This window comes from uncultured Streptomyces sp. (genome assembly GCF_947488945.1).
In the GTDB taxonomy this organism is placed as follows: Bacteria; Actinomycetota; Actinomycetes; order Streptomycetales; family Streptomycetaceae; genus Streptomyces.
The window spans coordinates 115,343-166,289 of sequence record NZ_CANLBS010000020.1; the positions used below are offsets into that span (position 1 = coordinate 115,343).

At 74.4% G+C, this 50,947-nt stretch carries 40 protein-coding genes; 21 read left to right on the plus strand and 19 right to left on the minus strand.

Annotated features, from left to right (window positions below; translation table 11 throughout):
- Positions 1-28: 28 nt before the first annotated feature.
- The gene (locus Q0994_RS26870; RefSeq protein ID WP_299539295.1) at positions 29-256 is read right to left on the minus strand and encodes a hypothetical protein; all 228 of its coding nucleotides are present in this window, start codon (positions 254-256) and stop codon (positions 29-31) included.
- A 200-nt stretch (positions 257-456) separates the two neighbouring features.
- Complete coding sequence (locus Q0994_RS26875) at positions 457-1,344, minus strand: sigma-70 family RNA polymerase sigma factor (RefSeq protein ID WP_299539297.1); 888 nt, start codon at positions 1,342-1,344, stop codon at positions 457-459.
- A 302-nt stretch (positions 1,345-1,646) separates the two neighbouring features.
- Between Q0994_RS26875 and Q0994_RS26880 the strand changes: the two genes are divergently transcribed.
- A complete protein-coding gene (locus Q0994_RS26880; protein ID WP_299539299.1) occupies positions 1,647-2,000 on the plus strand; it encodes a DoxX family protein in 354 nt (117 codons plus the stop codon).
- A gap of 259 nt (positions 2,001-2,259) precedes the next feature.
- Here the strand turns inward: Q0994_RS26880 and Q0994_RS26885 are convergent, their stop codons facing one another.
- Entirely contained in the window at positions 2,260-2,967 is a 708-nt protein-coding gene (locus Q0994_RS26885) for a DUF4232 domain-containing protein (protein WP_299539301.1), read from the minus strand.
- A gap of 374 nt (positions 2,968-3,341) precedes the next feature.
- Here Q0994_RS26885 and Q0994_RS26890 point away from each other — a divergent pair, with 374 nt between their 5' ends.
- Together Q0994_RS26890 and Q0994_RS26895 are read left to right on the plus strand one after the other, a co-directional pair.
- Positions 3,342-5,648 (plus strand): helix-turn-helix transcriptional regulator, encoded by a 2,307-nt coding sequence (locus tag Q0994_RS26890; RefSeq protein ID WP_299539303.1) that lies wholly within the window; start codon positions 3,342-3,344, stop codon positions 5,646-5,648.
- A gap of 85 nt (positions 5,649-5,733) precedes the next feature.
- Positions 5,734-7,227 (plus strand): hypothetical protein, encoded by a 1,494-nt coding sequence (locus Q0994_RS26895; RefSeq protein WP_299539305.1) that lies wholly within the window; start codon positions 5,734-5,736, stop codon positions 7,225-7,227.
- Between the two features lie 152 nt (positions 7,228-7,379).
- Here the strand turns inward: Q0994_RS26895 and Q0994_RS26900 are convergent, their stop codons facing one another.
- From Q0994_RS26900 to Q0994_RS26920, 5 genes are all read right to left on the minus strand, one after another.
- The gene (locus Q0994_RS26900) at positions 7,380-9,206 is read right to left on the minus strand and encodes a rhamnogalacturonan lyase (protein WP_299539388.1); all 1,827 of its coding nucleotides are present in this window, start codon (positions 9,204-9,206) and stop codon (positions 7,380-7,382) included.
- 102 nt (positions 9,207-9,308) lie between these two features.
- The gene (locus Q0994_RS26905) at positions 9,309-9,659 is read right to left on the minus strand and encodes a YkvA family protein (protein WP_299539307.1); all 351 of its coding nucleotides are present in this window, start codon (positions 9,657-9,659) and stop codon (positions 9,309-9,311) included.
- Positions 9,660-9,762: 103 nt separating this feature from the next.
- Positions 9,763-10,065 (minus strand): WhiB family transcriptional regulator, encoded by a 303-nt coding sequence (locus Q0994_RS26910; protein ID WP_299539390.1) that lies wholly within the window; start codon positions 10,063-10,065, stop codon positions 9,763-9,765.
- Between the two features lie 268 nt (positions 10,066-10,333).
- Positions 10,334-11,440 carry a PP2C family protein-serine/threonine phosphatase gene (locus Q0994_RS26915; RefSeq protein WP_299539392.1) on the minus strand — a complete coding sequence of 369 codons (1,107 nt, stop codon included), beginning with the start codon at positions 11,438-11,440 and terminating at the stop codon, positions 10,334-10,336.
- 51 nt (positions 11,441-11,491) lie between these two features.
- A complete protein-coding gene (locus tag Q0994_RS26920) occupies positions 11,492-12,334 on the minus strand; it encodes a Scr1 family TA system antitoxin-like transcriptional regulator (RefSeq protein WP_299539309.1) in 843 nt (280 codons plus the stop codon).
- A gap of 181 nt (positions 12,335-12,515) precedes the next feature.
- On the opposite strand from Q0994_RS26920, the gene Q0994_RS26925 reads away from it, so the two are divergent.
- Positions 12,516-12,941: an ATP-binding protein gene (locus tag Q0994_RS26925; protein WP_299539311.1), complete on the plus strand. Its 426-nt coding sequence runs from the start codon at positions 12,516-12,518 to the stop codon at positions 12,939-12,941.
- A 57-nt stretch (positions 12,942-12,998) separates the two neighbouring features.
- Here the strand turns inward: Q0994_RS26925 and Q0994_RS26930 are convergent, their stop codons facing one another.
- Together Q0994_RS26930 and Q0994_RS26935 are read right to left on the minus strand one after the other, a co-directional pair.
- A complete protein-coding gene (locus tag Q0994_RS26930; RefSeq protein ID WP_299539314.1) occupies positions 12,999-13,700 on the minus strand; it encodes a ribonuclease H in 702 nt (233 codons plus the stop codon).
- A gap of 151 nt (positions 13,701-13,851) precedes the next feature.
- A complete protein-coding gene (locus tag Q0994_RS26935) occupies positions 13,852-14,646 on the minus strand; it encodes an SDR family NAD(P)-dependent oxidoreductase (protein ID WP_299539317.1) in 795 nt (264 codons plus the stop codon).
- A 290-nt stretch (positions 14,647-14,936) separates the two neighbouring features.
- On the opposite strand from Q0994_RS26935, the gene Q0994_RS26940 reads away from it, so the two are divergent.
- Positions 14,937-16,826 carry an ABC transporter ATP-binding protein gene (locus tag Q0994_RS26940; RefSeq protein ID WP_299539319.1) on the plus strand — a complete coding sequence of 630 codons (1,890 nt, stop codon included), beginning with the start codon at positions 14,937-14,939 and terminating at the stop codon, positions 16,824-16,826.
- 9 nt (positions 16,827-16,835) lie between these two features.
- Here the strand turns inward: Q0994_RS26940 and Q0994_RS26945 are convergent, their stop codons facing one another.
- Both Q0994_RS26945 and Q0994_RS26950 read right to left on the minus strand, forming a co-directional pair.
- Positions 16,836-17,105, minus strand: coding sequence for a hypothetical protein (locus tag Q0994_RS26945; RefSeq protein ID WP_299539321.1), 270 nt, complete (start codon positions 17,103-17,105; stop codon positions 16,836-16,838).
- 153 nt (positions 17,106-17,258) lie between these two features.
- The gene (locus Q0994_RS26950) at positions 17,259-18,326 is read right to left on the minus strand and encodes an endonuclease/exonuclease/phosphatase family protein (RefSeq protein ID WP_299539323.1); all 1,068 of its coding nucleotides are present in this window, start codon (positions 18,324-18,326) and stop codon (positions 17,259-17,261) included.
- A gap of 701 nt (positions 18,327-19,027) precedes the next feature.
- Between Q0994_RS26950 and Q0994_RS26955 the strand changes: the two genes are divergently transcribed.
- From Q0994_RS26955 to Q0994_RS26995, 9 genes are all read left to right on the plus strand, one after another.
- Positions 19,028-20,149 carry a glycosyltransferase family 4 protein gene (locus tag Q0994_RS26955; RefSeq protein ID WP_299539326.1) on the plus strand — a complete coding sequence of 374 codons (1,122 nt, stop codon included), beginning with the start codon at positions 19,028-19,030 and terminating at the stop codon, positions 20,147-20,149.
- The gene (locus Q0994_RS26960; RefSeq protein ID WP_299539328.1) at positions 20,146-21,630 is read left to right on the plus strand and encodes an exopolysaccharide biosynthesis polyprenyl glycosylphosphotransferase; all 1,485 of its coding nucleotides are present in this window, start codon (positions 20,146-20,148) and stop codon (positions 21,628-21,630) included. Before Q0994_RS26955 ends, Q0994_RS26960 begins: the two co-directional genes overlap by 4 nt.
- 2 nt (positions 21,631-21,632) lie before the next feature.
- Complete coding sequence (locus Q0994_RS26965) at positions 21,633-23,012, plus strand: O-antigen ligase (protein WP_299539330.1); 1,380 nt, start codon at positions 21,633-21,635, stop codon at positions 23,010-23,012.
- Positions 23,009-24,802 carry a murein biosynthesis integral membrane protein MurJ gene (locus Q0994_RS26970; RefSeq protein ID WP_299539332.1) on the plus strand — a complete coding sequence of 598 codons (1,794 nt, stop codon included), beginning with the start codon at positions 23,009-23,011 and terminating at the stop codon, positions 24,800-24,802. Before Q0994_RS26965 ends, Q0994_RS26970 begins: the two co-directional genes overlap by 4 nt.
- Positions 24,792-25,604: a polysaccharide deacetylase family protein gene (locus tag Q0994_RS26975; protein ID WP_299539334.1), complete on the plus strand. Its 813-nt coding sequence runs from the start codon at positions 24,792-24,794 to the stop codon at positions 25,602-25,604. Before Q0994_RS26970 ends, Q0994_RS26975 begins: the two co-directional genes overlap by 11 nt.
- Positions 25,601-26,722, plus strand: coding sequence for a glycosyltransferase (locus Q0994_RS26980; protein ID WP_299539336.1), 1,122 nt, complete (start codon positions 25,601-25,603; stop codon positions 26,720-26,722). Before Q0994_RS26975 ends, Q0994_RS26980 begins: the two co-directional genes overlap by 4 nt.
- Positions 26,722-27,402 (plus strand): lipopolysaccharide biosynthesis protein, encoded by a 681-nt coding sequence (locus tag Q0994_RS26985; RefSeq protein ID WP_299539339.1) that lies wholly within the window; start codon positions 26,722-26,724, stop codon positions 27,400-27,402. Before Q0994_RS26980 ends, Q0994_RS26985 begins: the two co-directional genes overlap by 1 nt.
- Positions 27,399-28,547, plus strand: coding sequence for a GNAT family N-acetyltransferase (locus Q0994_RS26990; RefSeq protein ID WP_299539341.1), 1,149 nt, complete (start codon positions 27,399-27,401; stop codon positions 28,545-28,547). Before Q0994_RS26985 ends, Q0994_RS26990 begins: the two co-directional genes overlap by 4 nt.
- Positions 28,548-28,713: 166 nt before the next feature.
- Positions 28,714-29,022: a chaplin gene (locus tag Q0994_RS26995; RefSeq protein ID WP_299539344.1), complete on the plus strand. Its 309-nt coding sequence runs from the start codon at positions 28,714-28,716 to the stop codon at positions 29,020-29,022.
- Positions 29,023-29,099: 77 nt separating this feature from the next.
- Here Q0994_RS26995 and Q0994_RS27000 read toward each other — a convergent pair whose 3' ends face one another.
- The gene (locus tag Q0994_RS27000) at positions 29,100-29,960 is read right to left on the minus strand and encodes a tyrosinase family protein (protein ID WP_299539347.1); all 861 of its coding nucleotides are present in this window, start codon (positions 29,958-29,960) and stop codon (positions 29,100-29,102) included.
- Positions 29,961-29,978: 18 nt separating this feature from the next.
- A complete protein-coding gene (locus tag Q0994_RS27005) occupies positions 29,979-30,434 on the minus strand; it encodes a tyrosinase family oxidase copper chaperone (protein ID WP_299539349.1) in 456 nt (151 codons plus the stop codon).
- 221 nt (positions 30,435-30,655) lie between these two features.
- Between Q0994_RS27005 and Q0994_RS27010 the strand changes: the two genes are divergently transcribed.
- Entirely contained in the window at positions 30,656-31,945 is a 1,290-nt protein-coding gene (locus Q0994_RS27010; protein ID WP_299539350.1) for a cytochrome P450, read from the plus strand.
- A 126-nt stretch (positions 31,946-32,071) separates the two neighbouring features.
- On the plus strand, positions 32,072-33,250 hold the full coding sequence (locus Q0994_RS27015) for a glycoside hydrolase family 26 protein (protein WP_299539352.1): 1,179 nt from the start codon (positions 32,072-32,074) through the stop codon (positions 33,248-33,250).
- 177 nt (positions 33,251-33,427) lie between these two features.
- Here Q0994_RS27015 and Q0994_RS27020 read toward each other — a convergent pair whose 3' ends face one another.
- From Q0994_RS27020 to Q0994_RS27035, 4 genes are all read right to left on the minus strand, one after another.
- Positions 33,428-33,976: an NUDIX domain-containing protein gene (locus Q0994_RS27020; RefSeq protein WP_299539354.1), complete on the minus strand. Its 549-nt coding sequence runs from the start codon at positions 33,974-33,976 to the stop codon at positions 33,428-33,430.
- A gap of 9 nt (positions 33,977-33,985) precedes the next feature.
- Positions 33,986-35,617: an apolipoprotein N-acyltransferase gene (gene lnt / locus Q0994_RS27025; RefSeq protein WP_299539357.1), complete on the minus strand. Its 1,632-nt coding sequence runs from the start codon at positions 35,615-35,617 to the stop codon at positions 33,986-33,988.
- Between the two features lie 147 nt (positions 35,618-35,764).
- Positions 35,765-36,328 (minus strand): hypothetical protein, encoded by a 564-nt coding sequence (locus tag Q0994_RS27030; protein WP_299539359.1) that lies wholly within the window; start codon positions 36,326-36,328, stop codon positions 35,765-35,767.
- Between the two features lie 70 nt (positions 36,329-36,398).
- Positions 36,399-37,184, minus strand: a complete 786-nt coding sequence (locus tag Q0994_RS27035; protein ID WP_299539361.1) for a glutamate racemase — start codon at positions 37,182-37,184, stop codon at positions 36,399-36,401.
- A 58-nt stretch (positions 37,185-37,242) separates the two neighbouring features.
- Between Q0994_RS27035 and Q0994_RS27040 the strand changes: the two genes are divergently transcribed.
- Positions 37,243-38,436, plus strand: coding sequence for a glycosyltransferase (locus Q0994_RS27040; RefSeq protein WP_299539363.1), 1,194 nt, complete (start codon positions 37,243-37,245; stop codon positions 38,434-38,436).
- 52 nt (positions 38,437-38,488) lie between these two features.
- Here the strand turns inward: Q0994_RS27040 and Q0994_RS27045 are convergent, their stop codons facing one another.
- Positions 38,489-39,868 (minus strand): TerD family protein, encoded by a 1,380-nt coding sequence (locus tag Q0994_RS27045; RefSeq protein WP_299539394.1) that lies wholly within the window; start codon positions 39,866-39,868, stop codon positions 38,489-38,491.
- 259 nt (positions 39,869-40,127) lie between these two features.
- Here Q0994_RS27045 and Q0994_RS27050 point away from each other — a divergent pair, with 259 nt between their 5' ends.
- From Q0994_RS27050 to Q0994_RS27065, 4 genes are all read left to right on the plus strand, one after another.
- Positions 40,128-40,730, plus strand: coding sequence for a winged helix-turn-helix domain-containing protein (locus Q0994_RS27050; protein WP_299539365.1), 603 nt, complete (start codon positions 40,128-40,130; stop codon positions 40,728-40,730).
- A 4-nt stretch (positions 40,731-40,734) separates the two neighbouring features.
- On the plus strand, positions 40,735-42,246 hold the full coding sequence (locus Q0994_RS27055; protein WP_299539367.1) for an MFS transporter: 1,512 nt from the start codon (positions 40,735-40,737) through the stop codon (positions 42,244-42,246).
- A gap of 202 nt (positions 42,247-42,448) precedes the next feature.
- A complete protein-coding gene (locus Q0994_RS27060) occupies positions 42,449-49,192 on the plus strand; it encodes a non-ribosomal peptide synthetase (protein WP_299539369.1) in 6,744 nt (2,247 codons plus the stop codon).
- Positions 49,193-49,261: 69 nt separating this feature from the next.
- Positions 49,262-50,947, plus strand: a 1,686-nt coding sequence (locus Q0994_RS27065; RefSeq protein ID WP_299539372.1) for a condensation domain-containing protein, incomplete at its 3' end; no start/stop codon positions are given.

Below are 50,947 nucleotides of genomic sequence, written 5' to 3' on the forward strand. Positions count from 1 at the left end.
CCCCCGGCAGTCACCGTGCCCGTTCGCCTCAGCCGGTCCAGGGCCGCCGGCGGTTCTCCCGCTCCGGGTCGATGCCGCTGAGCCGCACCAGCGCCCCGTCGACCACGCCAGATGTGTCTCCTACGGCGAGGCCCGGCGCCTCGATCATGTCGGCAACCCCCTCCAGGTAGGTGACCAGCGTCTCGGATTCGTCATCAGCGGCCACGTGGTCGCGGGACCACCGGCCCATGAAGCCGCTGTCGGCGTCCAGGTACAAGCCCGAGGTGGTGTCGGCCGCCCCCGGCAACAACGACGCACGGCCCGACCGCCTTTCGGGGTCCGGACGGTGCAAGCGGCCGCCGCTTCCGCCGGCACGTCGAGCGGGTGGGGCGGATCGGCGGTGCGGGCGCCGGACACCGGTCCGGTGGCCTCCCGGTCCGGCGCTCCGGCCCACGTGACCACCGGGCGCCCCGGACGTCACCACGCTGCGCCGGCCCGGCGGCCGATGGTTGACGGTAGGGCGGCCGCGATGCGGTCGTCGGCCCGTGCCGATCGCAGCGTGATTCTCGTGACCCTCCGGTTGGCCGTGCTGACCTCGATCGTGGCGAGGGGGTGCCCTCCCGGAGCAATGAGATGTACCGCTCTGCCGTTGACGGTGAGTCTGCAAGCCGCCCGCACGCGATCGCGGAAGTGCACGGTCTCGGCGGCGATGTCGACGGCACCGACGACGGTGGTGCGGGCTCCGCGAGGGAGGAGTGCCGCGTCGGCGTCGCGGACGCTGTCGGGCGCGAGCAGCTGGATCATTCTGCGCGTGTCCCCGGTCCGGGCCGCTGTCAGGAAGGCTTCGACGATCTGCTGGTCCGGCCGGCTGTTCCGCTCCGCGACGTCCTGGGCGCCTTCGAGACGCTGCCGGGCCCTGCTGGCGTGCTTCCTGGCACCGGTCGCTGTCCCGCCCAGCACGTGCGCAACCTGGTCGAACGGTACGGAGAACAGGTCATGCAGGACGTACGCGACGCGTTGGGACGGGGTCAACTGGTTCAGCAGGACCATGAGCGCGCGGGAGACGTCTTCCGCGCGGAGGATCGCTTCGTCCGCAGCCAGTTGCGCCGCCGGGACGGCGTCCGCGAGCAGAGGGACTTCGCCGCGGCGGCGTCGGGCACGCAGCTCGTCCCAGCAGATTCTGGCGGTGACGGTGGTGAGCCAGGCTGACGGGTTCTCGATCGATGGCGCGGATCGTGCGGCCGTGACCCGCAACCATGCTGTCTGGACGGCGTCTTGGGCGTCGTGGGCCGAGCCGAGCAGGCGGTGGGCAGCCGACAGCAGATGCGGTCGTGCGGTCTCGAATTCCTCGACCGTGATCGGCATGGGTGTCACCTTTCGAGGCTGGCGAACGTCAGGACGGTCGGTGCAACCCATTCCCTGTTCGCAACCCGAGGAGATGACGACGTCATGAGCCTACCGATGGTGCGGTTCCGCGCCGACAGCGGCACGGCAGAGGTCCGGTCGCACGGAGTGAGGGTGTTCGCCTCCCTCCGGACGGTCTTGCCCCCGGGGCGGGCCCACACGGCGGGGCTGCCGCAAGCCGCTCGGCCGCGAGACCTGATCGGCCGAGCCGTGGGAGCACCTGTTCCGGCGGAGCCGTTCACCGTCGGGGGGTCGTACGACTCGTGAGCTCCGTACTGATCATCGCCACTGTCGGGTGCGTCGTCGCGAACGGGTTCATCGCGATCGCCGACTACGCGAAGGCACCGTTCGTGCTGGCGAACTCCGCAGAGGTTCGGCTCCCCCCGGCCGCGGTGCCGTACCTGGCCACCGCCAAACTCCTGGGCGCCGCCGGCCTTCTCCTGGGGCTTCTCGGGGTCCCCCGGGTGGGTCTGGCGGCAGGAATCGGCTTGACCGCGTTCTTCGTCGGCGCGGTGGTGGCGCACGTCCGCGCGCGGGTCTTCCACAACATCGCCTTCCCGTGCGGCTACCTGCTGCTGGCAGTCGCCGGCACCGGCTTCTTCGTGGGCGAGGTATGACCCACGCCGGCGCACCCCCTCTCGCCGGGAGGCCGCGCCCGCCGATCGGGCGCCGAAACATCACCCGTGTGGAGAGGAGCATCACCGACGACGGTGCCTGCTACCGCGCAGACGCCTTCGGGCTCGCGTCGCCCGGCGCGAAGCACGAGGCGGGGAGCCGGCGAGCACAACGACCGCCACCACCCCCACGCCGCTGTCGGCGGCGGGCCGCCCGCCGTGGGCGGGCGGCCCACGCGTCGCCGCTTCACGGCCTCATCGGCTAGAAGTCGTCGGCGCCGTTGCGGAGTTCCGGGGTCCAGTAGCCGGTGAGGGCCCGTGCCGGATCGACCGCGACGCCGTCGCCGCCGGGAGCGGTGACGGCGATGACCGTGTCGTCGTCGCCCTCCAGCGTCAGGGAGAACGCCGAGACGGGTTCGTTCTCCTCGTCGACCCCGCCGTCGGACAGCTTCACCAGGGCGTACGCAGGCGCGCCCGGCGCGAGCACGACCGGGGTGGCCGGCTTGCTCTTGGCCACCGCCGGTGCGTCCTGCTTGTGGCTCTCCAGGAACTGGAGGTGCGGGTAGCCCGCCAGCCGGCAGGAGCGTGCGGAGGTGTTCTTGGCCGTGAGGACGAGGTGGGTGTAGGGCGGACCGTCCTGCTTCGCCGCGGTGACGTCCACGTCCCCGGCGGTGCACACCGGGGCGGTCGTGCCCGCCCGCGTCCCCTTCGTGCCGGTCGACGCCGCGGTCTCCCCTCCGGTGGAGGCCGCGCTGCCCGTCGTGTCCTTCGCCGCCGCCGAGGGCTCGGCGTCGGACGCGTCCGCCGCGTCGGACGTAGGGGCGTTCTCGCCGCCGGTCGTGCCCGGCGAGGAGGCCGCCGCGGCGGCCGGCCCGGAGTCCCCTTCGGCCTGGCAGGCGGTGAGGGACAGGACGAGGGCCGTGCCCGCGACGGCGAGCATCAGCGGGCGGCGCGTGGTGTGCAGGTTCATGGAGGTTCCCCCGTGGGTGGTTCGGGACCGCGGCTCGAAAGTGCCGTCGGCCCGTGGGTCGTCGTGCTGCGTGGGCGTGCTGAGCGGTGGAGGGGTGCGTCGGTCTTCCCGTGTCGAGGGCTGGGCGCGTACGCGGCCGTGGCCGGTCCGTGGCCGCCCCCGGTTCCGCGCCGGCTCCGTCACCGCCGCGGATCCGTTCACCGCGGTGGCGCCTCGACCGGATCGCGTGCACCGGGTGAGGCACCCCGCGTCCGCCCTCAGTCGATCACTTCCGGGCGCGGCCTCCCAGGCGGTTCTCCCGGCAGAAGTACCGTCCCGCATACTTCTGCCGGGGGGCCCGCATCCGTACGGGCCGGACGACGGGGGACGCCACGGTGCGCGTCGGCACGCCTGCGACGGGGGACTTCGGACAGCGGTTGCGTCTGCTGCGGACCGCGGCCGGGCTGAGCCAGGAGGCGCTGTCGGACGCCGCCGGAGTGAGCGTCCGGGCGCTGGCCGACATGGAGCGCGGGCGTACCCGCGGCCCGCAGCGCGGCACGGTCCGGGCGCTGGCCGAAGCGCTGGACCTTGACGAGGAGGGGGCGGCGGACCTGGAGAAATCCGCCGCCGCGGGCCGCCCCCGTCCTCGGACGGCTGCCGGACCGCCCTCTCACGTCGCCCTGGCGCTGCCGCGCGACATCCCCGACTTCACGGCGCGGGGCCCCGCGCTCGCCCGGCTGCTGGAGCTGGTGCGCGGTCCGCGTCCCGGCCTGCCCGGTGTCACCGTGGTCGCCGGGCAACCGGGCCTGGGCAAGACCGCGTTCGCGGTGCACGCGGCCCACCTCCTCGCCCCGGACTTCCCCGACGGGCGGTTCGCCCTCGACCTGCACGGCATGGAGCCCGAACCGGTCACGGTCCGGGACGCGTTGGCCCGGCTGCTGGCCGCGGTGGGGGTGGCGGACGCCACGATTCCGGCCGGCACCGACGACCGGGCGGGGCTGTGGCGGTCGCTGACCGCCGACCGGCGTCTGCTGCTCCTGCTGGACAACGCCGCCGACGAGGACCAGGTCAGGCCGCTGCTGCCCGGCACCGGCCCTTCCTGGGCCCTCGTCACCAGCCGTCAGTCGCTGGCGGGGCTGGAGTCGGTCCACCGCAGCGACCTGGCCCTGCTGCGGCGGGAGGAGTCGGTGGAGCTCCTGGCGCAGATCGTCGGTCAGGGGCGCGTCGCGGCGGAGGCGCAGGCCGCGCGCGACCTCGCCGACCTGTGCGGGCACCTGCCGCTGGCCGTCCGGATCGCCGGCCAGCGACTCCTCAGCCGGCCGCACGAGCGCCTGGCGAAGCTCGTCGTCCGCCTCGCCGCCGAGGGCCGCCGACTGGACGGACTCCGGGCGGGCAGTCTGGGCGTACGCGCCGCCTTCGCACTCTCCTACCGTCAACTCCCGCCCGCCTCGCAGCTCTTCCTGCGGCGCGCCTCGCTGGCCGCCGGAGGGGACTTCGGACCCGAGACCGGCGCGCTGCTCACCGGTCTGTCGTACGAGGAGGCGGTCGTGCGCGCCGAGGAGCTGACCGACGCGGGGCTGTTGCAGAGCGACGCCGTCGAGGAGCGCTACCGGTTCCACGATCTGCTCAAGCTCTACGCGGCCGAGCAGCTCGCCGCCGAGGACGTCCCCGGAGCGCGGGACGCGGCCCTGGACCGGACGGCGCGGTGGATGGTGCGCCGGGCCACCGCCGCCGCACTGCACTTCGACGCCGACCACCTCGGGAACACGCCCCCCGGCGACCCGGATCCAGCGTCGGCGCCGGTCGGCCGGGAGGAGGCGCGGGCCTGGCTGGAGGCGGAACGCGCCCAGTGGGTCGCGGCGCTGGGCCGCGCCCTCGACATCGGGCTATACCGGGAGGTGCTGGACGCGGCGGAGGCGATGCACTGGTTCTCCGACCTCAACCAGCACTGGGAGCAGTGGGTGGAGGTGTTCCGGTGCTCCTCCGCAGCGGCCCGCCTGCTGGGCGGCGGACGGGAGGAGGCGGTCCACCTCAACTACCTCGCCTGGGCCTACAACATGTGCGTCCACGACCCCCGTGCCGCGCTGAGGACCGCCGACGCCGCCCTCGCGGCGGCCCGCGCGTGCGAGGACGGCCTCCAGGAGGGATGGGCCCTCGGGTACGGCGCGGGCGCGCTCCAGCGGATGGGCCGGTCGGAGGAGGCCCACGGCCGCCTGCGGGAAGCGGCCCGTTGCCTCGCCTCCGTGGATTGTGCCCACGCCCGGCTGGCCGAGCTGACGATCCTCAACACCCTCGGCACCCTGCTGCGCCAGACCGGCCGGGCCGAGGAGGCCCTAGGCATCCATCGCCGCGCCGAACGGATCTGCCGCGCGGGGGTGCCCGGCCGGCCGGACGAACTGATCGGGCTGTACCTCGCGTTCGTGCTGCAGCAGCTCGGCAACGACCTCGCGGCCCTCGGCCGCGGCGCCGAGGCCGAGCCGCCGCTGCGGCATGCCCTCACCGCCTTCGAGGCGGCGCACATGCCGGTGTGGGCCGCGTCGGCGCGCCTCGACCTCGGTCATGTGCTGAAGGCCCTCGGGCATTCCGAGACCCGGCAGACCCTGCTCGCGGCACGCGAGGCGCTCGCCGCGCTCAGCAGTCCCCGGCGGGAGGAGGCCGCCGCCGCGCTCGCCGCACTCGACCGAGCGTCCGACGTTTCCTGAGGGAACCGCGCCCACCTGCGGGTTTCCCGGTAGGGTCGCGGCCCGACGGTGTCAGAAAGCCGTCGTCACGAGGGAGTTGCCACGCATGCCTACGCCTCAGGACATCTGGGACGCCGCCGATCTGCCCGCACGGCGGCTCGCCGGGGTGGCCCTGAATCCGTCCTCGTCACCGGACGTGCTGCTGCGCCTGCTCGCCGACGGTCCGCCGGCGGTGCGGATGGTGCTGTGCCGGGACCGCGTCCTGCCCGACACGGTGGTGGAGGCCGTGCTCAGGCATCCCGACACCCGCACCCGCTCGTTCTTCGCCCGCAACCCGCACGTCGATCCCGCCCAGCGGGCCCGCCTGGTCGACGATCCGGAGTGGCTCGTCCGCGCCCACCTCGCCGAGGCTCCCAAGGTGCCGGGCGGGGGCAGGCCCGCACCGCTGCCGGACGACGTGGTCGTCCACATGATGCTCACGTACGAGGGGGACCTTCTCGGCGGCCCGCTCTACGAGCAGATGTCCCCCGGGCTGTACCGAGGCCTGGCCACCCATCCGGTCGCCGGGGTCCGCCGTTGGGGGGTGGGGTTCTGGAGCGGGCTGCCCGCCGTCACACGGACCGCCCTGCTGGCGGACACCGACGAAGAGGTCAGGAAGCGGGCGCGGGCGCATCTGCGGAGCGAGGACCCGGCGTGGGTGGAGCGGGAACTGCCCGCCCGTGCGTGCCACGCGCGCCTGCACATGCTGATGCACCAGGCCCTCAGCAGAACGGTCGTGGACAGCGTCCTCACCGCCCCGGTCGCCGAGAGGGAGCGGCACGTGATCGCCGGTAACCCGACGCTGCCCCACGACGTGGTGGTCCTCCTGTCCGCCGATCCCGACCCGGCGGTACGCGAGGCCGTCGCGCACCGCCCGGATCTCCGGGCCGACGAGCGCCGGACGCTCGCCACCGATCCCGACCCCCGGGTCCGGCTCGCGCTGTCCGTGCATCCGGCGCTGAGCGAGCAGGAACGGGCCGCCGTCGACTACGCCATACCGGCGGACAACGGCGTTTACTGGTGGCCCGTGTCCCCCCTCCCCCGGGATCCCCACGAGGTCCGCCGGGACGCCGACTCCGCCCACCCGCTGCTGCGCCGCAGTGCGGCCCGGGACCGCTTCCTGCCGCCCGACCTCGTGGAGCGGCTGGCCGCCGACGACGATCCCGGCGTACGCGCTCTGCTGGCCCACATCCATCCGGACGCCCCCTCCGCGCTGCTGCTGCGGGTCTTCGTGGAGCACGACGGCGCGGACCGCGCACGCCTGATCACCCGGCCGAACTTCCCCACCACCGGTCTGTCGGTCTTCGCCGACCACGACGACCCCGAGGTCCGGGCCCTGGCCGCCCGCGATCCCCGTACCGCCCCTGCCACCGTGGAGCGCCTGACCCGCGACACGGACCCCGCCGTGCGGGCCGCACTGGCGCGCCACCCGGCTCTTCCGCGGGCGCGGCTGACGGAGCTGCTCGCCGACGAGGAACTGGCCCACCCCGCCGCGGCGAACCCGGCGTTGGATCCCGAGGTGATCGAACGGCTGGTGTCGACGGGCGGCGCGTGGGCATGACCGCCGACGCGGCGCGGCGCAAGGCCCCGTCCCGGCAGTGGCTCTCCCCGGAGACTCCCCGGGGGACCTGCCGTCGCACGGGCGGCGGCCGGGACACGACCGTCCGCGGCCGCCGCCTCGCCGGCGCATCCGGTACGTCGCTCCCGGTCCGGCTAGGGAGTGTGGATGACCGGACGCGGCGCGGTCCCGGAGCCGAGGGCGAAGCTCGGGTGCGGCGGCTGGTTGTAGGCGGTGTTCTGCCAGGCGAGGGCGGTGCGGTAGGTGGTGTCGTGGAGGAGCGTGGTGATCTTCGTGCCGGTCTCGTACGGCGTGGAGTAGATCCGTAGCGCGGTGTTGTTCGTGGTGGGCCAGACGACTTCCTCGCGCCAGTCGCCGAGGATGTCGCCGGAGAGCGCGGGGGTCGCCTTGGTGCCGTTGTTGGCGTGCACCGAGGCGGCGGTCAGCAGCCGGGTGTCGCCGGAGGTGCCGTACTTGTCGATGTGGGTGGAGTCGAGCAGTTCCCGCGTGGTGTCACCGTCCCACCAGGCGAGGAAATTGGTGCTGGAGGGCTTGCGGTCGGCGACGACCGCGCCGGACGGAGAGCGGATGCCGGAGACCGCCGAGGACCAGGACTCCGCGCCGGGGCTGCCGGACCAGATGTCGCCGCTGACGCCCCGGCCGTTGTCGCCGGAAGCGGGGGTGGACCAGATGATCGTGCCGGTCTTCGCGTCGGCCATCCAGGACGACGGCTTGGAGCTGTCCTCGTCGACCTTGAACTCCTCCAGGCCCGGCCGGGACGGGTCGAGGTCACCGACGTGCTGGGCGTCGCCGTGGCCGTTCTTCGTGGTCCACAGGCCGCCGCCGTTGTCGTCGATTGCCATCGCGCCGTAGACGATCTCGTCCTTGCCGTCGCCGTCCACGTCGGCCACCGACAGCTGGTGGTTGCCCTGGCCGTCGTAGCCCTTGCCGGTGTTGGTGGAGCTGTTGGTGTCGAAGGTCCACCGGCGGGTGAAGGCGCCGCCTCGCCAGTCCCAGGCGGCGACGACCGTACGCGTGTAGTAGCCGCGCGCCATGATCAGCGAGGGCCGGGCGCCGTCGAGGTAGGCGGTCCCGGCGAGGAAGCGGTCGACGCGGTTGCCGTACGAGTCGCCCCAGGAGGAGACGGTGCCGCGCGCGGGCACGTAGTCGACGGAGCCCATGGCCGCCCCGGTCCGCCCGTCGAACATGGTGAGGTACTCGGGTCCGGTCAGCACGTAGCCGGAGGAGTTGCGGTGGTCGGCCGACGTGCTGCCGATCGTCTTGCCCGTGCCGTCCACCGTGCCGTCCGCCGTCTTCATGGCGACCTCGGCACGGCCGTCGCCGTCGTAGTCGTACACCTGGAACTGCGTGTAGTGGGCGCCGGAGCGGATGTTGCGGCCGAGGTCGACGCGCCAGAGCCGGGTGCCGTCGAGCCGGACTCCGTCGACGATCGTGTTGCCCGTGTAGCCGGACTGCGAGTTGTCCTTGGCGTTGGTGGGCTGCCACTTCAGTACGAAGTCGAGCGCGCCGTCCCCGTCGAGGTCGCCGACGGAGACGTCGTTGGCCTCGTAGGTGTAGGCGACCCCGTCGGGGGTGGTGCCTCCGGCGGGCGGGCTGATGGCCACGTCCTTGTATCCGGCGCGGAACTGCACCGCGTGCACGGAGTCGGCCTGCTCGACGCCGCCGACGACCGCGCGGACGGTGTAGTCGGCGGTGGCCGGCGCGCCGGAGTGGAAGTAATCGGTCGACCCGGTGACGGGGGTGGCGTTCACCTTGGTGCCGGCGCGGTAGACGTTGAAGGCGACGTCGTCCGGGTCGGTGCCGAGCCATCGCCAGCTGACCAGGTTGCCGCTCTCGGTGTGGACGCTGACGACGCCGCGGTCCAGGGCTTCCGCCTGCCGGGCGGTCGCCGCGTGGGAGGTCTGTCCGGCGGCGACCAGGCCGCCCGCCGCGAGCAGTCCGGCGGCGAGGGAGCTGACGATCACACGGGTCCGACCGCTGCGGCGACGCCTGCCGCGCGGGTGGGGGGCGGAGCGGGAGGGAGTCACGGTACGCACCTTCGGCCGGGGGCGGGTTACGTGACGTCAGTTGCTGCCGGGGGTCAGAAGGTTGCCGTCGGCCGCCGATTCTTTGCGCCGGCCGCCCGGCAGGTCCGCGCGCCCGCCGATGCCGGCGGCGCGGGCGGCGGAGTGCAGGGAGCGCAGGGCCAGCAGCAGGAAACCGATGTCGTCGAGGTACACCGGGTCCGGGATCAGGTCGACCGGCGAGACGGTGTAGACGAGGGAGGCCCAGAACAGGGCCTTGTCGCGGAGCGGGATGCCCGCGTCGGTGAGCAGTTTCCTGGCCCGTACGACGCGTACGAACAGAACTGCCGCCACCGCCATGGTGATCAGCGCGAGGGCCGCGCCGAGGATGAGCCAACCCGTGGTGTCCATGGTTCCCCGTCTACCCGTTCTGCGGCCCGGCATCTCGCCCGGCGGGGTTCCGCGGCCGCCGGCGTCGTGCGCGGGCCGGCGGCCGGGGCGCGGTGGCCCCGGCTCACCGCGCCTGCCGCTCCGCCTGCCTGCGGGTACGGCGCTTGAGGGCGCGCCGCTCGTCCTCGCCGAGGCCTCCCCAGACGCCGAAGTCCTGGCCGTTCTCCATCGCCCAGCGCAGGCACTGTTCCTGGACCGGGCAGGTCCGGCAGACCGCCTTGGCGTCCTCGGCCTGCACCAGAGACGGCCCGGTGCTGCCGATGGGGAAGAACAGGTCCGGGTCGACCTCGCGGCAGGCCGCGAGACTCCGCCAGTTGTCCCCCGTCCCTTCGACCGTGACTCCGTCGTGCACGGCCCCGCTCTGCATGGTTCCGTTCCGCATGACTCCCACTTCCGGTGCTCGGGTTCGGTATTCGGTCCGTAGGCGTCGGGTGACCGCGTAAACGGAACCGAAACCACCGGGAGCCGCTTTTCGGGCTCTTTCCCGCACGCGTTCCCGTATGCGGTGGCCCGGCGCACTCGTCGGCGTACGGGAGACCCTCGGCATCCCGCTACGGGGATGGTCCGTCGTCACGGTGCGTACTCGCGTCGGAACGGTGTGTTTTCGCTCGTACGGGTGACGAAGGAGCGGTTTCTCAGGACGGCGGCCGAGGGGCCGTCTCCCGGTGCAGCGCGAGCATGGCCTGGTCGTCCTGGGGGCGTCCGCCGGTGTGGCGGCGGACGTCGTGGACGAGGGCGTCCAGGATCTGCGACGGTGACGTGGAGTCACCGAGGGCGCGGCGGCGGCGCAGCAGCAGCGGCAGCCGTTCGGCGGCGTCGTAGAAGACGCCCGCGGTGTCGCGCGACTCGCTGACACCGTCGGTGTAGCAGATCAGCGTGGCGCCCGGCGGGAAGTCGAAGGTGTCGACGGGGGCGGGCCAGGCGCCGAGTCCGCCCATGCCGAGCGGCGGCGCCTCGGCGCTCGGCACGAGCAGGGTCGCGCGCCCGCGGTCGTCGAGGAGGACGGGCGGCGGATGGCCGCGGTTGACGATGCGCACGGTGCTGAGGTCGGGGGCGAACTCGGCGACGAGCGCGGTGGTGAAGCCCTCCACGTCCTCGAGACCGCCCCGGCGGTCCCCCTCGCGCGACAGCGCCCGTTCCAGCGCGTCCACGAGGGCGGGCAGGTTCTCGGACTCGTCGGCGGCGTAGCGGAAGGCGCCGATGTCGGAGCAGACCGCGCTGACGGCGCCGAGCCCCTTGCCGCGGACGTCGCCGACCATCACCCGGGTGCCCCACGGCGTGGCCTGGGCGACGTAGAGGTCCCCGCCGATCATCGCCTCGTCCTCGGCGGGCACGTAGCGGGCGGCGACGGTCAGGGGGCCGATGCGGGCGGGCGGCGGGGGCAGCACGGCCCGCTGGGCGACGGCGGCGACCTGCCTCGCCCTGCGGGTGGAGGCGTCCCGTCGCGCCAGTGTCCGGTTGATGACCACGGCCAGAACGGTCACGGCCGCCAGGGTGAGCTGGTTGGCGACGCCGGCGCGCCAGCCGAAGGTGCCGTCGACGTGCGCGAGGACCGCGTGGACCGCCATCGAGATCAGCCCCACCGCGACGACCCCCCGGGGCCGCAGCAGCGGGGCGGCGGCGACGGGGGCGACGGTCAGCAACGGCGCCGACGTCACGTCGGCCGGCGTCACGAGGTCGATCACGACGGCCAGCACGATGACGAAGCCGGGGATCCACTGGGCCCTGCTCGGTTGCCGCACCACTCCCCCACGCTCCCCGCACGGGCCGGGCCGCGCATCCCGGGGCGCGGGTCAGCAGCGGTGCGGGAGCGGGGTTCCGGGCGGCGGAGCGGCGGCGCAGGCCGCGTCGAGGCGGCTGCGGTGCTGGTTGACGGTGTCCGGGTCGTCGAACACGTCGATCCGGATGCCGGGTGTCTCCACGACGGCGCGGTCGCCGATCTCCGGGGCGGGCACCCGTAGCAGGTGGAGCGGCGGCGAGCCGGTGAGCGGATGGGGCGGGTGGTCGAGCGGGACGACCTGCACCGTCAGACGGGGTACCCGCGCCGCCGCCTCGTCCAGGGCCGCACGCTGCCGGGCCATGACGGCGGGTCCGCCGACGTCGGTGTGGAGGGCCGCGGCGGGCAGCAGCGCCCAGAGCGCGGCGCCGCGGGCGTGCAGCCGGGCCTGCCGTTCGTGGAGCAGTTCGAGGCGGCGCTCCAGGCGGGCGGCGGTGTCGTCGGGGTACGCCGTCCGGTGGAGGGCCGCCGCGTAGGCGGGGGTGCGGAGCAGTTCGGGCACCAGGGCCGGGTGCCAGGTCCGGACGAGTCCGGCGGAGGACTCCATGCCGATGACGTCGAACTGCCAGGGTTCCATGGCGTCGCGCCACCGGTGCCACCAGCCGGGCAGGTTCGCGGCACCGAGGCGGGCAAGGACCGATGCGGCCTCTGCCTCCGGAACACCGTAGCGCGCGAGCAGGGCCTCCACCTGGCGGGCGTCGAGGCCCGTCTCGGCCCGTTCGATGCGGCGCACCGTGGCGGGGTGGGCGTCCAGGGCGCGGGCGGCGTCGGCGAGCGGCACTCCGGCGCGTTCCCGCATCATCCGCAGCCGGGCCGCGAGGACGCGGTGCTCCAGGGTGGGGCCGGATCGGGCTCTCATCGCGCACGCCTCGCTCGGTCGGCCCCGATGCGGAGCGTCGCACATTCTGTCGCTTGCAAAGTATGCCCTTTGCGCGGACAGTACGTACATGCCGGAAATAGCTACTGGTGGGAAACATGCGCCGCGCGCCACGGGGAGCGGTGCGGCTCACAGCTGGTGCGCGCCCCGGGTGCCCCGCGCGGTGCCCGAGGCGCGTCACCGGGTCCGCGAGGCGATGCGCGCGTGGGGGGAGCCCGCGGAGCGCGTCGAAGCGGCGTCGCTGATCGTGACGGAACTGGTCGCCAACGCGCTCCAGCACACCGGCACCCGGCGGATCCGCTGCCGACTGCTCCGTTCGGGCGACGGCGTGCGGATCTGCGTCTGGAACCGGGGCCGGGGGCGCCTCCCCTCGCCCCGGCCGCCCGCCGACGCGGAACCGTCCGGCGGCGACGCCGGGGCGAGGGGTGCGGCGTCCTGGCCGACCGCCGGGGCGGCGCGCGGCGAGGGCGCGGAGCGGGCGGAGGGACTGTCCGAGCACGGCCGGGGCCTCGTGCTCGTGGAGGCGCTGTCGAAGCGCTGGGGCACCAGCGCGGCCCTGGCGGGACGCCTGGTCTGGGCCGACGTCTGATACGTCCGCGCACGCGTGACACCCCGCCGGGGAAGAGCCCGCCGGGGGACGGCCGCGTCAGACGGTCGCCGTGCGGCACTCCGGGTGACCCCAGCCGTCGGGGTTCTTGGCGATGGTGTCCTTGGCAGCGTACGGCTTCCCGCAACGGCACCGGCCCGCGAACTTGGCGCGGATCGTCCCGCCCGTGCGCGGGGTGCGGGCCGTCCCGCCGGACGCGGCCCCCTGCTTCGCCTTCGGCGCCGGGCCGCCCCTGGCCGACCGGGCGGGTGCGGGCACCGGCAGCGCGGTCGCGCCGTGGACGGTCCCGGCCGCGACCTGTGTGACGGCCGCCTCGCTGGCGGCCTGGTCGGCGAGCGCGTTCAGCGGGTCGCCGTCCACCTGGTGCGCCGGCACGTACTGGAACCGCACGGTGCGCCCGGACAGCAGCGCGTCGATCCGCACCACCAGTTCCTGGTTGGCGACCGGCTTGCCGCCGGAGGTCTTCCAGCCGTTGCGCTTCCAGCCCGGCAGCCACTTGGTCACCGCGTTCATCGCGTACTGCGAGTCCATCCGCACCTCCAGGGGCACCGCCGGGTCGGTCGACTCCAGCAGCGAGCGCAGGGCGGTCAGCTCGGCCACGTTGTTGGTGGCGGTGCCCAGCGGCCCGGCCTCCCAGCGGACCGGGTTCCCCTCGGCGTCGGCGACCACCCACGCCCAGGCGGCGGGCCCGGGATTCCCCTTCGACGCCCCGTCACACGCGGCGATCATGCGTTCGTCCATCCCTCGATCATGCCAGCCCCGGCCATGCGCCCGGCCCGCTCTCCCCCGCCGGGGCCCGGGTGACGGAGGCCCGCTCCACCCGCGCCGCTTCCGGGGACGGCGGCCCGCTCCCGGCGGCGGGGCGGGGTCGGGTCGGGTCGGGGTCGGGTGATCACGGCACGATGGAGTCCACGTACCCGCCGTCGACCCGCACCGCCGCCCCCGTGGTGGCGGACGCCTGCGCGGAGCTGAGGTAGACCACCAGGTGGGCGATCTCCTCGGGCTCGATGAGGCGCTGGAGGAGCGACTGCGGGCGGTGCCGCCGCATGAACACGCGCTGGGCCTCCTCCCACGGGAGGTCCTTGTCGACCAGCTCGTACACGAAGTCCTCGACCCCGCCCGTGTGGGTGGGTCCCGCGATCACCGTGTTCACGGTCACGCCGGTGCCGGCCGCCTCCTTGGCGAAGCCGCGCGAGACGGCCAGCAGGGCGGTCTTGGACATGCCGTAGTGGATCATCTCCGCCGGGATGACGATCGCCGAGTCGCTGGCGATGTTCTGCACCCGGCTCCAGCCCCGCTCCTTCATACCGGGCAGGTAGCGCCGCACGAGCCGCACGGCGCTGAGCACGTTGGTGTCGAAGTAGGTGCGCCACTCCTCGTCGGTGATCTCCAGCGGCGGCCGGGAGCCGAAGATGCCCAGGTTGTTCACCAGGACGTCGGCGGCGGGCACGGCCGCCAGCAGCCGGTCCGCCCCCTCGTCCGTGACCAGGTCGCAGGCGACCGCCTCCACGTCCGCGTCCGGTGCGGCGGCGCGTACGGTCTCCGACGCCGCGTCCAGGCGCTCCCGGTTGCGCCCGGTCAGCACGACGGCGGCGCCTGCGGCGGCCAGCCCGGTGGCGACGGCCAGGCCGATGCCTTGCGAGGAACCGGTGACGACGGCCTTCTTGCCCGTGAGATCGATGCGCACCCTGCGGTCCTTCCCGTCCCTGTCCCCGCCCCCGTGCGGCGACGGATTCCCAGCGTCGCACCGGGCCGCACGGGGCGCGCTGCGGGCCCGTTCGGGCGGCACGGGGGCCGGCGGGACGTTCGGCCCTGCGTTTCGCCGATGGGCGGGCGGCTCGTCAGGCGGGGGCGCCCTTGACCTCGACAATGCTTGAGGTTCTACCGTGCGATCCATCCGCCGGGGCCGTCCGCCCCGGCGGCGCGGATCGCGGGCATACCGGCCCGCGCGCCCGCCCCGCCGAACACGGAGCCTCCATGAGCATGGACATCACGGCGTGGTCGTCGCTGCAGAGCGTGATCAACGCCCCACAGGACCACCGCCCCTTCTCGCGGGCCACCGTGCGCCGCGTCCTCGCCTTCGCCCGGCCGCACCGACGCGCCCTGACCTGGTTCCTCGTGGTGAGCGTCGCCGGGGCGCTGCTCGCGGTGGCCACCCCCATGCTGGCCGGACGGGTCGTCGACACGATCGTGCACGACGGCTCCTCCTCCACCGTGACCCGCCTGGCGCTGCTCATCGCGGTGATCGCGGTGGCGGAGGCCGGACTCGGGCTGGTCACCCGCTGGTTCTCCGCCACGCTGGGCGAAGGGCTGATCCTCGACCTGCGCACCGCGGTCTTCGACCACGTACAGCGGATGCCGGTCGCCTTCTTCACCCGGACCAGGACCGGCGCGCTGGTCAGCCGGCTGAACAACGACGTGATCGGCGCCCAACGGGCCTTCAGCAACACGCTGTCCGGGGTGGTCGCCAACGTGGTGACGCTGGCCCTCACGCTGGCGGTGATGGTGGGCATCTCGTGGCGGATCACGCTGCTGGCGCTCGTCCTGCTGCCCGCCTTCGTGGTACCGGCCCGGCGGACGGGCGCCCGGATGGCGGGACTGCAACGGGAGGCGGCGGCGCACAACGCGGCGATGGGCACCCGGATGACGGAACGCTTCTCCGCCCCCGGCGCCACGCTCGTCAAGCTCTTCGGGCGGCCCGGGGCGGAGTCGGCGGCGTTCGCCGAGCGGGCGCGCCGGGTCCGCGACATCGGGGTGCGGACCGCGATGGCCCAGTCCGCGTTCCTCACCGCGCTCACCCTCGTCTCGGCGCTCGCCCTGGCGCTGGTCTACGGCCTCGGCGGCCTCTACGCCCTGCGCGGCTCCCTGGAGCCGGGCGACATCGTGGCGCTCGCCCTGCTGCTGACCCGGCTCTACGCCCCGCTGACCGCGCTCGCCGGGGCGCGGGTCGAGGTGATGAGCGCGCTCGTGAGCTTCGAGCGGGTCTTCGAGGTCCTCGACCTGAAACCGCTGATCGCCGAGAGGCCCGACGCGCGGGGGCTCGACGACGGACCGGTGCCGATCGAGTTCGACGGGGTGTCGTTCGCCTATCCGGCGGCGGGCGAGGTGTCGCTGGCCTCGCTGGAGGAGGTGGCCCGACTGGACTCCCGTGGCGGGGAGAGGGTGCTGCACGACGTGTCGTTCCGCGCCGAGGCCGGGCAGACGGTGGCAATCGTCGGCTCCTCGGGCGCCGGCAAGTCCTCGCTGGCCCAGTTGCTGCCCCGGCTGTACGACGCCGACACGGGCGCGGTGCGGATCGGCGGGGTGGACGTGAGGGAGTTGACCGGCGCGGCACTGCGGGCGACGGTCGGCATGGTGACCCAGGACGGCCACCTCTTCCACGAGTCGGTCCGCGCCAATCTGCTGCTGGCCGCGCCGGACGCCACCGAGGAGGAGATCCGGGACGCGCTGCGGCGCTCACGGCTCGACGGTCTGGTCGCGTCGCTGCCGGACGGGCTGGACACGGTGGTGGGCGAACGCGGCTACCGGCTCTCCGGCGGTGAGCGCCAACGGCTGACCATCGCGCGGCTGCTGCTGGCCCGTCAGCGGGTGGTGGTACTGGACGAGGCGACCGCCCATCTGGACTCCACGGCCGAGGCCGCCGTCCAGGAGGCGCTCACGGAGGCGCTGCGCGGGCGGACCGCCCTGGTGATCGCGCACCGTTTGTCGACCGTGCGCCACGCCGATCTGATCCTGGTGGTCGAGGAGGGGAGGATCGCGGAGCGCGGCACGCACGACGAACTGCTGGCCGCCGACGGCCGGTACGCGCAGCTGTACCGGACCCAGTTCGACCGGCCGCGGACGCCCCGGCCGCACCCGGTGGGATGAGCCGGTGCGTCAGGCGGCGCGACGGAGCAGACGCGCGCGGCGCAGCGGTCGCCGGGTCCGGCGCAGGGCGTCGCGCCCGGCGTACCGCCACGCCCCCGGGCGGGCGGGCCCGCGTGCCCCGACGCCGGTGACGAAGGTGCTGACGGGCGCCATCGGGTCGCCCGAGGCGGCGCGGGCCAGCAGGACGCCGACGACGAGCGGGAGGAGGGCACCCGCCAGAGCGGTGCCCGCGAGGGTGACGTGGTGGGCGCGGGTGGTGCGCCGGATGACGGGGAGCATGGGTCCATCAGACCGTCCGGTGCCCGCCCGGCGGATGGGCCGGGGTACTCAGTCCGGGGTCCGGTGGTACTCACGCCGGGGCGGTACGGGCGCGCCCCTGGCATCACCGTGCGTACCCCCGGCAGCACCGTGCGGGCCCGCCCCCGGCACCGGTCACCGGGCGTCGGAGCGCAGGTGGGCGAGGACCGGGAGGTGGTCGCTGCCGGTGGCCGGGAGCGCCTCGATCCGGGTGACGGCCGCCGCCCGCGCGAGGACCTGGTCGATCCGGGCGACGGGCAGGGAGGCGGGCCAGCTGAGGGCGAACCCCCGCTCCGGGGCGGCCAGTCGGGAGGTGACGGGGCCGAGGCCGCGGTCCTGGACCGTGCCGTTGAGGTCACCGAGCAGCACCAGTCGCTCCAGCGGCTCCGCGTCGATCCGTCGGGCCAGCAGCCGTGCGCTCCCGTCCCGGCGCCGGGCCTCGAAGCCGGCGGTGGGACCGATGCGCACCGACGGCAAGTGAGCGACGACGGCGGCCAGTTCACCGTCCGGGGTGTGGACGGTGGCACGCAGCCCCCGGTTCCACCCCGCGCCAACACCGCTCGGCCGGATGTCGAGGGCCCGCACGTCGGTCAGCGGGTGTGCCGACCAGAGCCCGACCGTGCCGCGCGCCGCGTGGTACGGGTACCGCGCGGCGAGCTCCCGCCGGTAGACCGGGAGGGCGGCCGGCGTCACCTCCTCCAGGGCGATCAGGTCCGCCCCGTGCGGGACGAGGGACCGGGCGGTTCCCCGCGGGTCCGGGTTCACGTCGCTGACGTTGTGCTGGAGCGCGAGGAAGTCGTGCGGTGCGCCGGCGGGGGGCAGCAGCAGGGGTCCGAACTGGCCCGCCCAGACCAGCGCGGGGAGCGCGGCGGCGACGGTCCCCGCCGGGGAGCGGCGCAGCAGGGCGACGGCGAGCAGCGGCGGGACGGTCAGGCCGAGCCACGGCAGGAACGTCTCCAGCAGGCTCCCGGGCCGGCCGGGCAGGTCCGGAACCACCCCCGGAGCGAGCAGCAACAGGGCGACCACCAGGGCGCAGAGGGACAGCACGCGCCCGCCGCGTCGACGGGCGGGGGCCGGCCCGGCCTCCGGCTCGCGGTCCGCCGCCGGGACCGTGTCGCCCGGGGCGGCGCCCTCGCGCTCCGTGCCGTCCGCGGGCGCCCGGTCCGTCGCCGCCGAACCGCTCCCCGTGGACCCCGGCCGCATCCGTCTCCGCTCCCGTCCCGTCACCACGCCCCGGCGGGGCGTGTCACAGGGACGACGCGGACCGGTGCGGCACGGTTCCGCACCCCCCGCACGGCACCCCTCCCGGACACCGGCGCGAAGCATCCCGGCGTACGGGCGGGGCGGTCGGACGGAATGCTCCGCAAAATCCAGAAAGGTGAATCCGCGGCGACCTGACGCCGCGTCACCGCAATTCCTCGGGCGAATGGCGTAAGGGCGCGAAGGCCGGCCGTGTCCCGCAAGCCGGGCGATCGGCGGCGATCGGGCGGGAAACGGCTTCACGCGCTTCCACCGCACTGTGCCACGGGCGTACTCGCTTCCGGGTGCGTGCCTTTCCGCGTGTCGGGCGCAATTGCCGGAAGGGCGGGGGAGGTTCCCGCACGTCCGGGCACCGTTCCCGTACTCGCCGCGCGTACGCGGTGCGGAAACGTCCCCAGCTGAGGTTACGTGCGAGTCATACGTGTGTTCCGGCCGTCAATCTGCCAAAGTGCACTTCGGTTTTACTCACTTGATCCGGAACCAGAAAAGCACGCCTCACACCGCCATTCCGAGAGAGCATGAGAAATGACCGGTAGGCACGCACTGCATTGGCCTTACGGGCTCGCCCTTTCGAAACGGCACTTCGGACGGTCGGGCGACGAGGCATCCCGGCGCGGCGCAAGAGTCACCCCGGAGAAATCCACTTGAAGATTCTGCACCTGGTCCAGCCCGTGGAGGGCGGCGTCGCGAGGGTCGTGGTCGATCTCGTCCGGGCGCAGGCCGGAGCGGGGCTCCGTCCCGTGGTCGCCTGTCCGCCGGACGGCGGGCTGGCCGCCGCCGCCGCCGAGGCGGGCGCCCAGGTACGTCCCTGGCACGCCGGGCGGGACCCGGATCTGCGGCTGGCCGGCGAGGTCGCCGGGGTCCGCGCCCTGGTGCGCTCGTGCCGGCCGCAGCTGGTGCACGCGCACAGCGCCAAGGCGGGGCTGGCGGGCCGGATCGCCGTGCGCGGCCGGGTGCCCACCGTCTTCCAGCCGCACGCCTGGTCGTTCGAGGCGGTGCGCGGGGCGACCGCGGCGTCCGCCCGGCGGTGGGAGCGGTTCGGGGCCCGCTGGGCCGACCGGGTGCTCTGTGTCAGCGAGTCCGAGCGCGACCGCGGGCGGCTCGCCGGGATCGCCGCCCGGTGGTCGGTGATCCGCAACGGCGTCGACCTGGACCGGTTCCGTCCCGGCGACCGGGACGCCGCCCGCGCGGCGCTCTCGCTCCCCGCCGGAGTGCCGCTGGTGGTCTGCGTCGGCCGGCTGAGCCGTCAGAAGGGCCAGGACGTCCTGCTGGACGCCTGGCGGCGGGCTCGTGCCGGCGGTGCGCTGCTCGCCCTGGTCGGCGGCGGGCCCGAGGAGGACCGGCTGCGCGCCGCGGCCCCGGACGGAGTGCTCTTCGCCGGAGCGGCGGACGACGTGGTGCCGTGGCTGCACGCCTCGGACGTGGTCGTGCTGCCCTCCCGCTGGGAGGGGATGGCGCTGGCGCCGCTGGAGGCCATGGCCTGCGGGCGGCCCGTCCTGGTGACGGACGTCGCGGGGGCCGGCGAGAGCCTGCCGCCGGGCCAGGCCGCCCACTGCCTGGTGGCTCCGGAGGACCCGGCGGCGCTGGCCGGGGCTCTGGCGGCGCTGCTGGCCGACGCCGGTCTGCGCGAGGCGCTGGGCCGCGCCGCGGGGCTGCACGCCCGTGCGGCGTTCGACGTGCGGGCGACCGCGGACGCGGTGGTCCGCCTCTACCAGGAACTTGTTCCCCCGTCAGGCACCACCACGAGAGAGCGCACCGAGCGATGACGACGGAGAGTGCATCACTCCCGGCCACGGCCCGGGGGACGGCGACGGCGGCTCCCACCGTCCATCCGCCGCGGGCCGGACGCGCGCCGGACGCGTCGCGGGGTGCGCCGGGCCGGGGCGGCCGCGACCGTCCCGCGCTCCTGCCGGTCTGCGCCGACGTGCTGGCCGCGGGGCTCGCGCCGGTGCTGCTGCCCGGCGCGGTGTGGCCCCCGGCGGTCCTCGCCGCGCAGGCGGCGGTGACGGTGCTGCTCAACGCCCGGCGCGGGCTGTACCGGCCGCGGCTGACCCCCTCCGCGCTGGCGGACCTGCCGGCGCTGCTGGTCGTCGTGCTGTTGCAGTGGTTCGTGACCGCCACGGTGTTCGGCGCCCACGATCCCGCCGGGGCGATCGGCTGGCGGGACCTGTTCCTCGGGGTGACGGCGCAGACCCTGCTGAGCTGCGCCCTGCGGGCGGCGGCGCACGGGGTCCGCGCGCGGGCCGCCGCCCGCGCGCCCGGCTCCGCGCTCGTGGTGGGGGGCGGGCCGGTGGCCCGGCAGGCGGTGACGGTGCTGTCCGAGCATTCCGAGTACGGCCTGCGGCCCGTGGGCCGGGTCGTGCTGGGGCCGGCCGGCGGGCCCGAGGCGCAGACCGCCCACCGCGGGGCGGTGCCGGTGCTGGCCGCGCTGGAGGAGGTGCGCCGGGCGGTGGTGCAGAACGCGGTGCGCCAGGCGTTCTTCACCGAGCCGCCGCACACGACGCCGGAGGGCGCCGAACTCTTCGCGCTGGTCACCCGGCACGGCTGCCGCAGCTGGCTGATCGAGGACCCGACGGCCACCCCGCCGCAGGCCTACGGCGCGGCGCACCGTACCGACCATCTGTGGGGCTACACGGCGCGGTTGCTGCCCACCGGGCACGGCGGGCCGGTGTCGCGCGCCGTCAAGCAGCTCACGGACCGGGGGCTCGCCGCCGTCGGCCTGCTGGTGGCCGCCCCGGCGCTGGCGGGCTGCGCGCTGGCGGTACGCCTGTCCGACGGGCCCGGTGTCCTCTTCCGGCAGGAGCGGCTCGGCCTCGACGGCCGCCCGTTCACCCTGCTGAAGTTCCGTACGCTGCGCCCCGCCGACGCCCACGAGTCGGCCACCCGCTGGAACGTCTCGTCGGACCGCCGGATGAGCACGGTGGGCCGGCTGCTGCGCCGGACCTCGCTGGACGAGCTGCCGCAGCTGTGGAACGTGCTGCGCGGGGACATGAGCCTGGTCGGCCCGCGCCCCGAACGCCCTTTCTTCGCGGCCCAGTTCGGCGTGGCGCATCCGGGATATCACGCCCGTCACCGGATGCCGGCCGGGATCACCGGGCTCGCGCAGGTGCACGGCCTGCGGGGGGACACCTCGATCGAGGACCGGGCCCGCTTCGACAACCGCTACATCGCGACGTGGTCGCCGTGGCAGGACGTGTGCGTCCTCGCCCGGACCGCCGCGTCGCTGTTCAGGCTCGGGGGAAGCTGACGATGACGACCACCTCCGCGCCCGCCGGGACCGACGCCCCGGCCGCGCCGCCGGCCCGCCGTCCCGCGGCGGACGGGACCGCCCGCCGGGCGCGACGGACCGTCGACCGGTGGTGCCTGGTCCCCCTGGTGGCGGCGGTGCTGCTGCTGGCCCTGCCGGTGCGTGAGGGGTCGGGGGGCGTCCCGCCGGCCGACCTGGCGTCCGGGGTGCTGGTGCTGTGCGCCGTCGGGCGGGCGCTGGCGCTGAAGGCCCGGCCGCTGCCCGCCGGAGCGGCGGCGGTGGTCTGCCTGCCGGTCGTGGGGCTGGCGGTGGCGACCGTCACCGCCGCCGATCCGGCGGCGGCGCTGCCGGGGTTCGTGCGCTATCTCCAGATCTTCGTCCTGGTGCCGCTGGCGGTCTGCCTGCTGGTGCGGGAGGCGAGCGGGTTCCGCGTGGCCATCGGGGCGTTCGTGCTGCTCGCCCTCGTCCAGGGGGCCATCGGCGTCCACCAGTACCTCACCGGGACCGGCGCGTCCTACCGTGGCGAGGAGATCCGCGCGGTCGGCACGTTCGGGCCCGGCGACGTCATGGGGATGGCGACGGTGGTGGCGTACGGTCTGCTGGCGGTCCTGCCGTACGCGCTGCGCACCGCGCCCGGCGCGCCCGTGTGGCTGCGTCCCTGCGCGCTCGCCGCGACCGGCGTGCTGTTCCTCGCGCTCGCGCTGTCCTTCAGCCGCGGTTCGTGGATCGCGACGTCGGCCGCCGTCCTCGTGGTGGTCCTGCTGACCGGGGCGCGGCGGGCGGCCCGGACGCTGGGCACGCTGGTGGCGCTGGGGGTGGTCCTGGTCGGCGGGTTCGGCGTCGGTTCCGCGCTGGTGTCCGAGCGGCTGAGCAGTGTCACGCACGTGGCCAGTGCCCCCGACCGGTCCGTCAACGACCGCTACACGCTGTGGGCCGCCGCCGGACGCGTGTGGCGCGAGCACCCGGTGACGGGGGTGGGCCTCAAGGGGTTCCCGGCGCACCGGGACGGACACGCGTCGATCGGGCTCTCGTCCGGCAGCGACACCGCGGGCGCGGGTCAGCAGTTCCGCCGCCAGGAGCTGCTGTCGCCGCACAACATGTATCTGCTGGTCCTCGCCGAGCAGGGGCTGATCGGTTTCGTGGCGCTGGTGGGCAGTTGGCTCGCGGTGCTGGCCGGCGCGGTGTGCGCGCTGGTGCGCGCCCGGTCGCGCGGCGGCCCCGCGGTGGACTGCGGACTGGCCGCCGTCGGGCTGATGACCTGGCAGACCGTGGACTTCCTCTACGCGGACATCGGGGGGCCGTCGACCGTGCTGACGGCGGTGGTGTGCGGGCTCGCCGCGCGGTGGGCGCTGAGCGGCGCGGAGAGGCCGGCGGCCGCGTGAGCGACACCAGCACGGGCGCCGGACCCGCCGCGGGTGAGCGGGAGGACCCGGAGACGGCGGCCGGTCCCCCGCGCACGCCGGAGACCGCCGCCGGCGTGCCGCGGACCGCGCACGGCTCGACCCTCCCGCTGGTTCCGGCGCCGGGCGGGCGGGGGCCCGGCCCGCGGGCTCCGGGGGAGGCTCCGGTGCTCGGCCGCTTCCTGGCGCGGGCGGCGGCGGCCACGGCGGCGCTGACGGTCGTCGGCGCGCTGCTGGGGCTGGTGCGGGACCAGACCGTCGCCCACTTCTTCGGGGCGGGCGGCGACAGCGACGCGTTCCTGGTCGCCTGGGCGGTGCCGGAGATGGCGGCGACGCTGCTCATCGAGGACGGGATGGCGCTGCTGCTGGTGCCGGCGTTCAGCCAGGTGCTGGCGCGCCGGGAGGCGGCCCGCCGGGAGGCGGCCCGCCGGGCACGGCCGGGCGAGGAACCCGCGGACCCCGTGCGGGAGTTCGTGGCGGCGACACTGCCCCGGCTCTGCCTGCTCCTGACCTGCGCGGCCGGACTGCTGCTGGCGGGCGCCCCGTGGGCGGTGGGCGTCCTCGCACCGGGGCTGGACGATCCCCGGCTCGCCGTGGACTGCACCCGGCTGACGGCGGTGACCGTCCTCACCTTCGGGATCACCGGGTACTTCAGCGCCGCGCTGCGCGCGCACGGCAGCTTCGCGCCACCGGCGGCGGTCTACGTCGCGTACAACGTCGGCATCGTCGGCATGACCTTCGCGTTCCACGCCCTGTGGGGGGTCCGGGCGGCGGCGGCCGGGGTGGCGGCCGGCAGCGTGCTGATGGTCCTGGTGCAGTTCCCGTTCTTCGCCGCCCGGCTGCGGCGGCACAAGGGCGCACGCGGACGGCCGGGGCGCGCCGGGACGCGCCGCCGCGACCGGAACGGCCTGCCGCCGCTCGGCTTGGCGGTGCTGGCACCGGTGCTGGTGTTCGTCGTGAGCCGCCAGTGCCAGGTGCTGGTCGAGCGGTTCCTCGCCTCCACGCTGCCGGCCGGGGCCATCTCGCACCTGAACTACGCGCAGAAGGTCGCGCAGATGCCGATGGTGCTGTCGATGATGATCTGCACCGTCACCTTCCCGGTGGTCGCGCAGGCCATGGCGGACGGGGACCGCCGGGGCGCCCGGCTGCGCGTCGAGCGGGATCTCGCGCTCGCCGCCCTGGTGGTGCTGCTCGGTACCGCGACCGTCGTCGCCTACGCCCCGCAGATCATCGAAGTCCTCTTCCAGCGGGGCGCGTTCGACGCGCAGGACACCCGGACGACGGCCGGCGTGATGCGCGTCTACGCGCTCGGGCTGCTCGGCCACACCCTGGTCGGGGCGCTCGGCCGCCCGTTCTTCTCGGCGGGGCGCCCCAGTTGGTACCCCGCCTTCGCCATGGTCACCGGCCTCGTCGTCACGACGGGTGCCGGCTTCGCGGTGACGTACCACTGGGGGGTGCTCGGCATCGCCGCGGCGAACGCGGCGGGGATCAGCACCACCGCGGTGCTGCTGCTGTCCGGGCTCGGTTCCCGGGTGGTGGCCATCGAGGTCCGCGCCGTCTCCCTGTCCCTCGTCCGGCTCACCGTCCCCGCCGCGGCGGCCGGGGCGGCGGGGTGGTCCGCCGCCCCGCTGACCGGCGGCGCCCTCCCGAGTCTCGCGGCGGGCTGCCTGCTGGTCCCCGCCGTCTTCGTCCTCACCGGTCGTGCTCTCAGAACCCCGGAAGTCGTTCACCTGCTGGCCCTCACCCGACAGAGGTTCCTCCATGGTCACTGACCCGTCGGCGCGCGTCGCCGATCCGCACCGACGCGCGGCCCGCCCAGGCGGCGCCGCCCAGCCCTGGATCCTCACCTACCACTCGGTCGGCGACCCGACGGACGACCCGTACGGCATCACCGTCTCCGCGGAACGCCTCGGACAGCAGCTCGCCTGGCTGCGCAGCCGGCGCCTCGTGGGCGTGGGCGTGGCCGCCCTGCTGCGGGCCCACGCACAGGGGCGGCGCGGCCTGGTGGGGCTGACGTTCGACGACGGTTACGGCGACTTCCTCGACCAGGGACTGCCGGTGCTGCGCCGCTACGGCTGCACCGCGACCGTGTTCGTGCTGCCGGGGCGGCTCGCCGGGCAGAACGACTGGGACCCGCTCGGCCCCCGCAAAACCCTGCTGACGGAACGCCAGATCCGGTCGCTCGCCGACGCCGGGATGGAGGTCGGCTCGCACGGGCTGTACCACCAGGACCTGACCGCGCTCGGTGACGCGGAGCTGCGCGCCGAGACCCGGCACAGCCGCGATCTGCTGCGCGAGATCACCGGGACCGCGCCGGCCGGCTTCTGCTACCCGTACGGCGTCGCGGACCCGCGGGTCGTGGACGCGGTGCGGGACGCCGGGTACGCCTACGGCTGCGCGCTGCGCCCCGGCCCGCTGGCGGGAGAGCACGCGCTGCCCCGGACCCACGTCAGCCACGCCGACCTCGGACTGCGGCTGCGGGCCAAGGAGCTGCGTCACCGGATGCGGCACCGGGCGGGCCGCACCCCGTCGGGCCCGCCGCCCACCGGCATCCGGCGGGGGGACGCGCGATGAGGGCCCTGCACGTCATCACCGGCCTCGGCGTCGGCGGCGCGGAGCAGCAGTTGCGGCTGCTGCTGCGCCACCTGCCGGTCGAGTGCGACGTGGTGACGCTGACCAATCCGGGCCCGGTGGCCGCGGGACTGCGCGCGGACGGGGTGCGGGTCGCGCATCTCGGAATGCGGGGCAACCGGGATCTGACGGCGGTCTCCCGGCTGGCGCGGCTGATCCGGCGGGGCTCGTACGACCTCGTCCACACGCACCTGTACCGGGCCTGCGTCTACGGGCGGCTCGCCGCGCGGCTGGCCGGGGTCCGGGCCCGGGTGGCCACCGAGCACTCGCTCGGGCGGGCGGAGATCGAGGGCCGGCCGCTGACCGCGGGCACCCGGGCGCTGTACCTGGCGAGCGAGCGGCTCGGATCGGCGACGGTCGCGGTGTCGCCCACCGTGGCGGGCCGGCTCCGGGACTGGGGTGTGCCGGCCGGCCGGGTCCATCTGGTGCCGAACGGCATCGACGCGCACCGGTTCCGGTTCAGGGCGGAGCGCCGCCGGGCGACCCGGACGCGGCTGGGCCTGCCCGACGGCGCCTTCGTGGCCGGCGGGGTGGGGCGGCTGGTCCCGGGCAAGCGGTTCGACCTGCTGGTGCGCGCCGTCGCCGCGCTGCCCGGCGTCCGGCTGGTGCTGGCGGGCGACGGACCGGAGCGCGCCGCGCTGACGGCGCTCGCGGCCCGGCTCGGCGCCGGGGACCGGATCACACTGCTCGGCGAACTCGCCGACGGCGGGCCGGGGCCGGACGTGCCGGACCTGCTCGGCGCCGTGGACGTGTTCGTCTCACCGTCGCGCGAGGAGTCGTTCGGGCTGGCCGTGCTGGAGGCGCTGGCGGCGGGGCTGCCGGTGCTGTACCGCGCCTGCCCGGCGATCGAGGACCTGCCCGCCGCGTTCGCCCCGCACGCCGTGCGCGTCGGTGACGACGCCGCCTCGCTGACCGCCGCCCTGCGGGCGTCGGAGGGCGGTCCCCGCCGTCCGCCGCCGCCCGCCGTCGACCGCTATGACATCCGACGCAGCAGCCGGGACCTGATGGACGTGTACACCCACGTCCTGGCCGGCGCCCGACCGACCGAGAGAGCACACTGATGACCGACTCCCCCGCGCAGCGCACGGCCCTCTTCGGCCGCCTGACCCGCAGGCTGCGCCCCTCCCACCGCCCGCCGGCCTGGTGGCCGCTCCCCGCGTGCGTCCTGCTGGGCGCGGTGTGCGGTCTGTCGTACGGCCTGGCGGCCACCGACACCTTCGAGTCGACCGGGTACGCCATGGCCGTCGCCGAGAAGGGCACCGACCCCTCGGCCGCGCTCGGCTACGCCCAGTCGTACGGCCGGCTGGCCACCGGCGACGCCACCCTGGGGTACGCGCAGGGCGCGGCCCGGGAGCCGGTGGAGACCCTGCGCGGCCATGTGCGCGCGGAGACCTCGCCCGACTCGCCGATGATCGCCGTCACCGGCGTGTCGTCCGACCCGCGGCGGGCCGCGCAGATCGCGGACGCCGTCGTGGAGGCCCTGATCGTGAGCGGTGGCCACGTCGCCGAGGACACCGGGGTGAAGCTGATCCCGTTCGGCCACGCCGTCGCCCCGTCCGCCCCGGTGTCGCCCTCGGTGCCGTTGGGCACCGCGGTGGGCGCGAGCGCGGGCGGGCTGCTCGGCGGGCTGGTGCTGCTGGTCCGGCCCGGCCGCCCGGCCCGCCGGCACGCGGCCCCGGTGCCCGGCCCGTCGCAGGGCGGTGCCGCCTTCGCCACCGAGGGACGGGAGCTCGTACGATGACGCAGCCGCTGCGTGACGGACTGACCGTCACCCTGTGCCGCGACGGCGGGGAGTTCGCCTCGCTGGCCGCCGAGTGGGACGGCCTGCACCGTGCCTGCCCGACCGCCACCCCGTTCCAGAGCCACGCCTGGCTGCACTCCTGGTGGCTGCGGTACGGGCAGGACGCGCGGTTGCGGATCGTACTGGCCCGCCGGGGCGGGAGGCTGATCGGCGCCGCCCCCCTGCTGCTGGTGCACCGGCCGATGCCGCTGCTGATGCCGATGGGCGGCGCCATCTCGGACTTCTTCGACGTCCTGGTGGACGGGCGCGACCAGGAGGGGGCGCTGCTCGCCCTGGAGCGGGGCCTGGACCGGGCGGCCCGGCACGCGGTGATCGACCTGCGCGAGGTGCGACCGGACGCCTCCGCCCAGCGGCTGTTCCGGCGCTGGGAGGGGGCCCGCGCCCGGCTCCACGACTCCACCTGCATGGAGCTGCCCGCCGAGCCGCTGGCCGAACTCGCCGGACGCCTGTCCGGCTCCCGGGCGCAGCGGGTGCGCGCGAAGCTGCGCAGGATCGACGCGCTCGGCGTCGTGTGCCGCACGGTGGCGGCACAGGACGTTCCGGCCGCCCTCACCACGCTGCTGCGGCTGCACGCCCTGCAATGGGGGGACCGGGGCGTCAACCCGGAGCACCTGCGCCCCCGGTTCGCGGCCCATCTGTCCGCCGCGGCGGGCAGCTTGGTGCGGGACGGCGGGGCGACGGTGACCGAGTTCGTGCTCGACGGCGAAGTGGTCGCGGCCAACCTCTCGCTGCACGCCGGTCATCTGACCGGCGGTTACCTCTACGGCGCCCACCCCGGCCTGCGGGAGCGGAAGGTGGACGTGGCGACGATGCTGCTGCGCGAGGTGTCGCGGCAGGCGGCCGACGAGGGACGACGTACCCTGAGCCTCCTGCGCGGCGCGGAGCAGTACAAGAACCACTGGCAGCCGGTCCCGGTGGTCAGCCAGCGGCTGCTGCTCGCCCGGCCCGCCCTCGAACCGCTTCTCCGGCTGCGGGAGTCGCAGGTGACGGCCCGTGACCGGGCCGCCGAGACCGTGAAGACCCGGTTCCCCGGGGCCCGCGACTGGCACGACCGGCTGACCACCCTGGCGGGCACGGTCCGTTGATGCAAGGCCCGTTGGGGCACGGGCCCGGACGGCCGAGCGGGACACATAACTTTTGCGCGGATCCGTGACTGTTTGTCGCCTCACGCGTTGTCACTGCGAACGGGGCCGCGAACCCCGCAGACCCTCACACCTCTCGCAGACCCTCACCCTTCTCAAGGAGTACCGAATGTCGCGCATCTCGAAGGTGGCCGCCGTCATGGCGGGAACCGGTGCCCTGATCGCCGGCGGAGCCGGCCTGGCCACCGCCGACGCCGGAGCCGGCGCCCTCGCCGCCGGCTCGCCGGGCGTCGTCTCGGGCAACGCCATCCAGCTGCCCATCAACATCCCGGTCAACCTCTGCGGCAACAGCGTGAACGTCATCGGCGTGCTGAACCCGGCCTTCGGCAACACCTGCGCCAACGTCTCGACCCACCAGGAGGAGACCCACGAACAGGGCTCCTACGAGGAGTCCGGCGACTACGGCCACGGCGGCTGATCGCACTCCCTTCCCGCGTCGGCCGGTCCGCCTCCTTCCCGGAGGGGGACCGGCCGTCGCGCGTGTCCGGGCGGGGGTCAGGCGTACCGGTAGACGCCGTCGTGGGCGAGCAGGGCGGAGGGGGCGACGTCCCACGGCGGCATCCGCTCGCGCAGCGCGAAGACCCGGCCGGCCTCGGGGTGGTCGCGGGGCAGCGCGGCGGCGGGCTGGTAGCCGGAGCGCGGATGGGCCTTCTGCCAGCGGCCCCAGACCAGGTCCAGGAAGGCGTGGTGGAGCCAGAAGACCGGGTCGTCCGGGGACGCGGCCCCCGCCATCGCCCCGCCGACCCAGCGGTGCACCTGGTTGTGGAGCGCGACGGGCCGGCCGGCCGAGCGGATGCCCCAGCCCTCGATCCGGTTCCGGAAGCCCTTGGTGGCCAGGCTGTTCCACGGATCGGCGTCGTACACCCCGTCCTTGAGCGCCCCGTCCAGCTCCTTCTGCGTCGGCAGGCCGACGGGGTCGGCGGGCCGGCCGAGGTTCCGGGTGAGGAAGGGGACACCGCTCGTGGAGCCGAGGGTCCACCGGCCGCTCTCGTGGGCGAACGGTCCCGACGTCACCTGCCGGTCGCCGGAGCGGCCGTTGCCGCCCATGAAGTCGTCAGCCCACAGCGGCCCGTCGGGCGCGCGGTCGCGGGTCCAGTCCCAGTACGGCACGGTGACCGACCCGTCCACCTCGCGCAGGGCCTTCTCGAACTCCAGCAGGTAGCGCCGGTGCCACGGGAAGAACGACGGCGTCATGTGGGCGGCACGCGGCCGGTCCTCGCCGTCGGTGACGTAGAACTCCCGGTGGAGCTGGACGAACTCGTCGTAGCGGCCGGAGCTCTTGAGCTCCAGTACCGCGTCGACGAAGCGCCTGCGTTCCGAGCGGGTGAGGTCGCGCTGATTCTTACGGGTGTACACCCTTGATCCGTCCTCCGGTCAGATGGTGTGGTGCGTGGCCGACAGCCGGACCGAGCCGAGTTCGTCGACCGCCGCGCGGGCTGCCTCACGCAGCGTGGGGAACGACTCGTAGTGCGTGATCTCGCTCAGATAGGTGCCGTCCGCCCGCCGCATCACGTGCAACGGCACGTCGTCGACGGTGACCTCGGGCATGCCGGTGGCGGCGGTCGTCATCCCGTCGCGCGGCCCGGTGCGCGGCGACGGTCCGGCGCTGCCGCGGATCCGGCGCCCCCGGTACGTCTCGGAGAACCGCTCGGCCGCGGGCCCCTGGGCGACCGGCTTCGGGTCGTCCGGCGTGTCGTCGCCGACGATCGGCAGCCAGGCCGCCGCCGTGCCGCCGACGGCGCCCACCGCGAACACCCCGCGCAGCGCGGCGCGGCGTGTGACACCGGGCCCCTTCGTCCCCGTGCCGTCCATCCGTCCGGTCCCAGTCATCCGTGTGCGGCCTTCCTCTTTCGTGCCTCTCTCGCGCGGGCCGTCTTCCGGTGCCCGCCTCCCCCATGAGACGGCGCGCGGTCCTCTCTCGCCCGAACGGCTCGCCGCGCCGTCCGTCAATCGCTCGACCGTGGTAAATACCGGCCGTTCGCGGCCGCGTCGGCCGCCGGGCGTGTCCCGGCGGGACAGCATGGCCACCCCCGCTGCTGGAGGTTGTGGACATGGGTGTGCCGGGACAGACGCACGAGCACCGTCAACGCGCGCCGGAGGAGGCCGATCTGGCCGACCCGGCGTTCTGGCGGCTGCCGCGCGCGGAACGGCTGCGGGCGTTCGCGGCACTGCGGCAACTGGACGCACCCGTGCGGTTCACCCCCCGCTCCGGACGGGACGCGGGCCGCCCCTTCCACGCACTGGTCACGCACGCCGACGTGAAGGCCGCCAGCCGGCGGGCGGACGTCTTCGCCAGCGCGCCGGGCGTCACCACGCCGGAGCCCGCCCGGTGGGCGAAGGCCGTCTTCGGCAACTCCATGGTCAACATGGACGGCGCCGAGCACACGGGGCACCGCAGGATCGTCTCGCGCGCCTTCACCCCTCGCCTGCTGGCGGCGGCCGAGGAGAACATCGACCGGGTGGCGCACCGACTGGTGGCGCAGGCGGTGGACCGCCGGGCGGACGACTTCATGCGCTCCGCCGCGGCCCGGCTGCCGTTCGAGGTGATCTGCGACCTGATGGGCGTTCCGCAGCGGTACCGGCCGGAGATCGAGGAGCAGATCGACCACGCGTCCCGTTACGTCGGCGTGCGCCGTCAGGGGCTGGCGCGCCTGCGGCTGCCGGGCCGGGGGCTGCGTTCGCTGGCCCGGATGCAGATGGTGATGGCCCGGCTGGCCCACGAGCGGCGTCGGCGCCCCACCGAGGACCTGATCTCGGCCCTGGTACGGGCGGACGTGGACGGGCAGGCGCTGACCGCCCGTCAGCTCGGCTCGTTCTTCTCGCTGCTGCTGGTGGCGGGGGTGGAGACCACCCGCAACGCGATGGCGCACGGGCTGGCGCTGCTGGCGGCCTGCCCGGACCAGCTCGCCCTGCTGGAGTCCGACTTCGAGCGGTACGTCGGCGGTGCGGTGGACGAGATGGTCCGCCACTCGACGCCCATCATCCAGTTCCGCCGCACGGTGAGCGCCGAACACGAACTGGGCGGCCGGGTCTTCCTGCCGGGCGACAAGGTGGTGCTCTTCTACGCCTCCGCCAACCGGGACGAAAGGGTCTTCGCCGACCCCGACCGCTTCGACGTCACCCGCTCGCCCAATCCGCACCTCGGCTACGGCGGCGGCGGTCCGCACCACTGCCTGGGCGCGCATCTGGCGCGGCTGGAGATGACCGCCCTGTTCCGCGAGATCGTCACCGGACCGGGCGGTCTGCGTGCCACGGGCCGGCCGGAACTGGTGCACTCCAACTTCGACAACCGGGTGCGCTCCCTGCCGGTCTCGGTGGCGTCCGCGTCCTGCCCGCGGTGACCCGAACGGACGCGCCCGACGCGCGCGGGGATGGTTTGTCGCGCGGCGGGGATAGGGAGCGGGCGCCGGTGGGACTCTCCCCACACCGTCGAACCGGCCGGAGGTTCAGCACATCACGGGAGACCCATGTCCAGGAGACGCCGACTTCTTCACCTCTGCACCGCGACCGCGGCCACGGCGGTTCTCGTCGTGGGCGGGGTGGCCGGGCTGACGAGCGAGCAGCACACCACCACCGACGGCGCCGCCCCGTCCGCCGACGGCGGGGCCGGCGCCCCGGCCGTCGGCGCCTATCTGGACTACGGCCCCGACGGGATCGCGCGCATGGAGCGGATGTCGCAGTGGCTGGGCGGCACCGAACTCAGGGCCGGTCACACCTACCTCCCCGGCGACCTGTGGGTCAACATCGAGGGGACACCCGGCTTCCTGCCCTCCTGGGCCGCGTGGCGCAAGGCGGACGACGACCGGGTGTTCGTCCTGAACGTGCCCATGCTGGAACGCAACGAGGAGCACGTTCCCGACGCCCAGGTCCGCCGGATGCTGCGATCGGGCTCCGTCGGGCTGTACGACCGCCACTTCCGCCGGCTGGCCCAGCGGCTCGTGCGGCTCGGCGTCCCGGACACCGTGATCGTGCTCGGCTGGGAGATGAACGGCACCACCTACACCCACCGCTGCGGCCCCGATCCCGCCGCGTGGAAGGCCTACTGGAAGCGGATCGTGCACGCCATGCGCGCGGTGCCCGGGCAGAGGTTCCGCTTCGACTTCGCGCCGAGCCGGGGCCTGGACGCCGTCCCGTGGACCGACTGCTATCCCGGCGACGACGTGGTCGACATCATCGGCATGGACTCGTACGACCAGCCCCCGGCCCAGTCGTTCGACGAGCAGGTGAACGAGCCGTACGGCCTGAAGGCCCACGTGGAGTTCGCCGCCGCGCACGGCAAGCCGATCTCCTATCCGGAGTGGGGGCTCTTCCGCAACGGCGACAACGCGACGTACATGCGGCGGATGCTGGAGTGGATGGACGCGCACCCGCCGCTCTACCAGACGCTGACGGACTACTGCCCGCACGGGGTGTGGCAGTGCGCCGACAACCCGGAGGCGTCGAAGGTCTACCGCGCCCACCTCGGGAAGCAGCCCGAGCCGTCCCCCACCCCGTCCCCGACGCCCTCCGTGCCCCCGTCGCCTTCTCCGAGCCCGACCGGGCCGGGCACGCTGCCGGCCCCCGGACCGCGCGAGTGGTGCGTCACCGTTCCCGGGAGCTGGTTCGGCAACTGGCTGAAGGACCGGAGGATCTGCGTGCGGCTCTGAAACGCCCCGCACGACGACAGCCCCGGCTCCGAGGGAACCGGGGCTGTCCGCCCACACGGATCCAGCGCGTGGGAACCGGCTGCGAGCCGGGCCTACCGCCAGCACAACGGGTGCCGGACCGCCGGGGTCACGCCGCCATTCGGAGGACGCGAGCGGCGGCCGGACCGCTCCCCGGGTTCAGGCGGTGCCGGGCGCGTCCACGGCGCCGGGCACAAGGTCGGCGCCGGGAAGTCCCTCCGCCGGCAGGTCCTCCCCGCCGGACGGCGCGAACCAGGTCGGCCCGTCGGCGAGCGCCTGCTTGATCCGGAACAGGCCGAAGTCGGCGAGCGGCGGCAGGGCGTCCAGCCCGAACCAGCCAACCTCCAGCGACTCGTCGTCGTTGACCCGCGCCTCGCCGCCGGTGGCCCGGCAGCGGAAGGTGATGTCGAGGTACTGACACACGTCCCCGTTGGCGTACCGCACCGGCTTCAGGGCCTGGGTCAGCACCACCCGCTCGGCCACGCACCGCACCGCGGTCTCCTCGAACACCTCCCGCTCGGCGGTGGCCGCCGGCTCCTCGCCGGGCTCCGGGATGCCGCCCACGACCGACCACTCACCGGTGTCCGCCCGCCGTCCGAGCAGGACGCGGCCGTCGTCGTCGAAGACGATCGCGGTCACCCCCGGAAGCAGGAGCAGCTGGTGTCCGGCGGTGGCGCGGATCTCGCGGATGAAGTCGGGAGTAGCCATGCGCCGACCCTACTGCGAGGTCTCCCGGGTCCCGGTGACGGTGCGGCGTACCTTCCGGGAACGCACGGCGCGCACGGTGATCCAGCCGAGTCCGACCACCGCGACCAGCGCGACGACGCCTTCCGGCAGGGTGCCCATCCGGGTGGCGGGGGTCAGCGAGGAGCGCAGGGGCACCTCGTCCACCAGCGCGCCCGGCTCGAACATGCCGGTCCGCTCGACGATCGAGCCGTCGGGCCGGATGACGGCGCTGACCCCGCTGGTGACCGGGACGACGACGGCGCGGCCGTGCTCGACCGCCCGCACCTGGGACATGGCGAGCTGCTGGTAGGTCATCTCGCTGCGGCCGAACGTCGCGTTGTTGCTGGGCACCGCGATCATGCGGCCGCCGTGCGTCACGGTGTCGCGGACGGCGTCGTCGAAGGCGGCCTCGTAGCAGGTGACGAGCCCGACCCGGGTGCCCGCGAGGTCGAAGACGCCGACCTTCGTGCCGCCGCCGAAGTCGCGCTGGACCCGGTCGACGTCCTTGCTGAAGATCCGGGCGACGGACCGCATCGGCATGTACTCGCCGAACGGCTGGATGTGCCGCTTGTCGTAGGTGTCGAGCGGCCCCTTCTCGGGGTCCCACTCGATCAGCGTGTTGCGGAGCTTGCCGGTCTCGCTCTCCGGCTCGACCACGGCACCGACCACGGTGGGCGCCCCGATGGCCCGCACGGCCTCGTCGATGACCGCGCGGGCGTCCGGGTTGAGGTAGGGGTCGAGGTCGGAGGAGTTCTCGGGCCACAGGACGAAGTCGGGCTGCGGCTCCTTGCCCGCCTTCACGTCCGCGGCGAGCTGCTCGGTCCGGGCGGCGTGGTTGTCGAGCACCGCGCGGCGCTGCGAATTGAAGTCGAGGCCGAGGCGGGGCACGTTGCCCTGGATCGCCGCGACGGTGGCGGTGCCGTCCTCCGCCTCGTCGGACACCAGCGGCAGCGAGCCGAGCGCGGCGGCCACCGGGACCAGCACGGTGGCGAGCGCGACGGCGGTCGCCGCCCGCGGCACCTCGCGGGTGGCACGGTACGCCGCGGCCCGGCGCACCCCCTCGTACAGCCCGAATCCGCAGAGCACCACGGCGAAGCCGAGCAGCGGGGTGCCGCCGAGGGCGACGATCGGGAGGAATGGTGAGTCGGCCTGGCCGAAGGCGATCTTGCCCCACGGGAAGCCGCCGAACGGGAAGCGGGCGCGGACCGCCTCGTCGAGCGTCCAGACCGCCGCCGCCCACAGCGGCCACGCGGGGAGCCGGGAGACCGCGGCGATGCCCACGCAGCCGACGGCGACGAACAACGCCTCGGCGACGGCGAGCGCCAGCCACGGCACCGGGCCGACGTCCTCGCCGGTCCAGTGCAGCAGGGGGAGCATGAAGCCGAGCCCGGCCAGCAGACCGAGCCCGAACCCGGCCCGCAGCCGGCGGCCGTGCAGGACCCAGCCGAGCAGCGCGAAGCCGGGCAGCACCAGCCACCACAGGGGGCGGGGCGGGAAGCTCAGGTACAGCAGTGCCCCGGAGAGCACGGCCAGGAACGGGCGGACCCACGGCAGCCACCGCCGGCCGGAGCGGCCGGCGGGGGCGGGCGAAGGGGCGTCGACGGGGGTGATGGTGGCGCTCACCTGCCGGAGTCTACGGTGGGCGGCTGTGCGGGCGCCGGGGCGGGAGCCGGGCGGTCACGGCGTCGGCGGCGCGCGGCCACCGCGTGGGGCGCGCGGGTCGGTCCCCCGCGTCGGGCGGCCGCCGGTCGGGCTCCGGGGCGCCGCCGGTCAGGCTCCGGCGGGGGTGCCGCCGGCCGGCAGCCGCAGCCGGTCGCGGATGAACCGTACGGCCGCCTCCGCCTCGTCCACGGTGACGGTGAACGTCATCCCGTCGCCGAGCCTCAGCACCAGGGCCTCGCCGCGGCGGACCACCACCGCGGTGCCCTGTTCGGGACGCCAGCGGTAACCCCAGCCGCCCCACTGGCGGGGGGTGACGCGCGGGGCGAACTCGGCGCCGACCACGTGGGTGAGCAGGATGCGGCGGCGGGGCAGCCCTATGTGCCCGCACCGGACCTCCAGCGCATCGCCGTCGACCCGCACGGCGACGTGCACGAAGGCGAGCGTGCCGAACAGGATCAGCAGTCCCGCGGCGACGCAGCCGATCACCGACATCAGCAGCGGTGCGATGCCGGAGGCCCAGGAGGAGTCGACGGCGAGCTGGACGCCGAGGGCGATGCAGCCCGCGCCCACGGCCGCGAGGAGCCACTGGACACGGTTGCGTGCGTGGCCGGTCCACTCGGTGGACGGCACCTGGGTCGAACCGTGCTGAGCACGGGCGGGGTGGTCCGTCATGCTCAGCAGCGTACCCATGTTCCGCGCGGCGGCGAGGGCGCGGGCGGCGCCCCGCGCCGGGGCCGGGCCGTCAGTGCGCGGCGCCGACGGCCTTCAGCAGATGCCCTTCGGCGTAGGCCATTGCGGCGTCCGGGAGGGGGCCGGGCCGGCCGGAATGGATGACCAGGAGCGTTCCGGTCGGTTCGGCCGACGGAGCGGGCGCGGCTCCGGCACGGCGGAGCGCCTGGGCCGCGACGGCGTCGGCGGACCCGAACAGCTCGGGCTCCGTGCCGTCGGGGCGGCGCACCGCGGCACGGATGCGGTCGGCGACCAGTTCGTAGTGGGTGCAGCCGAGGACGACGGCCCGGACGCCGGGCGGTGTGAGGACCGCGGCGGCGGCGACGGCGCGGTCGATCGCCTCGTCGTCGGCGCGCTCGACGGCGTCGGCGAGACCCGGGCAGGGCACCTCGGTGACCTCGGCGCCGGCCGCGAACTCACCGATCAGCCGGCGCTGGTACGGACTGCCGGTGGTGGCCGGGGTCGCCCAGATGGCGACCGGGCCCCCGCCGGCCGCGGCCGGCTTGATCGCGGGGACCGTGCCGATGACCGGCAGCTCCGGCTCCAGCACCGCGCGCAGTGCGGGCAGCGCGTGCACGGACGCGGTGTTGCAGGCGACGATCAGCACGTCGGGGCGCTGGGCGGCGGCGGCGCGACCGGTGGCGAGCGCGTGCGCGGTCACGTCCTCGGGGTCCCGCGGGCCCCAGGGCATGCCGTCCGGGTCGCAGGAGAGCACCAGATCGGCGTCGGGGCGGAGCCTGCGCACCGCGGCCGCAGCCGCGAGCAGGCCGATTCCGGAATCCAGGAGCGCGATCTTCACCCGGTCACCATAGTCCACCGGCCTCGCGGGACGGTCGGCGTCGGGCAGACTTCGGCGGGTGAGCGCCCTCGGCCAGATCGCCGTCCTGTCCCTGTCCGCCTGGCTGTGGCTGTCGTTGTGCCAGGGCTTCTACTGGCGGACCGACCAGCGGCTCCCCCGCCGCACCGACCCCGTTCACTGGCCGTCGGTGGTGGTCGTGGTGCCGGCCCGCGACGAGGCGGCGACGCTGCCGCTGAGCCTGCCGTCGCTGCTGGCGCAGGACTATCCGGGCGAGGCGCGGATCGTCCTGGTGGACGACTGCTCGGGCGACGGCACCGGCGAACTGGCCCGGTCGCTGGCGGAGCGCCACGGCGGGCTGCCGCTGACGGTGGTGCGGCCCGGTGAACCGGAGCCCGGCTGGACGGGCAAGCTGTGGGCGGTGCGGCACGGCATGGCGTGGGCCCGGCGCCACGGTCCGGAGTTCCTGCTGCTGACGGACGCCGACATCGCGCACCGTCCGGACAGCCTGCGGGAGCTGGTGGCGGCGGCCGGACCCGAGGGGCCGGACGGCTTCGCGCTGGTGTCGCAGATGGCGCGGCTGCGGGTGGAGAGCACCTGGGAGCGGCTGATCGTGCCGGCGTTCGTGTACTTCTTCGGCCAGCTCTACCCCTTCCGCCGGGTCAACCGGGCGGGCGGCCGGACCGCGGCGGCGGCCGGCGGCTGCGTGCTGCTGCGTGCCGGGGCGGCCGGGCGGGCGCGGATCCCGGAGTCGATCCGGCAGGCGGTCATCGACGACGTGGCGCTCGCCCGCGAGGTGCGGCGGACCGGTGGGCGGATCTGGCTGGGCCTCGCGGACCGGGTGGACAGCGTCCGGCCGTATCCGGACCTCGGGGAGCTGTGGCGGATGGTGGCGCGGAGCGCGTACGCGCAGCTGCGGCACAGTCCGTGGCTGCTGGCCGGGACCGTGCCGGGGCTGGCGCTGGTCTACCTCGCGCCGCCGGTGGCGCTGGTGGCGGGGGCGGCCGGGGGCGACGCGGCGGCGGTCTGGGCGGGCGGCGCCGCGTGGGCGCTGATGACGGCGACCTACCTCCCGATGCTGGCGTACTACCGGCAGTCGCCGTGGTGGGCCCCGACGCTGCCGTTCACCGCGGCGCTGTACCTGCTGATGACGGTGGACTCGGCGGTGCGGCACTACCGGGGGCGCGGTGCGGCCTGGAAGGGGCGGACCTACGCCGCGCCCTCCCCCGTGGCGCCGCCGGCCGCCGACCGCTGAGCGCCGCGGGCCGCCGGGCGTACCTGCTCGGGCCTCCTGCGGCGGCCCGCTGTCACTTGCGGCCGGGCGTCCAGTCCAGGCCCCAGGCGTACGTCGCGTCGATGGTGCGCTGCGGGCTGACGCCGTGCGCGGGGACGAGGTAGCGGGCCTCCCGGCGGACGGTGAGCTCGCCGCCCTCGTTGCTGATCAGTGCGAGCGCGCAGACGGTGGAGGGCACCGTGCACTCGTCCAGCGAGAAGTCGATCGGCGCGCCGTTCTGCGGGGTCAGGGTCACCGTGGCGTGCAGGTCGGCGAAGCTGCGGGCGCCCTCGTAGACGGTGACGAAGATGAGGACCCGGCGCAGTTCGCCCCTGTGGTCGAGGTTGACCGTGAGGTTCTCCCCGGCGGCGGAGGACCCCGTGCGGTCGTCGCCGTCGAGGAGGATGTAGGGCGGCCGGTTCAGCGCGCCGAAGGCGTTGCCGAGGGCCTGCACCACGCCCTTGCGGCCGTCGGCGAGTTCGAAGAGTGCGCAGAGGTCGAGGTCGAGGTCGGCGTGGACCGCGACGGCCCGCCCGAGCTTGGCGCCCCAGCCCCGGAACTGCTTGCGCATCTCCCAGTTGAGGTTCACCCGCAGGGCCCCGGAGGTGCCGCCCTGCTTGCGCAGGGAGACGGCCGGGGAGTCCTTGGTCAGCGTGACCTTGGTGAGCCGGACGGGTGGCGCGGACGGCGGCACGACGGGCGGCGTCGGGTGGACCGAGGGCGGCGCGGGCGGCGTCCCCTGCGGGTTCCCGGACGGCTGGGTGGCGTACGGCGAAGGGGCATGGGGCGAGGGGGCATGGGGCGAGGGGACCGGGGGCCGGGGCGCCTGCGGGGACTGGGGCGCCTGCGGGGCCTGAGGTTGTTGCGGGGCCCGGGGCGGCTGGGCGGTTCGGGGCGGCTCGTCCACGGTGATGCCGAAGTCCCGTGCGAGGCCCGCCAGTCCGGTGTCGTACCCCTGTCCGACGGCGCGGAACTTCCAGGCGCCCTGGCGGACGTACAGCTCGCCGAGGACGAAGGCGGTCTCGGTGGTCGCGTCCGCACTGTCGAAGCGGGCGATCTCGCCGCCGTCGGCCGCGTCGCAGATCCGGATGTACAGCCCCGCCACCCGCCCGAACGTCCCCCCGTCGGCGGAGGCCGCGAGGACCACCCGGTCGACGGCGGGCTCCATGTGCCCGAAGTCGACCAGCAGCGACTCCGTCACGCTGCCGCCGGCGGGCCGCTTCGCCTCGTGGCGGACGGCCCCGGAGGTGTGCGCGGGCTGGTTGTAGAAGACGAAGTCCGCGTCGTCGCGCACCCGTCCGCCCACCAGCAGCAGGGCGGAGACGTCCACGTCCGGGGTACCGGGCCCCGTCCGCCACCCGCACTCGACCCGCACCGCGCGGGCCCGCACCGGCACATTGGCACCCTTGGGCATGGTCATGGTCGCCCCTTCGTCCGGCCGGGCCGCCCCCGGCTTCCCGGCCAACCTATGGTGCGGCGGCGGCACGTATCCAGTCCGGCGCGGCGCGCCCGCTCCCCCGTGCGCACCGGGGGCCGGGGTGACCGGCGCTCCTCGCGCGCACAACTCCCGTACGACGCATCGAGGTTGCCGGGCACGCGCGGTCGGCCAACCGCAAAAGTTTCTGTGCACAGACTCCTATGCACAGACTTCTGTGTGGTCTACCGTCGAAGCCATGGAACTACCGGAGCAGCCCTCCCAGGTGCATCTGACGGCACGTAACCTCCGTGGCATCGCACACCCGTTGCGGGTACGGATCCTCACCGTCCTGCGGACGGAGGGTCCGGCCACGGCGACCATGCTGGGCCGTCGGCTGGACAAGAACACCGGGGCGACCAGCTACCACCTGCGCCAGCTCGCGGAGTACGGGTTCGTCACCGAAGCGCCGTCGCGCGGCGGGCGGCGCGAGCGGTGGTGGCAGGCGTCGCACGCCAACACCGTGGTGCCCGACGACGAGGTGCTGGGCGAGAGCGGGGGGCTGGGCGTCGCCTACCTGCAGGCACTCGGACGGGTCTGGTCCGACGCCCTGACGGCGGCGATCGAGGCCACCCCCTCGCTCACGCCGGAGTGGCGCGACGCGCAGGACTTCGGTGACTACGCGCTCACTCTCACCCCGGCCGACGCCAAGGAGTTGACGGCGGAGATCCACGCCCTGCTCCGCCGGCGTACGGCCGCCGGTGCGCGGGCCGCGCCGGACACGGCACACGTCGCCTTCCAGTTCCAGTTGTTCCCGACCAGCGAGGACCGGCACGACACCCAGCCCACCGACACGGAGTAGAACGATGACCTCACAGCACACGGCCGCGGGGACCGCGGCGGACGACGGAACGGCACGGACGGCGCCCGATCCCGGACCCCGGGTCCTGCGTGGCCTGTTCGGCATGCTCTCGGCCAACGCGGCGGCCCTGTCGGCCAACCGGGTGTTGTCCGTCGCCCTGCCCTGGTTCGTCCTGACGACCACCGGCAGCGTGGGCAAGACCGGGTTGGTGGCCTTCTGCCAGATCGTGCCGTACGTGATCGCGCAGGCGCTGGCGGGTCCTCTCATCGACCGCATCGGCCCGAAGAGGATCAGTGTGGTGGGCGACCTCCTGTCCACCGCCGCGATGGTCACCGCACCGCTGCTCCACCTCTCGGGGAACCTGCCCTTCGGCCTGCTGCTGGGGCTGCTCGCGGTCGTCGGGGCGGCGGACGGACCGGCCAACGGCGCCAAGGGGCTCTTCGTGCCGGCGGCCACCCGCGCCGCCCGGGTCCCCCTGGAACGGGGCACGGGCCTGTCGGCCGCCGTGGAGCGGACCGCCACCACCATCGGTCCGGCCCTCGCGGGTGTGGTCGTCACCGCGTTCGGCAGCCTCTACGCCCTGTGGGTCACGGCCGCGCTGTTCGCGGTCTCGGCGCTCGTCGTCTCCACCACCCTGAGCGATCCGGTGCCGGAGCCGCACGAAGCGCAGGTCGAGGAGAGCGGGGGCTACTTCTCACAGTTGCGCCAGGGCGCCGCGTTCCTCAAGGACGCGAAACTGCTGAGGTCCATCGTGGGCATGCTGGCGGTGACCAACCTCCTCGACCAGGCGTTCATGGCGGTGCTGCTGCCCGTGTGGGCCAAGGAGTCCGGCAACGGCGCGGAGGCCATCGGCCTGGTGATGAGCGTGTTCGCCGCGACGTCGATCATCGCGGCGCTGGTGGCCGCAGGGGTCGCCGAGCGGCTGCCCCGGCGCACGGTCTACCTGATCGGCTTCTCCCTGGGCGGTCTGCCCCGCTTCGCCGCGATGGCGCTGGACGCGCCGCTGTGGCTGGTGCTGACGGTGCTCGCGGTGGGCGGCCTCGGGTCGGGCTTCGTCAACCCGATCGTGGGCGCGGTGACCTACGAGCTGATCCCCACCCAACTGCTGGGCCGGGTCAAGACGATGGCACAGGCGGTGACGTGGGCGGGAATTCCGTTCGGCGGTCTGCTGGGGGCCGGTCTGGTGACCCTGACCAGTACGTCGACGGCTCTGTGGATCGTCGGCGGGATGTACGTCGTCGCGATCGTCGTGCCCGGCATGAGCCGGGAATGGTCCGGGATGCGCAAGCGGACGGTCCCCGGACCGGCCGTCCACGACGTCCCGGACGACGGGCACGGCGCGGCTCCGGAGACGGAGCGCGGCATCACCGGGGAGAGGGCGGCCGGCGCGGCTTCCGTGACCGAGGGCGACGCGGCCCCGGTGGGGCAGGACCGCGCTGCGACGGGGCGCGGGGCGGGACGCCCCGCCGGCCCGTCCGCACCGCAGGAGGAGTCCGCGGTCCCCGCAGCGGTCTGAACCGGCGTACGACGACCGGGGGGCGCAGGCGCGTCGGCCGGGGCATCCCGCTCCGGCCGACGCTTCCGTGCGGGCAGAAGTGCCCACGTCGCGCGGGCAGAAGTAACCAGTTATCCCGTCCGGACCGCTCTGCCAGGCTCGAAATCGGCTGAGCACCCGAGGGCCCTCCGTTACGGGTCGACGACGAGGAACTGGTGGACGCATGACTACGAATCCGATGGTGGCCCCGGCTCCCGGCCGGGAGCGGGAAGCGACGAGCGAGACGCTCTCTCCGGCCGAGGCACGCATCGCCGAGGTGTGGCGGTCCGTACTCGGCACCGGGCCGGCGGCGGCGGATTCCGACTTCTTCCGGCTCGGCGGCACCGAGGAACAAGCGCAGGACATGGCGGGCCGGGTGGCCGTGGAATTCGGCTCGGACTTCCGGGTCGCTTCCGTGCCGGGCCCGTTGACCCTGCGGTCCGTGGCGGCGTTCCTCGCCGAGGAGGCCATGCGGCGGGCGCTCCGGCTGTTCGAGTCCGACGACGATGCCGGGGACGACGGCCCGGACGCCCTCGTGGCGTCTTCCGCGGACCACGACACCGCCGCGATCCCGCCCGCCGTCCGGGACGGGCGGCCGATGCCGCTGTCGTTCGCGCAACGCCGGCTGTGGTTCCTGGACCAACTGGAGCCGGGCCGGGCGGAATACCTGATCCCGATGGGGCTGCGCATCAGCGGTCCGCTGGACGTGGCGGCACTGGAGGAGTCGTTGTCGGACCTGGTGGCCCGGCACGAGGTGCTGCGGACCCGATTCGTCACCGACGGGGACGGCACTCCCGGCCAGATCGTCGACGAGCCGCTGCCGCTGCCCCTCACCGTGCGGGACCTGCGGTCGGTCGCGGGCGCCGACGCGCGGGAGGCGGCGGCGACCGCGCTCGTGGACACCGAGGGCTTCCGGCCGATGGATCTCGCCGAGGGGCCGCTCGTTCGCGCCCTGCTGATCCGGATGGCGGACGAGGACCACCTGCTGTCCTTGACGGTCCACCACATCGCCTTCGACGGATGGTCGGTGGGGGTCCTGTCGCGGGAGCTCACCACGTTGTACACGGCGCGGGTCACGGGTATGGCCGCGGGCCTGCCCGAACCGGAGCTCCAGTACGCGGACTTCGCGGTGTGGCAGCGCGCCTGGTTCACCGGTGACGTGTTGTCCGGGCAACTGGACTACTGGCGCGGGCGGCTGGCCGGCGCCGAGCCGCTGGAGCTGCCCACCGACCGCAGGCGCCCGGCGCGGCGCAGCGGCAACGGCGCGATGCTCACCTTCGGCATCCCCGCCGAGACCGCCGCCGGCGCCCGCAGACTGGCGCACGAAACGGGCTCCAGCCTGTTCATGACGCTGCTGGCGGTGTTCCAGGTGGTGCTGTCGCGTTACAGCGGCCAGCAGGACATCGCGGTGGGCACCCCGATCGCGGGCCGCAACCGGGCCGAGATCGAGGACATGGTCGGCTTCTTCGTGAACACGCTGGTGATGCGCACCGACCTGTCGGGCGATCCGACGTTCACCGAGCTGATCGACCGCGTCAAGGACACCGCGCTCGGCGCCTACGACCACCAGGACCTGCCCTTCGAGCGGCTGGTGGAGGAGCTGGCGCCGCAGCGGGACCTGTCCCGCAACCCGCTCTTCCAGACGATGTTCGTCCTCCAGAACACACCCGACAACCGCTCCTGGGATCTGCCGGGGCTCTCCGTCCGGCAACTGGACGTGGCGGCCCAGGAGTCCAAGTTCGACTTCACGTTCTACGCGACGGAGACCGCCGGCGGCGGCCTGGACGGCACCCTCGTCTATTCGACCGACCTGTTCGACGAGGCGACGATGGTGCGGCTCGCGGGGCACTTCGAGACACTGCTCGGTTCCGCCGCGGACGCCCCGGACGCTCCCCTGTCCGCCCTGGAGATGCTGACGGCGGCGGAGCGGCGCGAGATCCTCACCGACTGGAACGGCCCGGACACCGACGCACCGGACTCCGTCACGGTCCACCGGCTGTTCGAGGAGCGGGCCGCCGAGCGTCCGGACTCCCCCGCCGTCACGTGCGGTCCGGAACACCTGACCTACCGGGAGCTGGACGGACGGGCCGAACGGATCGCGGCCCGGCTGCGTGAGCGCGGTGCCGGACCCGGGACGCTGGTGGGCATCTGCCTGGACCGGGGCACGGACATGGTGGGCGCCCTGCTCGGCATCCTCAAGTCGGGTGCCGCCTACGTGCCGCTGGACCCGGCGTATCCGAGCGACCGGCTCGCCTACATGGTCGAGGACAGCGGTGCCCCGCTGATCGTCACCCGGTCCGCGCACGCCGGGCGGCTGCCCGCCGCGACACCGCGGCTGCTGCTGGACGACGACTCCTGGCCGGCGGACCCGCCGGTACCCGCCGGCGGCGTCACCTCCTCGGTGCCGGGGCCCGACGACCTGGCGTACGTGATCTACACGAGTGGTTCGACGGGCCGCCCCAAGGGCGTGCAGATCACCCACGGCGCATTGCGCGCACGCATGCGGGAGACCCGGCGGCAGCTCGGCCTCACGTGCGACGACCGGGTGCTGCAGTTCGCCTCGATCTCCTTCGACTCCTCGGTGGGGCAGTTGTTCGCGCCGCTCGTCTCGGGGGCGTCGCTGGTGCTGCGCGACGACGCCTGGGACCCGGGGATGCTGGCGCACGCGCTGCGTGCCCACCGGGTGACGGTGGCCTGGCTGACCCCGTCCGCCTTCGGCGCACTCGCCGCCCAGCTCGACGGGCCGGACGACGTGGGGCCGGAACTCCGGCTGGTACGGCTCGGCGGAGAAGCGCTCCAGCAGGAGCAGGTACGCCAGTGGTTCCGCCACACCTCGGTGCCCCTGGTCAACGGCTACGGGCCGACGGAGGCGGCGCAGGAGGCGGCGACGGCGCGGATCACCGGGCCCGGCGACCATGTGCCGATCGGACGCCCGGTCGCCAACGCGAAGATGTTCCTGGTGGACCGCGACGGCCGGCCGGTGCCGGTGGGTGTGCCGGGAGAGATGTGGATCGGCTGCCCCGGACTGGCCCGAGGGTACCTGGGCAAACCCGAGCTGACCGCCGAGAGGTTCCGGACCGTCACGGTGGACGGCACGCCGCGCCGCGTGTACCGCACCGGAGACCTGGCCAAGTGGCATCCGGACGGGCACCTGGAGTTCGTCGGGCGGGCCGACAACCAGGTGAAGCTGCGTGGCTACCGCATCGAGCCGGGCGAGATCGAGGCGGCGCTGCTGGCCCACCCGTCGGTCACCGGCGCCACCGTCCTGCTGCGCGAGGACGTGCCCGGAGACCCCCGGCTGGTGGCGTACGTCGTCGCACAGCCGCCCGTCGAGGCCGGCGGACTGCGCGCGCACCTCCGGCGCGACCTGCCGGACTACATGGTGCCCGCGGCCTTCGTGCCCCTCGACCGCATCCCCCTCACCCCGAACGGCAAGACGGACCGCCGTGCGCTGCCCGCGCCCGCCTCCGACCGGCCGGAGCTGGGCGCCGCGTACACGGCCCCGCGCACGGAGACGGAGCGGACGGTGGCGGCGGTCTGGTCGCAGGTGCTCGGCATCGACACCATCGGGGCGGACGACGACTTCTTCGCGCTGGGCGGTCATTCGCTGCTCGCGACGCGGGTCGTCTCCCGGCTGCGCCGCCGCCTGGGCGTCGACATCCCCGTACGGACGCTGTTCAGCGCGCCGACCCCGGCGCTGCTGGCGGCCGCCGTGGCGGACCTCGACCACGCGGGTGTCTCGCGCATCCCCGCCGTGGAGCGCGACGGCAGCCCGCTGCCCTTGAGTTTCGCCCAGCAAAGGCTCTGGTTCCTGGACCAGTTGGAGCCCGGGCGGGCCGAGTACCTGCTGCCCTTCGCCTTCCGTGTGCACGGTGCGGTCGACCTGGACGCCCTGAACAACGCGTTCACCGCGCTGGTGGACCGGCACGAGATCCTGCGCACCCGGTTCGGCACGGACAGCGACGGCTCGGCCGTCCAGACGGTCGTTCCCGCAGGACCGGTGACCGTGCTGGTACGGGACCTCCGGCCGGTCGGGGACGCGGCGGCCCGCGAGGACGCCCTCACGGCGGTCCTCGCCGGGGACGCGCTGCGCCCGGTGGACCTCGCCGCCGGCCCGATGCTGCGCGCGGTGCTGGTGCGCCTGGCCGACGAGGAGGCGGTGCTCGCGGTCACCGTGCACCACATCGCCTTCGACGGCTGGTCGGTGGGGGTGCTGGTGCGTGAGCTGTCCGCGCTGTACGCGGTGGCCCTGGGCGCGGGAGCCGACGCGGCCCCGGCGCCGCTGCCGGTGCAGTACGCCGACTACGCGCTGTGGCAGCGTTCCTGGCTGACCGGCGAGACCTTGGAGCGGCAACTCGGTTACTGGCGCGACCGCCTGGCGGGCCTGGAGCCGCTGGAGCTGCCGACGGACCACGCCCGGCCCGCGGAGCGCACCGGCAAGGGTGAGGTCGTCCGCTTCTCCGTGCCGGCCGAGGTCGCCGCACGGGCCAGGGAGGTGTCCGCCGAGGGCGGCGCGAGCCTGTTCATGACCCTGCTGGCGGTGTTCCAGCTCCTGCTGGCCCGCTACAGCGGTCAGCGGGACGTCGCCGTGGGCACGCCCATCGCCGGCCGCAACCGGGCGGAGACGGAGGATCTGATCGGATTCTTCGTCAACACGCTCGTCCTGCGCACCGACGTCTCGGGCGACCCGGCGTTCAGCGAGCTGCTGGCCCGTGTCAAGGACACCGCCCTGGGTGCGTACGACCACCAGGACCTGCCCTTCGAGCGCCTCGTGGAGGAACTGGCCCCCGACCGTGACCTGTCCCGCAACCCGTTGTTCCAGACCCTGTTCGCACTCCAGAACACGCCTGGCGCGGACGCCTGGAGCCTCCCCGGGCTGACGATGGAGCCCGTCGAGTCACCGGTGCGCGACGCCAAGTTCGACCTGTCGATGTATCTGGCGGAGAGCGCCGACGGCACCCTGGACGGGGCGGTGGTGTACGCGGGCGACCTGTTCACGGAGGCCACCGCGCGCCGGCTCGTGGACCACTTCACCCACCTGCTCGACGCCGCCACCGCACGCCCGCACAGCCCTCTGTCCGACCTGGACATGCTCGGAACCGACGAGCGGCACCGGATCGTGCGCGAATGGAACGACACGGCCGCCCCCGTCCCGGCGGCGGCCACCCTGCACCGGCTCTTCGAGGAGCGTGCGGCCCTCACCCCGGACGCCGTCGCCGTCGTGTGCGGCGCGGACGAGCTGACGTACCGCGAACTCGACGAGCGTGCCAACCGGTTGGCACACCGGCTGCGGGCCGAACCGGGGATCGGGCCGGACGTGCCGGTGGGCGTCTGCCTGGAACGCTCCCCCGCCCTGGTCTGGACGCTCCTCGGCATCCTCAAGGCCGGCGCGGCCTACGTGCCGCTCGACCCGGAACACCCGGCGGAACGCCTGGCGTACCTGGTGGAGGACTCTGGAGCCCCGCTGGTCGTCACCGACGCGCTGCACGCCGGTCTGTTGCCGGAGAGCCTGCTCACCCTGGCGGTCGACAGCGCCGCGGACTTGCCGGACTCCTTGCCGGTCACCGCTCCGGAACCTGTCGCGGGCCCCGGCGACCTCTCCTACCTGATCTACACCAGCGGTTCGACGGGCCGCCCGAAGGGCGTCCGCATCGAACACCGCGGAGTGGTGAACTACCTGGCCGGCATGCAGCACGCCTTCCCCCTCGCGCCGGGCGAGGGCTTCCTCCAGGCGACGCCCCTGTCCTTCGACGTGTCGGCGTACGAGATCTTCTGGCCGCTGTGGCAGGGGGCGAAGGTCGTGCTGGTGCCCGGCTCCGACCGGCTGGACATGACCGAGGTGTCACGCCTGACGGCGGCGCACCAGGTGGTCGGCTTCCACTTCGTCCCGAGCCTGCTGGACCTGTTCGTCGCGCAGGCACGCCCCGAGGACTGCGCCCACCTGCGCTACGCCTTCGCCAGCGGCGAACCGCTCCAGCCGACCCTGGTGGCCCGCTTCCTCGACCGGTTCCCCGGCGACCTGATCAACCTCTACGGGGCGACGGAGGTGTCGGTCGACACCACCTACTGGCGGGCGTCGCGCACCGACCCCCGCGGCCCGGTCCTCGCGGGACGCCCCATGGTGAACCAGACTGCGTACGTCCTGGACCCGGATCGGCACCCGGTCCCGGTGGGCGTGCTGGGGGAGGTGTATCTCGGCGGCGACAGCGTAGGACGCGGCTACCACGAACGGCCCGGACTCACCGAGGAACGCTTCGTGCCGGACCCGTTCACCGGCGGCCGCATGTACCGCACCGGCGACGTCGGCCGCTGGACGCCCGACGGCGAGCTCGACCTGCTGGGGCGTATCGACCGACAGGTGAAGCTGCGCGGGGTGCGGGTCGAACTCGGTGAGATCGAGGCGGTGCTGCTCACCAACCCCGCGATCGGCGTGTGCGCGGTGACCGTGCGCGAGGACACGCCGGGCGACAAGCGGCTCGTCGCCCACTACGTGCCCGCGCCGGGCGTCACCCCGGACAGCGGGGCGCTCCGCGGATGGGCGGCCGAACGACTGCCGCGCGCCATGACGCCGTCCGTGTTCGTGTGCCTGCCGGAACTCCCCCTCAACAGGAACGGCAAGGTCGACCACGCGGCGCTGCCGGCGCCCGACGAGGACGAGGTCCAGGCGGATTTCGCGGAGCCCCGGGACGAGATCGAGGGAGAGATCGCGGCGATCATGGCCGAGGTGCTCGGCCTGGACAAGGTCGGGATCCACCACGGCTTCTTCGACCTGGGCGGGCATTCCCTCCTCGCCATTCAGCTCGTGAACCGCATCGAGGCGGCGACCGGGGTCCGTATCGCTCTGCGCCATCTCTTCCAGGCGCCGACGGTCACCGGGATCAAGCGCCGGCTCATCGAATTGTTCGACGCGCAGGAGCAGGTTTCCTGAATTCAGCGGCCCGCTGCCCCCACGCAGAGACCCGTTGCCCACCCGAAGAAGAAGAGGACGGACATCATCATGGGCGAGAACTCGATCGAGGCGCGGCTGCTGTCCCGCATGCGACGGCGTGCGGACGCGGACGGAATCGTACGCGCCGACCGGCAGACCGCGGGAGCGCTGCCGCTGTCGTTCGCACAGCAGCGGTTGTGGTTCCTGGACCGTCTGACCCCCGGAAGCGCCGACTACCTGGTGCCGACGGCCCTGCGCGTACGGGGTCCGCTGGACGTCGCGGCGCTGGAGCGGGCGCTGTCCGGGCTGGTGGCCCGGCACGAGGTGCTGCGGACGGCGTTCCCGGTGGACCACGACGGGTCGCCGCAGCAGGTGATCACCGCACCGTGGCCGGTGGAGGTCACGGTGCACGACCTGCGGGGAGAGGCAGACGCCGAGGCGCAGGGCCGCGAGGTGCTGCGGACCGGGGCGACGCGCCCCTTCGACCTCACGTCGGGCCGGCCCCTGCGGGCGGACGTCGTGCACCTCGCCGAGAACGACCACTACCTGTTGGTGACGGTGCATCACATCGCTTCGGACGGCTGGTCGTCGGGAATCCTGGCGCGGGAGCTGCGGGAATTGTACGCGGCGGCCCTGGCAGGCCGTGAGGCGTCGCTGCCCGAACTCGCCGTGCAGTACGCGGACTTCGCCGTGTGGCAGCGCGACCGGCTCACCGGGCCGGCGCTGGAACGGCAGCTCGGTTACTGGCGCGAGCGTCTCGCGCACTCCACGCCGCTGGAACTCCCCACCGACCACCAGCGTCCGGCGCAGACGAACGGCGCGGGCGACGTCGTCACCTTCTCGGTGCCGTCCGAGGTCGCGGAGCGGTTGCGTGAGGCGGCGGGGCGGCAGGGCGCGAGCCTGTTCATGGCGCTGCTGTCGCTGTTCCAGGTCGTACTGGCCCGCTACTGCCGCCAGGACGACATCGCGGTGGGCACCCCGATCGCGGGCCGCACCCGCAAGGAGATCGAAGACGTCGTCGGGTTCTTCGTGAACACGCTGGTGATGCGGACGGATCTGTCGGGGGACCCGACGTTCGCCGAGCTGATCGACCGCGTCAAGGACACCGCCCTGGGTGCGTACGACCACCAGGATCTGCCTTTCGAGCGCCTGGTGGAAGAGATCGCGCCGCAGCGGGACCTCTCGCGCAACCCGTTGTTCCAGACGATGTTCGTCCTGCAGGCGCCGGGCAGCGCGGACGGCGAGGTCTGGGAGCTGGCGGGCGCGGACGTCGAGCAGGTCGAGATCGAGCGCGGCGTGGCGAAGTTCGACCTGACGCTGACGGCGGTCGAGTCGTCGGACGGTCTTCGTGCGGTGCTGGAGTATCGGACGGATCTGTTCGAGCGGGCGACGATCGAGCGGATGGCCGGCCATCTCGCCACCCTCGCCGCCTCCGTCGCGGCCACCCCCGACGCACACCTCTCCGAACTCAACATGCTGACCGAGCGGGAGCGTCAGGACATCCTGGTCGAATGGAACGGGACCACCGGCCCCTACCCCGACACCGCGACCATCCACTCCCTCATCGAGGACCGGGTCGCGTCCGACCCCGACGCCGTCGCCCTCGTCCACGGCGACACGCAATGGACCTTCACACAGGTCAACGAGAAAGCCAACCAGCTCGCCCACCACCTCCGGACCACCGGCATCACCCCCGACACACTCATCGCCGTCTGCCTCGACCGCTCCCCCGAACTCATCGCCACCCTCCTCGGC

Coding starts and splice junctions, on each gene's coding strand:
- Q0994_RS26875 (WP_299539297.1), bottom strand. CDS start 1,344: ATGCCGATCACGGTCGAGGAATTCGAGACCGCACGACCGCATCTGCTG.
- Q0994_RS26885 (WP_299539301.1), bottom strand. CDS start 2,967: ATGAACCTGCACACCACGCGCCGCCCGCTGATGCTCGCCGTCGCGGGC.
- Q0994_RS26895 (WP_299539305.1), top strand. CDS start 5,734: ATGCCTACGCCTCAGGACATCTGGGACGCCGCCGATCTGCCCGCACGG.
- Q0994_RS26905 (WP_299539307.1), bottom strand. CDS start 9,659: ATGGACACCACGGGTTGGCTCATCCTCGGCGCGGCCCTCGCGCTGATC.
- Q0994_RS26910 (WP_299539390.1), bottom strand. CDS start 10,065: ATGCAGAGCGGGGCCGTGCACGACGGAGTCACGGTCGAAGGGACGGGG.
- Q0994_RS26920 (WP_299539309.1), bottom strand. CDS start 12,334: ATGAGAGCCCGATCCGGCCCCACCCTGGAGCACCGCGTCCTCGCGGCC.
- Q0994_RS26930 (WP_299539314.1), bottom strand. CDS start 13,700: ATGGACGAACGCATGATCGCCGCGTGTGACGGGGCGTCGAAGGGGAAT.
- Q0994_RS26940 (WP_299539319.1), top strand. CDS start 14,937: ATGAGCATGGACATCACGGCGTGGTCGTCGCTGCAGAGCGTGATCAAC.
- Q0994_RS26945 (WP_299539321.1), bottom strand. CDS start 17,105: ATGCTCCCCGTCATCCGGCGCACCACCCGCGCCCACCACGTCACCCTC.
- Q0994_RS26950 (WP_299539323.1), bottom strand. CDS start 18,326: ATGCGGCCGGGGTCCACGGGGAGCGGTTCGGCGGCGACGGACCGGGCG.
- Q0994_RS26960 (WP_299539328.1), top strand. CDS start 20,146: ATGACGACGGAGAGTGCATCACTCCCGGCCACGGCCCGGGGGACGGCG.
- Q0994_RS26965 (WP_299539330.1), top strand. CDS start 21,633: ATGACGACCACCTCCGCGCCCGCCGGGACCGACGCCCCGGCCGCGCCG.
- Q0994_RS26975 (WP_299539334.1), top strand. CDS start 24,792: ATGGTCACTGACCCGTCGGCGCGCGTCGCCGATCCGCACCGACGCGCG.
- Q0994_RS26980 (WP_299539336.1), top strand. CDS start 25,601: ATGAGGGCCCTGCACGTCATCACCGGCCTCGGCGTCGGCGGCGCGGAG.
- Q0994_RS26985 (WP_299539339.1), top strand. CDS start 26,722: ATGACCGACTCCCCCGCGCAGCGCACGGCCCTCTTCGGCCGCCTGACC.
- Q0994_RS26990 (WP_299539341.1), top strand. CDS start 27,399: ATGACGCAGCCGCTGCGTGACGGACTGACCGTCACCCTGTGCCGCGAC.
- Q0994_RS26995 (WP_299539344.1), top strand. CDS start 28,714: ATGTCGCGCATCTCGAAGGTGGCCGCCGTCATGGCGGGAACCGGTGCC.
- Q0994_RS27005 (WP_299539349.1), bottom strand. CDS start 30,434: ATGACTGGGACCGGACGGATGGACGGCACGGGGACGAAGGGGCCCGGT.
- Q0994_RS27010 (WP_299539350.1), top strand. CDS start 30,656: ATGGGTGTGCCGGGACAGACGCACGAGCACCGTCAACGCGCGCCGGAG.
- Q0994_RS27015 (WP_299539352.1), top strand. CDS start 32,072: ATGTCCAGGAGACGCCGACTTCTTCACCTCTGCACCGCGACCGCGGCC.
- Q0994_RS27020 (WP_299539354.1), bottom strand. CDS start 33,976: ATGGCTACTCCCGACTTCATCCGCGAGATCCGCGCCACCGCCGGACAC.
- Q0994_RS27030 (WP_299539359.1), bottom strand. CDS start 36,328: ATGACGGACCACCCCGCCCGTGCTCAGCACGGTTCGACCCAGGTGCCG.
- Q0994_RS27045 (WP_299539394.1), bottom strand. CDS start 39,868: ATGCCCAAGGGTGCCAATGTGCCGGTGCGGGCCCGCGCGGTGCGGGTC.
- Q0994_RS27050 (WP_299539365.1), top strand. CDS start 40,128: ATGGAACTACCGGAGCAGCCCTCCCAGGTGCATCTGACGGCACGTAAC.
- Q0994_RS27055 (WP_299539367.1), top strand. CDS start 40,735: ATGACCTCACAGCACACGGCCGCGGGGACCGCGGCGGACGACGGAACG.
- Q0994_RS27060 (WP_299539369.1), top strand. CDS start 42,449: ATGACTACGAATCCGATGGTGGCCCCGGCTCCCGGCCGGGAGCGGGAA.